Annotated in this window: 66 protein-coding genes and 1 tRNA gene (1 of these 67 only partly in view); 48 read left to right on the forward strand and 19 right to left on the reverse strand. The window is 64.8% G+C overall.

The window, feature by feature from the left end:
* Window positions 1-22: 22 nt before the first annotated feature.
* The 33 genes from L2A60_RS11790 (at window position 23) to L2A60_RS11950 (ending at window position 26,018) form a co-directional block, all read left to right on the forward strand.
* Window positions 23-988 carry a DUF7146 domain-containing protein gene (locus tag L2A60_RS11790; protein ID WP_235704643.1) on the forward strand — a complete coding sequence of 322 codons (966 nt, stop codon included), beginning with the start codon at window positions 23-25 and terminating at the stop codon, window positions 986-988.
* A 300-nt stretch (window positions 989-1,288) separates the two neighbouring features.
* A complete protein-coding gene (locus L2A60_RS11795) occupies window positions 1,289-2,215 on the forward strand; it encodes a DUF2493 domain-containing protein (RefSeq protein ID WP_235704644.1) in 927 nt (308 codons plus the stop codon).
* 244 nt (window positions 2,216-2,459) lie between these two features.
* A complete protein-coding gene (locus tag L2A60_RS11800) occupies window positions 2,460-2,648 on the forward strand; it encodes a hypothetical protein (RefSeq protein ID WP_235704580.1) in 189 nt (62 codons plus the stop codon).
* 342 nt (window positions 2,649-2,990) lie between these two features.
* A complete protein-coding gene (locus L2A60_RS11805) occupies window positions 2,991-3,158 on the forward strand; it encodes a hypothetical protein (protein ID WP_235704581.1) in 168 nt (55 codons plus the stop codon).
* A 140-nt stretch (window positions 3,159-3,298) separates the two neighbouring features.
* Window positions 3,299-3,739 carry a hypothetical protein gene (locus L2A60_RS11810; RefSeq protein ID WP_235704582.1) on the forward strand — a complete coding sequence of 147 codons (441 nt, stop codon included), beginning with the start codon at window positions 3,299-3,301 and terminating at the stop codon, window positions 3,737-3,739.
* A 575-nt stretch (window positions 3,740-4,314) separates the two neighbouring features.
* Window positions 4,315-4,641, forward strand: a complete 327-nt coding sequence (locus L2A60_RS11815) for a DUF736 domain-containing protein (RefSeq protein WP_235704583.1) — start codon at window positions 4,315-4,317, stop codon at window positions 4,639-4,641.
* Window positions 4,642-4,860: 219 nt separating this feature from the next.
* Entirely contained in the window at window positions 4,861-5,112 is a 252-nt protein-coding gene (locus tag L2A60_RS11820; protein ID WP_235704584.1) for a helix-turn-helix domain-containing protein, read from the forward strand.
* 103 nt (window positions 5,113-5,215) lie between these two features.
* On the forward strand, window positions 5,216-5,497 hold the full coding sequence (locus tag L2A60_RS11825; RefSeq protein ID WP_235704585.1) for a DNA -binding domain-containing protein: 282 nt from the start codon (window positions 5,216-5,218) through the stop codon (window positions 5,495-5,497).
* Window positions 5,498-5,608: 111 nt separating this feature from the next.
* On the forward strand, window positions 5,609-5,926 hold the full coding sequence (locus L2A60_RS11830; protein WP_235704586.1) for a transcriptional regulator domain-containing protein: 318 nt from the start codon (window positions 5,609-5,611) through the stop codon (window positions 5,924-5,926).
* Window positions 5,808-6,377, forward strand: a complete 570-nt coding sequence (locus tag L2A60_RS11835) for a DUF2285 domain-containing protein (RefSeq protein ID WP_235704587.1) — start codon at window positions 5,808-5,810, stop codon at window positions 6,375-6,377. The genes L2A60_RS11830 and L2A60_RS11835 overlap by 119 nt, the downstream gene beginning before the upstream one ends.
* 139 nt (window positions 6,378-6,516) lie before the next feature.
* The gene (locus L2A60_RS11840; protein ID WP_235704588.1) at window positions 6,517-6,798 is read left to right on the forward strand and encodes a helix-turn-helix transcriptional regulator; all 282 of its coding nucleotides are present in this window, start codon (window positions 6,517-6,519) and stop codon (window positions 6,796-6,798) included.
* Window positions 6,799-6,812: 14 nt separating this feature from the next.
* Complete coding sequence (locus L2A60_RS11845) at window positions 6,813-7,970, forward strand: replication initiator protein A (protein ID WP_235704589.1); 1,158 nt, start codon at window positions 6,813-6,815, stop codon at window positions 7,968-7,970.
* Window positions 7,967-8,620, forward strand: a complete 654-nt coding sequence (parA, locus tag L2A60_RS11850) for a ParA family partition ATPase (protein ID WP_235704590.1) — start codon at window positions 7,967-7,969, stop codon at window positions 8,618-8,620. Before L2A60_RS11845 ends, parA begins: the two co-directional genes overlap by 4 nt.
* Window positions 8,617-9,369, forward strand: a complete 753-nt coding sequence (locus L2A60_RS11855; protein ID WP_235704591.1) for a DNA-methyltransferase — start codon at window positions 8,617-8,619, stop codon at window positions 9,367-9,369. Before parA ends, L2A60_RS11855 begins: the two co-directional genes overlap by 4 nt.
* Complete coding sequence (locus tag L2A60_RS11860) at window positions 9,366-9,617, forward strand: ribbon-helix-helix protein (RefSeq protein ID WP_235704592.1); 252 nt, start codon at window positions 9,366-9,368, stop codon at window positions 9,615-9,617. The genes L2A60_RS11855 and L2A60_RS11860 overlap by 4 nt, the downstream gene beginning before the upstream one ends.
* On the forward strand, window positions 9,614-10,132 hold the full coding sequence (locus L2A60_RS11865; RefSeq protein ID WP_235704593.1) for a DUF2840 domain-containing protein: 519 nt from the start codon (window positions 9,614-9,616) through the stop codon (window positions 10,130-10,132). The genes L2A60_RS11860 and L2A60_RS11865 overlap by 4 nt, the downstream gene beginning before the upstream one ends.
* Entirely contained in the window at window positions 10,129-10,731 is a 603-nt protein-coding gene (locus tag L2A60_RS11870; RefSeq protein WP_235704594.1) for a S26 family signal peptidase, read from the forward strand. Before L2A60_RS11865 ends, L2A60_RS11870 begins: the two co-directional genes overlap by 4 nt.
* On the forward strand, window positions 10,722-11,069 hold the full coding sequence (locus tag L2A60_RS11875) for a DUF736 domain-containing protein (protein ID WP_235704595.1): 348 nt from the start codon (window positions 10,722-10,724) through the stop codon (window positions 11,067-11,069). Before L2A60_RS11870 ends, L2A60_RS11875 begins: the two co-directional genes overlap by 10 nt.
* An 84-nt stretch (window positions 11,070-11,153) precedes the next feature.
* On the forward strand, window positions 11,154-11,834 hold the full coding sequence (locus tag L2A60_RS11880; RefSeq protein ID WP_235704596.1) for a lytic transglycosylase domain-containing protein: 681 nt from the start codon (window positions 11,154-11,156) through the stop codon (window positions 11,832-11,834).
* A 244-nt stretch (window positions 11,835-12,078) separates the two neighbouring features.
* Window positions 12,079-13,818, forward strand: coding sequence for a relaxase/mobilization nuclease domain-containing protein (locus L2A60_RS11885; RefSeq protein ID WP_235704597.1), 1,740 nt, complete (start codon window positions 12,079-12,081; stop codon window positions 13,816-13,818).
* A gap of 18 nt (window positions 13,819-13,836) precedes the next feature.
* Window positions 13,837-15,825: a conjugal transfer protein TraG gene (locus L2A60_RS11890; protein WP_235704598.1), complete on the forward strand. Its 1,989-nt coding sequence runs from the start codon at window positions 13,837-13,839 to the stop codon at window positions 15,823-15,825.
* 10 nt (window positions 15,826-15,835) lie between these two features.
* Window positions 15,836-16,258, forward strand: coding sequence for a ribbon-helix-helix domain-containing protein (locus L2A60_RS11895; RefSeq protein ID WP_235704599.1), 423 nt, complete (start codon window positions 15,836-15,838; stop codon window positions 16,256-16,258).
* Window positions 16,259-16,475: 217 nt separating this feature from the next.
* Window positions 16,476-17,411 carry a P-type conjugative transfer ATPase TrbB gene (trbB, locus tag L2A60_RS11900; RefSeq protein ID WP_407932545.1) on the forward strand — a complete coding sequence of 312 codons (936 nt, stop codon included), beginning with the start codon at window positions 16,476-16,478 and terminating at the stop codon, window positions 17,409-17,411.
* A complete protein-coding gene (locus tag L2A60_RS11905) occupies window positions 17,408-17,740 on the forward strand; it encodes a TrbC/VirB2 family protein (RefSeq protein WP_235704601.1) in 333 nt (110 codons plus the stop codon). The genes trbB and L2A60_RS11905 overlap by 4 nt, the downstream gene beginning before the upstream one ends.
* A complete protein-coding gene (locus L2A60_RS11910; RefSeq protein ID WP_235704602.1) occupies window positions 17,740-18,015 on the forward strand; it encodes a VirB3 family type IV secretion system protein in 276 nt (91 codons plus the stop codon). Before L2A60_RS11905 ends, L2A60_RS11910 begins: the two co-directional genes overlap by 1 nt.
* A gap of 10 nt (window positions 18,016-18,025) precedes the next feature.
* Window positions 18,026-20,464, forward strand: a complete 2,439-nt coding sequence (gene trbE / locus L2A60_RS11915) for a conjugal transfer protein TrbE (protein ID WP_235704603.1) — start codon at window positions 18,026-18,028, stop codon at window positions 20,462-20,464.
* Window positions 20,461-21,219, forward strand: a complete 759-nt coding sequence (trbJ, locus tag L2A60_RS11920; RefSeq protein ID WP_235704604.1) for a P-type conjugative transfer protein TrbJ — start codon at window positions 20,461-20,463, stop codon at window positions 21,217-21,219. The genes trbE and trbJ overlap by 4 nt, the downstream gene beginning before the upstream one ends.
* 10 nt (window positions 21,220-21,229) lie before the next feature.
* The gene (gene trbK-alt / locus L2A60_RS11925; RefSeq protein ID WP_235704605.1) at window positions 21,230-21,499 is read left to right on the forward strand and encodes a putative entry exclusion protein TrbK-alt; all 270 of its coding nucleotides are present in this window, start codon (window positions 21,230-21,232) and stop codon (window positions 21,497-21,499) included.
* A 3-nt stretch (window positions 21,500-21,502) separates the two neighbouring features.
* Window positions 21,503-22,837 (forward strand): P-type conjugative transfer protein TrbL, encoded by a 1,335-nt coding sequence (trbL, locus tag L2A60_RS11930; protein WP_235704606.1) that lies wholly within the window; start codon window positions 21,503-21,505, stop codon window positions 22,835-22,837.
* A complete protein-coding gene (trbF, locus tag L2A60_RS11935) occupies window positions 22,837-23,520 on the forward strand; it encodes a conjugal transfer protein TrbF (RefSeq protein WP_235704607.1) in 684 nt (227 codons plus the stop codon). Before trbL ends, trbF begins: the two co-directional genes overlap by 1 nt.
* Window positions 23,517-24,566, forward strand: a complete 1,050-nt coding sequence (gene trbG, locus L2A60_RS11940; RefSeq protein WP_235704608.1) for a P-type conjugative transfer protein TrbG — start codon at window positions 23,517-23,519, stop codon at window positions 24,564-24,566. The genes trbF and trbG overlap by 4 nt, the downstream gene beginning before the upstream one ends.
* Before the next feature lie 68 nt (window positions 24,567-24,634).
* Window positions 24,635-25,759: a TrbI/VirB10 family protein gene (locus L2A60_RS11945; RefSeq protein WP_235704645.1), complete on the forward strand. Its 1,125-nt coding sequence runs from the start codon at window positions 24,635-24,637 to the stop codon at window positions 25,757-25,759.
* Between the two features lies 1 nt (window position 25,760).
* Window positions 25,761-26,018 (forward strand): DUF2274 domain-containing protein, encoded by a 258-nt coding sequence (locus tag L2A60_RS11950; RefSeq protein ID WP_235704609.1) that lies wholly within the window; start codon window positions 25,761-25,763, stop codon window positions 26,016-26,018.
* Here the strand turns inward: L2A60_RS11950 and L2A60_RS11955 are convergent.
* From L2A60_RS11955 to L2A60_RS11965, 3 genes are all read right to left on the reverse strand, one after another.
* Complete coding sequence (locus tag L2A60_RS11955; protein ID WP_235704610.1) at window positions 26,002-26,952, reverse strand: LysR family transcriptional regulator; 951 nt, start codon at window positions 26,950-26,952, stop codon at window positions 26,002-26,004. The two genes, L2A60_RS11950 and L2A60_RS11955, sit on opposite strands and share 17 nt — an antisense overlap.
* A gap of 204 nt (window positions 26,953-27,156) precedes the next feature.
* Complete coding sequence (locus tag L2A60_RS11960; protein WP_235704611.1) at window positions 27,157-28,227, reverse strand: NAD(P)H-dependent flavin oxidoreductase; 1,071 nt, start codon at window positions 28,225-28,227, stop codon at window positions 27,157-27,159.
* Window positions 28,224-29,465 (reverse strand): YbfB/YjiJ family MFS transporter, encoded by a 1,242-nt coding sequence (locus tag L2A60_RS11965; RefSeq protein WP_235704612.1) that lies wholly within the window; start codon window positions 29,463-29,465, stop codon window positions 28,224-28,226. The genes L2A60_RS11960 and L2A60_RS11965 overlap by 4 nt, the downstream gene beginning before the upstream one ends.
* A gap of 40 nt (window positions 29,466-29,505) precedes the next feature.
* Between L2A60_RS11965 and L2A60_RS11970 the strand changes: the two genes are divergently transcribed.
* Window positions 29,506-30,471 carry a LysR substrate-binding domain-containing protein gene (locus L2A60_RS11970; protein ID WP_235704646.1) on the forward strand — a complete coding sequence of 322 codons (966 nt, stop codon included), beginning with the start codon at window positions 29,506-29,508 and terminating at the stop codon, window positions 30,469-30,471.
* A 476-nt stretch (window positions 30,472-30,947) separates the two neighbouring features.
* On the opposite strand, the gene L2A60_RS11975 is transcribed toward L2A60_RS11970, so the two are convergent.
* Window positions 30,948-31,022 (reverse strand) — tRNA-Gly (locus tag L2A60_RS11975).
* Window positions 31,023-31,182: 160 nt separating this feature from the next.
* On the opposite strand from L2A60_RS11975, the gene L2A60_RS11980 reads away from it, so the two are divergent.
* Together L2A60_RS11980 and L2A60_RS11985 are read left to right on the forward strand one after the other, a co-directional pair.
* On the forward strand, window positions 31,183-32,127 hold the full coding sequence (locus L2A60_RS11980; protein WP_235704613.1) for a tetratricopeptide repeat protein: 945 nt from the start codon (window positions 31,183-31,185) through the stop codon (window positions 32,125-32,127).
* A 14-nt stretch (window positions 32,128-32,141) separates the two neighbouring features.
* A complete protein-coding gene (locus L2A60_RS11985) occupies window positions 32,142-32,801 on the forward strand; it encodes an LON peptidase substrate-binding domain-containing protein (protein ID WP_235704647.1) in 660 nt (219 codons plus the stop codon).
* Here L2A60_RS11985 and L2A60_RS11990 read toward each other — a convergent pair.
* Genes L2A60_RS11990 through L2A60_RS12015 form a run of 6 tightly spaced genes read right to left on the reverse strand, consistent with a single transcriptional unit; the run spans window position 32,792 to window position 36,060 of the window.
* Complete coding sequence (locus tag L2A60_RS11990; RefSeq protein WP_235704614.1) at window positions 32,792-33,853, reverse strand: EscU/YscU/HrcU family type III secretion system export apparatus switch protein; 1,062 nt, start codon at window positions 33,851-33,853, stop codon at window positions 32,792-32,794. The genes L2A60_RS11985 and L2A60_RS11990 overlap by 10 nt on opposite strands.
* A 20-nt stretch (window positions 33,854-33,873) precedes the next feature.
* Window positions 33,874-34,653 (reverse strand): flagellar biosynthetic protein FliR, encoded by a 780-nt coding sequence (locus L2A60_RS11995; protein WP_235704615.1) that lies wholly within the window; start codon window positions 34,651-34,653, stop codon window positions 33,874-33,876.
* Window positions 34,650-34,922: a flagellar biosynthetic protein FliQ gene (locus L2A60_RS12000; protein WP_235704616.1), complete on the reverse strand. Its 273-nt coding sequence runs from the start codon at window positions 34,920-34,922 to the stop codon at window positions 34,650-34,652. The genes L2A60_RS11995 and L2A60_RS12000 overlap by 4 nt, the downstream gene beginning before the upstream one ends.
* Window positions 34,923-34,959: 37 nt before the next feature.
* Entirely contained in the window at window positions 34,960-35,262 is a 303-nt protein-coding gene (locus L2A60_RS12005) for a flagellar hook-basal body complex protein FliE (protein ID WP_235704617.1), read from the reverse strand.
* A complete protein-coding gene (flgC, locus tag L2A60_RS12010; protein ID WP_235704618.1) occupies window positions 35,262-35,666 on the reverse strand; it encodes a flagellar basal body rod protein FlgC in 405 nt (134 codons plus the stop codon). Before flgC ends, L2A60_RS12005 begins: the two co-directional genes overlap by 1 nt.
* Window positions 35,667-35,679: 13 nt before the next feature.
* Window positions 35,680-36,060: a flagellar basal body rod protein FlgB gene (locus L2A60_RS12015; RefSeq protein WP_235704619.1), complete on the reverse strand. Its 381-nt coding sequence runs from the start codon at window positions 36,058-36,060 to the stop codon at window positions 35,680-35,682.
* Between the two features lie 182 nt (window positions 36,061-36,242).
* On the opposite strand from L2A60_RS12015, the gene L2A60_RS12020 reads away from it, so the two are divergent.
* The 3 genes from L2A60_RS12020 (at window position 36,243) to rpsT (ending at window position 37,698) form a co-directional block, all read left to right on the forward strand.
* Window positions 36,243-36,554 carry a hypothetical protein gene (locus L2A60_RS12020; protein WP_235704620.1) on the forward strand — a complete coding sequence of 104 codons (312 nt, stop codon included), beginning with the start codon at window positions 36,243-36,245 and terminating at the stop codon, window positions 36,552-36,554.
* Complete coding sequence (gene fliP / locus L2A60_RS12025; protein ID WP_235704621.1) at window positions 36,551-37,306, forward strand: flagellar type III secretion system pore protein FliP; 756 nt, start codon at window positions 36,551-36,553, stop codon at window positions 37,304-37,306. The genes L2A60_RS12020 and fliP overlap by 4 nt, the downstream gene beginning before the upstream one ends.
* Before the next feature lie 125 nt (window positions 37,307-37,431).
* Window positions 37,432-37,698, forward strand: coding sequence for a 30S ribosomal protein S20 (rpsT, locus tag L2A60_RS12030; protein WP_235704622.1), 267 nt, complete (start codon window positions 37,432-37,434; stop codon window positions 37,696-37,698).
* Between the two features lie 206 nt (window positions 37,699-37,904).
* Here the strand turns inward: rpsT and L2A60_RS12035 are convergent, their stop codons facing one another.
* Window positions 37,905-38,063: a hypothetical protein gene (locus L2A60_RS12035; protein WP_235704623.1), complete on the reverse strand. Its 159-nt coding sequence runs from the start codon at window positions 38,061-38,063 to the stop codon at window positions 37,905-37,907.
* 131 nt (window positions 38,064-38,194) lie between these two features.
* Here L2A60_RS12035 and dnaA point away from each other — a divergent pair, with 131 nt between their 5' ends.
* Entirely contained in the window at window positions 38,195-39,601 is a 1,407-nt protein-coding gene (gene dnaA, locus L2A60_RS12040; protein ID WP_235704648.1) for a chromosomal replication initiator protein DnaA, read from the forward strand.
* 9 nt (window positions 39,602-39,610) lie between these two features.
* Here the strand turns inward: dnaA and L2A60_RS12045 are convergent, their stop codons facing one another.
* Window positions 39,611-40,276, reverse strand: a complete 666-nt coding sequence (locus L2A60_RS12045) for a transglycosylase SLT domain-containing protein (protein WP_235704624.1) — start codon at window positions 40,274-40,276, stop codon at window positions 39,611-39,613.
* 161 nt (window positions 40,277-40,437) lie between these two features.
* On the opposite strand from L2A60_RS12045, the gene L2A60_RS12050 reads away from it, so the two are divergent.
* Entirely contained in the window at window positions 40,438-41,034 is a 597-nt protein-coding gene (locus tag L2A60_RS12050) for a hypothetical protein (RefSeq protein WP_235704625.1), read from the forward strand.
* A 117-nt stretch (window positions 41,035-41,151) separates the two neighbouring features.
* A complete protein-coding gene (typA, locus tag L2A60_RS12055) occupies window positions 41,152-42,984 on the forward strand; it encodes a translational GTPase TypA (protein WP_235704626.1) in 1,833 nt (610 codons plus the stop codon).
* 114 nt (window positions 42,985-43,098) lie between these two features.
* Here typA and L2A60_RS12060 read toward each other — a convergent pair whose 3' ends face one another.
* The 4 genes from L2A60_RS12060 to L2A60_RS12075 all read right to left on the reverse strand — a co-directional run bounded on the left by L2A60_RS12060 (window position 43,099) and on the right by L2A60_RS12075 (window position 46,614).
* The gene (locus L2A60_RS12060; protein WP_235704627.1) at window positions 43,099-44,253 is read right to left on the reverse strand and encodes a mechanosensitive ion channel family protein; all 1,155 of its coding nucleotides are present in this window, start codon (window positions 44,251-44,253) and stop codon (window positions 43,099-43,101) included.
* Between the two features lie 457 nt (window positions 44,254-44,710).
* Window positions 44,711-45,226, reverse strand: coding sequence for a cupredoxin domain-containing protein (locus L2A60_RS12065; protein WP_235704628.1), 516 nt, complete (start codon window positions 45,224-45,226; stop codon window positions 44,711-44,713).
* Between the two features lie 91 nt (window positions 45,227-45,317).
* A complete protein-coding gene (locus L2A60_RS12070) occupies window positions 45,318-46,103 on the reverse strand; it encodes an arginyltransferase (protein ID WP_235704629.1) in 786 nt (261 codons plus the stop codon).
* Window positions 46,104-46,116: 13 nt separating this feature from the next.
* Window positions 46,117-46,614 carry an RDD family protein gene (locus tag L2A60_RS12075; RefSeq protein ID WP_235704630.1) on the reverse strand — a complete coding sequence of 166 codons (498 nt, stop codon included), beginning with the start codon at window positions 46,612-46,614 and terminating at the stop codon, window positions 46,117-46,119.
* 138 nt (window positions 46,615-46,752) lie between these two features.
* On the opposite strand from L2A60_RS12075, the gene L2A60_RS12080 reads away from it, so the two are divergent.
* The 4 genes from L2A60_RS12080 to L2A60_RS12095 all read left to right on the forward strand — a co-directional run bounded on the left by L2A60_RS12080 (window position 46,753) and on the right by L2A60_RS12095 (window position 49,483).
* On the forward strand, window positions 46,753-47,085 hold the full coding sequence (locus L2A60_RS12080; RefSeq protein WP_235704631.1) for a hypothetical protein: 333 nt from the start codon (window positions 46,753-46,755) through the stop codon (window positions 47,083-47,085).
* 279 nt (window positions 47,086-47,364) lie between these two features.
* Window positions 47,365-48,297, forward strand: a complete 933-nt coding sequence (locus L2A60_RS12085) for a ribose-phosphate pyrophosphokinase (RefSeq protein WP_235704632.1) — start codon at window positions 47,365-47,367, stop codon at window positions 48,295-48,297.
* Between the two features lie 17 nt (window positions 48,298-48,314).
* The gene (locus L2A60_RS12090) at window positions 48,315-48,932 is read left to right on the forward strand and encodes a glutathione S-transferase family protein (RefSeq protein ID WP_235704633.1); all 618 of its coding nucleotides are present in this window, start codon (window positions 48,315-48,317) and stop codon (window positions 48,930-48,932) included.
* Between the two features lie 5 nt (window positions 48,933-48,937).
* Window positions 48,938-49,483 carry a histidine phosphatase family protein gene (locus L2A60_RS12095; RefSeq protein ID WP_235704634.1) on the forward strand — a complete coding sequence of 182 codons (546 nt, stop codon included), beginning with the start codon at window positions 48,938-48,940 and terminating at the stop codon, window positions 49,481-49,483.
* A gap of 77 nt (window positions 49,484-49,560) precedes the next feature.
* Here L2A60_RS12095 and L2A60_RS12100 read toward each other — a convergent pair whose 3' ends face one another.
* The 3 genes from L2A60_RS12100 to L2A60_RS12110 form a co-directional block, all read right to left on the reverse strand.
* Window positions 49,561-50,514 carry a Dyp-type peroxidase gene (locus tag L2A60_RS12100; RefSeq protein WP_235704649.1) on the reverse strand — a complete coding sequence of 318 codons (954 nt, stop codon included), beginning with the start codon at window positions 50,512-50,514 and terminating at the stop codon, window positions 49,561-49,563.
* Window positions 50,515-50,847: 333 nt separating this feature from the next.
* The gene (locus L2A60_RS12105; RefSeq protein WP_235704635.1) at window positions 50,848-51,540 is read right to left on the reverse strand and encodes a DUF899 domain-containing protein; all 693 of its coding nucleotides are present in this window, start codon (window positions 51,538-51,540) and stop codon (window positions 50,848-50,850) included.
* Window positions 51,541-51,564: 24 nt separating this feature from the next.
* A complete protein-coding gene (locus L2A60_RS12110; protein WP_235704636.1) occupies window positions 51,565-51,828 on the reverse strand; it encodes a hypothetical protein in 264 nt (87 codons plus the stop codon).
* 107 nt (window positions 51,829-51,935) lie between these two features.
* On the opposite strand from L2A60_RS12110, the gene L2A60_RS12115 reads away from it, so the two are divergent.
* Both L2A60_RS12115 and L2A60_RS12120 read left to right on the forward strand, forming a co-directional pair.
* Entirely contained in the window at window positions 51,936-53,156 is a 1,221-nt protein-coding gene (locus tag L2A60_RS12115; RefSeq protein WP_235704637.1) for a helix-turn-helix domain-containing protein, read from the forward strand.
* A 9-nt stretch (window positions 53,157-53,165) separates the two neighbouring features.
* Window positions 53,166-53,460, forward strand: the beginning of a protein-coding gene (locus L2A60_RS12120) for a Vgb family protein (protein ID WP_235704638.1). 359 nt of this gene lie beyond the right edge of the window; the window shows 295 of its 654 coding nt (coding positions 1-295); the start codon lies at window positions 53,166-53,168; its stop codon lies off the right edge, out of view.

The following is a 53,460-nucleotide window of genomic DNA, read 5'->3' on the forward strand; positions in this document are numbered from 1 at the left end:
TCACCAAACCCCCCGCCACGTCCTGACATTATGTTGCGTGGAAGCCGTCGATCGCCTGCGGCACAAAGCCCAACCGCAGATCCGCAACATAACTTTCGCCGCAACATGTTCGGTCTTATGTTGCATTCAACATAAGACCGATGCGGCCACTGGCGAACATGGCGACCTGCTCGACATCATCCGCGCAAGCTGCGGACTGCTGGACTTCAAGGACGTCGCCGACGAGGCTCGCGATTTCCTCAGCCTGCCGCGTCCTGAACCCGAGCCGACACCGTCCGGACGAAACCTGCCGCCAGCACCATCAGGATCGACCGAAGCGGCACGGCGATTGTTCGCCATGTCGCAACCAATCACGGGCACGCTCGTCGAGACGTATCTCCGCAACCGCGGCATTACGGTTCTGCACGGAACCGGAAATCTGCGCTTCCATCCACGCTGCTATTACCGGCCCGATGAGCACAGCCCGACCGAGACATGGCCCGCGATGGTCGCCGCCGTCACCGATCTCGACGGACGGATCACCGGCGCACATCGTACATGGCTCGCACCGGACGGTTCCGACAAGGCGCCGATCGACACGCAGCGCAAGGCGATGGGTGATCTGCTCGGTCACGCGGTTCGTTTCGGCATACCGGGCGCCGTGATGGCGGCAGGCGAAGGCATAGAAACGATGCTCTCGCTCCGTCAGGTTCTGCCCGACATGGCGATGGTGCCAGCACTCTCGGCAGCCCATCTCGCCGCCATCCTGTTCCCGGACACGCTCCGCCGGCTCTATATCGTGCGCGACAACGATCCCGCCGGTGACGGTGCGCGTGACAGCTTGGTCGAACGGGCAAACGCGGACGGGATCGAGGCCATTCCCCTGTCGCCGGCACTCGGAGACTTCAACGAGGATCTCCGGGTGCTCGGCATCGATGCGCTTCGGGCAGGGGTTCGGGTGCAACTTGCCCCCGAGGACGTCGCCCGCTTCATGGCCCTGGCGGCATAGCCGGAAGGGGAGGCAGATAGCGGCGCGCGGCCGCCATGCTCGCACGGATGCGTCCGACCATCGGCAGAGGACCGCGATCCGGCCTTCGAGAGGGCGATCGGCCCACAAGCGGGCCAGGCCGGCAATGGCGGCAGCCGACTATTTTCCGGCGCGGCCTTAAAGCCGCTTTCCATCGCGAGACAAAATAGCCGGCCTTAGCCATCAAGGCCCTCGCTTCGCTCGGCCTGCCGACCCGTCCCGCCCGTGGGCTTCGTCGCCATGAAGGCCGCGACGGTCGCGGTCACACCGATGGAGCATTCCATGAGCGAGCATGACGACCACGAACCGCACCATAGCTCATCCCCAACCGACCATGTCATTCAGGAACTTCAGCTTTATGGCTGGCGCCCCTTCGAGGACGAACCCGATCCTCGGCCCTTGCCTGAAGGCAGGATCGTCGCCGGCGCGATCACGGACATCTTCGACGCCCTGGCCTTCGCCTTGCAGGACAGCCGCCTCGAACCCGACCTCGACGATCTCCTCTGGTCGACCGTCAACGTCTTCCACCGCGCCACCGACCGGATCGAACGCGACCTCGACAGCAACGAGCAGGCGCAGAAACGCGCCCAGCGCGAACAGGATGGCAGCGAGGTCAAATCCGTCGAGCTGGAGCAGTTGGTCGCTCAGGGCATCACGCTGATCGAGCGCCGAGATGCCTTCGAGTTCATGCGCGACCAGGCTGCCGACCAATACGAACGTCAGGTCCGCAAGCCATGGAGACCGCGTTCGGGATCAATGGTCAACCATCGCAATCTCACCGCGACGATGATTGACAGCCGCACCTTCATTAGGAACCGCGAGCTTGCCAAGAATCGCGTGCTGGTCCCGGCAGGAACCCGCATCGCTTTCACCGGCGGCGCCAACTACCAGAACCATCGCCTGATCTGGGAGGTGCTCGATCGCATCCACGAGAAGCATCCCGACATGGTGCTCCTGCACGGAGGCTCCGACACCGGCGCGGACCTAATCGCCGACAAATGGGCCTCCAACCGCAAGGTGCCTGTCGTCTCCTTCAAGCCCGACTTCGTGAAGTTCTCGAAGAAGGCCGCACCCTTCAAGCGCAACGACACCATTCTCGAAGAAATGCCCGCGGGCGTCGTCCACTTTCCCGGTGGCGGCATCCAGGACAATCTCGCCGATAAGGCCAGGAAGCTCGGAATCCCGGTCTGGAAGCAGGGCGGCGCGTGAGCGCCGTCGAATCCCGGTCGCCATCATAGCCGATGCGGCGCTTGTCTCCGGGCAGGCGCCGTACCGAGCCATGACTTCGTTCCGACGTGCGAACGTCCCTAAGCCGACGCAACGTAAGGGACCGCCCGCTTTGCGTAATCAACCCGCAAGGGGTTCCCCTCGCAAGCTCGCTGATTGCGGCGGGCAGTCCCCTTCTCCCGAAGCGTCACGGGGCATCTCCCGCACAGACAGAACGGAGACTGATATGACGTACAGCACCAAGCCCTATCATCCTGACGACATCGTGGTCTGGTCGGATGGCTTCTGGGCAACGGTCGAAGAAATCTACCGCGGCGACTTCTCGCACAGATCGGATGACTATGAGATCGTCCGGCTCGAAGACCATGCCCGGCTCAAGGCACTCGGCCTCGCGGAGGATTTCGATATCCCGTGAGGCCGATGGCCCGAAACCATCGCCGTCATATTCGCTGGCAGGCGAGCTATTCCCGCCGAAGCCGTCTCCGGCCGCAAAGACGCGACCATGAGGGAGGTGGCGAGGCAGCATAATGCGAAGAGCGTCACGGACGCCCAACTCCTGCCGCGAGCACCACTCCCGCTGTCCTGCGCTGATCCTTGGTCGGACTGATCGCCTGATGCCATCAACCCGTGAAGGGTCGGCTACGCCTTGCGTGCCGCCGCTTCGGCTGCGCCGCGCGCGGTGATTGCGGCTCACAGCCCGACACGTCGGGCGCCTGTCAGCGGGGAATGGTCCCCGCTCTGAACAGGAGCCGGGATGATGTCCGCCAAAACCGCTCACGCCTATGCCTTTAGCCTCGCCACCTCCCTCATGGTCGCGATCATCATCTTCAAGGCCGGAGACGGCAGCTTCTCCGTCGTGCCTGCCAGTGAATATGACGGCGATGCTACCGCGATCGTCCACGAGATCGATCCCTTCGCCCGCTGACGCGGCCGACACGGCGCCGGGCGCGGGAATTTCCAATGATTCCCGCTCCCAGGTCCTGCAATTTCGGCTATTGTCATCTCGCGCCGTGGTGGTGGTGGAAGGCGCCCGTCTTCAGAAACTATTCTGCGGAGTACGCCACCATGGTCTTCCTTAGCGTCATCCTCTCGATCGCAGCGATCGGCTTCTTCTGCTGGTTGCTGTTCACGCTCGCTGTTTTCGCGCTGCCGTTCTTCGCCGGCATTACCGCCGCCACCTGGGCTTACCACACCGGCGCGGGCTGGCTTGGCGCCTTCATCGTCGGCATTGTCGGCGCGGGCCTGACCCTCGGCATCGGGCAAGTTCTGCTCGCGACCGTCCGCCCGCTTTGGGGACGGCTGCTGATCGCACTTGCCTTCGTCGCACCCGCCGCCATCGCCGGCTACTATGCCACGCATGGTATCGTGAAGCACACCATGCCGTCGGAAACTTGGCAGATTGCGTTCTCGATCATCGGCTCTGTCGCGGTCGGCGTCACGGCGTTCATCCGGGTCGCAGGCATGGCGGCCAACAGCCCGTCCGGCCAGGGACTTGCGCGAGCCTGATCCCCGAACCCATCATCGGACGGTCCAGACCGAAGAATAGACGCCGTCCCCACCTTCGTTCGATGGCACGGATAGAGCTGCCGAAGCTTGGATCACGCAGAGGCGGGTAGTACTGATTGCCCGCGGGAGCGCTTGGACCAGGTGGCGCCGTTCAACACGGGACATGGCCGGCACGGGGCCGAAGGCGACGTCGTCAGTGGCAGCGCGGTGGACGATGGAGCGCAAGGCTCGCCTATTCGTTGAGAGGGAACGACGCCGGTAGAACGCCGGCCGGTTCTGCCTTGGAGGTTGCGCGACGGCCACCACCATCTTCCGTTTTTTCCGGTCAACGAGACCGCTCCATGCGGCCTCTTCAATGGCTTGATCTGGCCGAAGGATGGCTGCGCCTCGACCGCCTATGCCGCAACAGCCGCGTCAAACTTTCTTCCCCTGGGCTGCGCCCATTCCTCGCGAGACAAGAAAGTCCTCCTTAGCTGTCAGGCCCCTTCGGGGTGCGTCGTCGGTCGCCTCCAGCCTGTCGATCGCCATCGAGGCCGCAATGGTGCGGGCTCGAAAACGAAAAACGGAGACTTACAATGGCGACCATCGGCACCTTCAAGAAGACCGGCTCGAACGAGTTCACCGGCGACATCGTCACCCTCAGCGTCCAGGCCAAGAACGTGCGCATCGTTCCCGACACGCGCGCCACCGGCGAGAACGCTCCCAGCCACCGCGTGCTGGTCGGCCGCGCCGAGATCGGCGCCGCCTGGTCCAAGCGCTCCAACGAGGGCCGCAACTATCTGGGCCTCAAGCTCGACGATCCGAGCTTCAACAGCCCCATCTACGCCAACCTCTTCGACGACGAGGACGGCGAGGGCTTCTCCCTCATCTGGTCCCGCCCCAACGGTCGGCGGGGGGACTGAGGCTGGCGCAAGGCCCCGGCCGAAAGGCTGGGGCCTTTCATTTTACCCGCGACCCCGATGGGCACCACGGCGCACCTCCACACGACCGAATCACATCAGCCGGCTTCAGTCAGCCGGAACCCACAGCACCCGCCCGCAGCACTGGCATCTGTGGCGAAGAACGACTATTATAGTCGTAGTTTTGGCGCGCGCATAGGTCCGTATGGGAGGTGATCATGGATGATCACCGCCCGACAATCACGGGCCGCACGCGCGTTGCTGGGTTGGACACAGGAAACGCTTGCCGACGAGGCCCGGGTATCACTCACCGCGCTCAAACGCCTTGAATCGGAAAATGGCTTCGAGGTGTATGAATCCACGCGCGATCAGGTCCGCAGGGCGTTCGAGGCCGCCGGCATCGTCCTCTTGTCCACCGACAAGGGCGAAGGTGTGCTTCTTCTCCACGAGCGGATTGCGCCTCCAAGGCGATGAGGGCCATCTGGCGCGACGCACCAAACCCGACTATTTTCGTTCCATCATGCTGCGGTGTGGCGCCAGGGATCGAGATGGTGAACGAGAAGGACATGGTGCCGATATGGGACAGCAGCCCCAAGAATTTTTCGATGAACCGCCCCCGAGCGAGACGCTCACGCCCTATGACCGTGAGCACATGGTGCTCTATTTGCGCCTGCTCGATTCCGCGCGGGATCATGCGGATTGGCGCGAAGCCGTGCAAATCCTGTTCGGCCTCGATCCTGACGGCGATCCCGCACGCTGCCGCCGCGTTCATGACGCCCACCTGGCACGCGCCCGCTGGATGAGCGAGCACGGCTATCGCGAACTGGTCCGAGAGAGCCAACGCTCGTCGTTGTCGTGATGCTTCCGGCGCATCACCTGTTGCGCCAACCGATATTCCAAAAAGCAACCTGACCGGGAAAGCTGGCTCTCCTGCAAGTCGTTGACATGACAAAGACGACGGGAGGAGAGCGTGACACCCGATGCAACAAGGTGGCGCTCCTCGGCACGCTACGATCACGTCGAGGGGTTGACCGCATCCGATCTCGCCTGGGAATGGCTCCGCCGCAACGACGCCTATGACGAGGATTTCGAGGCGTTGAAGCAGGCAGAGGCGGACCCGCAATCGCTGACCGACAAGATCCGGCAGCGATGGGGGTTGCGATTTCCCGGTGGACCCGCTCCAACCGCCACCCACCGCACCGATCTTCTGGCTGCCGCAGGAAGACACGAGCGTTGTCGTCCTCGCATCCGCGCCTGGCGTCCTCACTCCGGACGCCGAAAACCGTAAGCTTTTTGCCGCAGTTTCGCATGTCGATGAGCAAGGCGCTCACAGCATCTTCGACCTGGGCGCCCTCCAGTCTCTCCAACTCCTGAGCCTTGACCCGGACAGCGGCGACGCGCTCACCGCCATCGTTCCGCTCGACATCACCGGCTTCGATCGCGTGGAGGCAATCGTGCGCCTGCTCTCCGCGCTGCATGGCCGCGTCGTTCCGCCGGATACGCGCCTGACGTGGCAGCAGCGCGCCCGCGCACGCCGAATGCTGCAGGCTTTCGACGGCGCGCGTGACGGCGCGACCCAGATGGAGATCGCGCGCGTCGTCCTGCACATCGATCGCGTCAGCCGCGACGAATGGCAAGCGTCCTCGGCCCGCCACGCCGTCATGGCCCTGTTGCGCGACGCCCGGGTCATGATCGCGGGCGGCTATCGCAAGCTTCTCCGGCATCGCCACCGCCGCTGATCCCCGCCGACCTCCGGCGGTGTGGAATTTTGGCTCCCCCCAACTTCGCGCTGCATCTCGTCGGTTTTGCTCCGCCATCGTGACCGTCATCCGCCGCTGCCCGGCAGCGGCCGCCCGCGATCCCACGGAGCCCCGATCCATGCATCCCGATCCCGTCGTTCTTCCTCCGCGCTTCCTCCGCACCAAGGAGGCCGCCGAGTTCCTCAGCCTTTCCTCACGCACGCTCGAAAAGCACCGGACCTACGGAACCGGCCCGGCTTATCGCAAGCTCGGCGGGCGCGTCGTCTACGCCATCGACGATCTCGAAGCCTGGGCGGCGCGCGGCGTCGTCACCTCGACCTCCGATCCGCGCGGGCAGGTGCTGCCGGCGAAGCCGCAGGCGCTGCCCGACCGTCCGCAGCCCGGCCGCTACGCGCGCTGACCGCGGAATCCCGAATGGCGGCGCGGCATCGGTCCCTCTCGGAGCGCGGGCAACTCGACCTGTTTCGGGCGCTCCCCGGCGACTTCGCGCCACGAGACGCGCAGGGTCTCATGGCCTATCCCTTCTTCTCCCTTTCCAAAACCCATCGCATCGCGCCAATCGACTTCGCCGCCGGCGATGTCGCGATCCGCGTCGAAGCCGTGCCCGATCACGGCATGGCGACGATCTGGGATGCGGACATCCTGATCTGGGCGGCGAGCCAGATCGTCGAGGCGCGCGATGCCGGCTTGCGCACTTCGCGCCTGATGGCCGCCACGCCCTACGAAGTCCTCACCTATATCGGCCGTGGCACCAGTTTGCGCGACTATCAGCGCCTCAAGGCAGCGTTGGACCGGCTGCAATCGACCACCGTCTCCACCTCGATCCGCCAGCCGGCGGAAAGCCGCCGCCATCGCTTCTCCTGGATCAACGAATGGCAGGAGCGCACAGACCGCGCCGGAAAGCCCGCCGGCATCGAACTGATCGTACCCGACTGGTTCTACCAGGCTGTCCTCGACAATGCTCTCGTTCTCACCATCGACCGCGCCTATTTCGACCTGACCGGGGGCCTTGATCGCTGGCTCTATCGGCTGGTGCGCAAGCATGGCGGTCGCCAGCGCAATGGCTGGCGCTTCGACTTCCGCCATCTCCATCAGAAATCCGGCAGCCTCTCGCCGTTCAAGCGCTTCGCCTTCGAGCTGCGCGACATCATTCGCCGCCAGCCATTGCCCGGCTACACGCTGTTCATCGAGGTCGAGATCGGCGGGCGCACGCTGCTCGCATTCGAGCCTGCGCCGCCCTGTGGACAAGCTGTGAATGACCTCGTGCTATCGGGAACCGGCGCTATCGTGCCATCAGGAACCCGACTATCGTGCTATCGGGAACCCAAACCGGGCATAACCCGCGACAGCAAAAGCGAAAATCGCGCCCTTAACTTAGAATCTAACCAAGAACCTAACTTTGAAGAGGGCGCACGCGATGTGGACAACATCGCTTCAGGAGCTTCGATCCCATCCCGAATAGTTCCGAAAGATAGCAGCGAAGGCACGTCTTTCCGTAAAGACGGTTTTACGGATCGCGATGTGACCGCCACTTCGCAGCTTCCTCTCGATACTTCGGGAGGCGCGCAATGATCGTTGCCTTTCTCAACCAGAAGGGTGGCGTCGGCAAGACGACGCTGGCGCTCAACCTCGCCGGCGAATGGGCCGGAAGGGGAAAGCGCGTCACGCTGGTCGATGCCGATCCGCAAGGTTCGGCGCTCGATTGGTCGCAGCAGCGCGCGCGAGAGGGCGTCCCCCGACGGTTCGGTGTCGTCGGCCTGGCCCGCGATACGTTGCATCGGGAAGCACCTGAGCTGGCGCGGGATGCCGATCATGTCGTCATCGACGGCCCGCCGCGCATCGCCGGGCTCATGCGCTCGGCGCTGCTCGCGGCCGACCTGGTGCTGATCCCCGTGCAGCCGTCGCCGTTCGACGGTTGGGCCTCGGCCGAGATGCTGGCGCTCGTCGCCGAGGCGCGCATCTATCGGCCTGTGCTGGTCGCGCGGTTCGTGCTGAATCGCTGCGGCGCGCGCACCATCATCGCCCGCGAGACCGCCGAGACGCTGGCCGATCACGATCCGCCGGTGCTCACCTGCATGATCGGCCAGCGCGTCGCCTTCGCGGCCGCGGCGCAATCGGGCCGGCTCGTTTCCGAACTCGATGAGTCGGATTTCGCCGCGCGCGAGATCGCCGCGCTCGCGACCGCCATCGAGCGCCTCGGCATCGGGAGGATCGCCCCATGACGATCGCCGCCGTGTTGACCGGCGATTGCCGCGAACTGATGCCGCCGCGCGGCCCGTTCGACATGATCCTCGCTGACCCGCCCTATGGTGACACGTCGCTGGCCTGGGAGCGGCGCGTGACCGGCTGGCTGCCGCTCGCCCGCCGATTGCTTGCACTGACGGGTTCAATGTGGCTGTTCGGTTCGCTGCGCGCCTTCATGGCCGTGGCGTCCGAACTGCACGAAGCGGGCTTCCGCTACGCGCAGGAAATCATCTGGGAGAAGCAGAACGGCTCCGGCTTTTATGCCGATCGCTTCAAGCGCGTGCATGAGCTGGTCGCGCAGTTCTATCGCGACGACGCGGCATGGAGTGCGGTCTATAACGCTGTGCAGACGACGCCGGACGCCACCACACGTACCGTCCGGCGCAAGCGCCGACCGCCGCATACCGGGCATATCGAGGCCGGCCATTATGTCAGCGAGGACGGCGGCCCGCGTCTGACGCGCTCCGTCATCTATGCGCGCAACGCGCACGGCCGCGCCATCCATCCGACCGAGAAGCCTGCGGCGATTTTGGAAATCTTGATCCGAACGAGTTGCCCGGAGGGCGGGCTGGTAGCCGACTGGTTCGCCGGCTCGGGTGCTACCGGCGAAGCCTGCCGGCTCACCGGGCGCCGTTATCTCGGCTGCGAGATCGACGCGGCGATGGCGGAGAAAGCCCGCGCCCGGATCGGCACCGTGCTGCCGTTCGACGGGAGGGCGGCACCATGAGCGAACGCCCGACCCGGCGCGGTTTCGCGGCGCGGCCAACCGATCCCGAGCACTGGATCAAGGCCGCCGATACGCCGCCGCGCGCCGAGGCGGCGGCTGGCTTCACCGCTCGGCTGACCATCGACGTGGCGCCCGAGCTGCGTGGCCGGATCAAGGTCGCCGCGTTTCGGCGCGGGATCACGGTCGCAGACATGCTGCGCGAGCTGCTCGCGCGCGAATTTCCTCCAACTGACGGAGAGTCTTCATGAGCGGCACAGCGACATCCCGCGTGCTCGGCCCCATGTCGGTCGCGCGCCATACCGAAAGCCTCACCCATGTCGAGCTGACCTGGATCGAGAAGCGCATCGAGAACTGGATCAGGTTCGGCCGCGAGGCGCACGACCAGGTCCTCGATCGCCGGCGGCGCGTCCTGTCCTTCCGTCCCGGCAGCACCTTCGCCTTCATCCGCTGGGCGGCCAACGACTTCGGCACGATCCTTTCGCGCATCGACATCGTGCGCGCCGTCGAGCCGGGCGCGTCCTTTCAGACGCTGCCTTTCGTGCGCCCCGGCGGCGACATTCTGCTCAAGATCGAAGGCTGGCCGAAGGTCGAGCAGGTGCTCCGCCACATCGACGCGGTGGAAGCCGCCGGCCTCGATGCTTGCGACGTCGCACCCGATCACTGGCGGCATGTCAACAACCGGATGAGCGCCGGCGAGGAGCCGCGCGCCTACACGGTCGAGCGCCATCAGGCCTGGCTCAAGCGACGGGAGATCGAAGGATGACCCGCTTCGGCTATGTCATAGTGACGTATTTCGCGTGCGTCGGCGTCGCCATCGCATCCTTCGTGTCCCTGCCGGTCAAGCTGGTGTGGAACGCCTCGGCCAGCGTGCCGATCGGCTTCTACGAAATCGTGCCGGTTCGCCATCCCGCCGTCACCGACCTGCTGGCGGTCATGCCGCCTAAGCCGCTCGCCGACTTCATGGTCGCGCGCCGCTACATCGGCCGCGACGTGCCGCTGATGAAGCGCGTCATGGCGCTGCCAGGGCAAACGGTCTGCCGCATCGGCCTTCACATCACGGTCGACGGCGTGCCGGTCGGCGATGCGCTCGACCGCGATCGCAAGGGCCGCCCGTTGCCGGTCTGGCAGGGCTGCCAGCGCGTCCCGGCCGGCGATCTCTTCCTGATGAATCCGAACGTCCGCGACAGCTTCGACGGACGCTATTTCGGGCCGCTCCCTGCGCGCGACGTCATCGGGCGGGCGATCCCTCTCTACACCGACGAGGCCGGCGATGGCCGTTTCGTCTGGCGCGCGCCGGTCGCGGTGGCGACGCCCGCCAGTTCCATCCCCACCGCATCCTCACGGAGAACATCATGTCCATGATCGGTCAATTCACGCGCGACGAGAAAGGCTATATCGGCAACCTGGATACGCTCCTGCTCCAGCAGGACATCATCATCGTTCCGGCCGAGCCGTCGGACGCCGAAAACGCACCGGATTATCGCGTTCACGTCTTCGACGCGGTGAACAACGAAACCGGATCGGAGATCGGCGCCGGCTGGAAGCGCACCGGCGAGAAAGCCGGCAATTACGTTGCGCTCCAGATCGACGATCCGAGCTTCGCCCAGCCGATCCGCGCCAATCTGTTCCAGTCCACCAATGACAAAGCCTCCTGGGGCCTGCACTGGACCCGTCCGCCTAAGCGTGGCGATCGGGACTGAACGATGCGCGGGTTACGTCATCGTGCGGCCGTCGGGAGGGTTCGCGCCCTCCGGCGGCCTGTCGTCCTTCTCCTTTCCGGCCTGATGGCCTTTGCCGCGATACCGGCGATCGCCCGTGCGCAGACCGTGCCGCCGCCCGTCGTTACGGCCTCGCCCTACGTGGCCTTCGTCACGCAGGCGGCGCGGCGTTTCGGCATCCCAGAAGCATGGATATGGGCGGTCATGCACATCGAGAGCCACGGCCACGCGCGCGCGACCTCGCCCAAGGGCGCCATGGGCCTGATGCAGATCATGCCTGACACCTGGGCGGGTTTGCGCGCGCGTTACGGCCTCGGCAGCGATCCCTATGATCCGCGCGACAACATACTGGCGGGCTCGGCCTATCTGCGCGAGATGCACGACCGCTACGGTGCGCCGGGCTTCCTCGCGGCCTATAATGCCGGGCCAAACCGCTACGATGATTACGTCGCCGATGGTCGACCTCTGCCGGCCGAGACCGTCGCCTATGTCACCGCCATGGCACCTCTGATCGGCGCCGATCCGCTCCCCGGCAGCACCGCCATCGCGATCGCCGATCCGCTGGCCTGGACGCGCGCGCCGCTCTTCATCGCGCAGCTCGAGCGCATTGCCCGCGCCAACCCCATGCAGGCCGACGCGCATTTGAACGGCGCTCCGGCTGCACCGTCGGCGCAAGATTTCGCCGCCGATCCACCGCGCTCGGACGGGCTTTTCGTCGGTCGCAGCGACGCCGCGAGGCCTAAATGACGTCCGTGGCCCTCAATCGCGCTCTGGCGCAGCATGGCGTGCCGTGGAGTGCCGACAGGAGAAGAGCGGGAACCACGACAGACCGATGGCAGGATAAAAGGGCGCGAGGTGCGCGCTCGGACGGTTGTGGTTTTTCAAAGGGTTATCATACGATTTCGCGAGGTGCGCCCTCTGGGAGCAGCCTCCGGCGCACCCGCTTTTCCAGCTATTTCAATGCCGTTGCGCGATGTGCGGAGTCCGGCCGATGACCGGCGACGACAATTTCCGCATCCGCCCTGGCCGCATCCGCTCGACCCGCGCGCAGGCGTCGCGGCCCTTCATCGCGCAAGCACTCGCTGCCGCCAAACGTGCCGGCGGAGCAACCTCCCGCAGCGGCGCGATCAGCCACGGCCATCGCTCGCGCTTCGGCAAGGGCCAGCGTGCGTCTGTCCAGGCCAACCGGCTCATCACCGCGCGCTCACGCGGCACCGTCGTGAAGGCGCGCGTTGTCCGCCACGGCGGACGCGGCGCGCCGCTTGGCACCCATCTCAACTATCTGCGCCGCGAGGGCGTCACCCGGGATGGGGAAAAGGCCAGGCTGTTCGGACCGGACACCGATGACGCGGATGCGCGGGACTTCGCCGAACGCACCGAGGACGATCGCCACCATTTCCGCTTCATCGTCTCGCCGGACGACGCCGCGGAGATGTCCGACCTCAAGACCTTCACCCGCGATCTGGTCAGCCAGATGGAGAAGGATTTGGACACCCGCCTTGAATGGGTCGGCGTCGCGCACTGGAACACCGAGCATCCCCATGTCCATCTGATCGCGCGGGGTGTCCGAGAGGACGGCGCGGATCTCGTCATCTCGCGCGACTATATCAAGGAAGGGATGCGCGACCGGGCGCGCGATCTCATCACCCAGGAACTCGGCCCACGCACCGATCACGACATCCGCCACGCGATCGAGCGCCAGGTCGAGGCCGAGCGCTGGACCGATCTCGACCGCCAGCTCGCGCGCGACGGCTATCGCACCGGCGTCATCGACATGGCACCGTCGCCCGATCGCCAGCCCGACGGATTCCATGCCCTCAAGGTTGGCCGGCTGCGCAAGCTCGAATCCCTCGGCCTTGCCGATCAGGTCGGCCCCGGCCAGTGGGTGCTCTCGGATAAGGCCGAAGCGACGCTGCGCGAGCTGGGTGAGCGTAGTGACATCATCAAGCGCATCCATGGGGGTCTCACCGATCGCGGCATCAAGCGCGGCGCGGCGAACTATGTGCTGGCCGGCGAGAGTCTGGACGATCCGATCGTCGGCCGGCTGGTCGCGCGCGGGCTCGACGACGAATTGAAGGGCACCGCCTATGCAGTGGTCGATGGCGTCGATGGCCGCACCCATCACATCAAGCTGCCCGACCTCGATGCCACCGGCGACAGCCGGCGCGGCTCGATCGTTGAGCTACGCAAGTTCGATGATGCGCGAGGACAAAGGCGCGTGGCGCTCGCCGTCCGCTCCGACCTCGACGTCGAGGCGCAGGTCACAGCGTCGGGCGCCACTTGGCTCGACCGGCAGGCGATCGCGCGCGAGCCTGCGGCACTCGGCGAAGCCGGTTTCGGCGCCGAGGTCCGCGCGGCAATGGAGCTTCGTGCCGAACGCCTGATCGCCGAGGGGCTCGCCGAGCGGCAGGGCCAGACCGTCATCTTCCAGCGCAAGCTGATCGACACGCTGCGCCATCGCGAGGTCGAGGCGCTTGGGCAGAAGCTCGCGGCCGAGACGGGCCGCTCCTTCACCCGATCCGCCGCCGGTGAATTTGTCGCCGGCACCTATAGCCGGCGCTTCGCGCTCAGTTCCGGCCGCTTCGCCATGATCGACGACGGCTTGGGCTTCCAGCTCGTGCCCTGGACCCCCTCGATCGAAAAGCAGCTTGGCCGCCACGTCTCCGGCATCGCGCGCGGCGATGGCGGTGTCGATTGGGGCTTCGGCCGCAAGCGCGGACTCGGCCTCTAATCGAAAGGACTTGTTTCCATGCCTGCCACGAAAATTCTTTGGGGTCCGATCATCGTCGTTTCGCTGATCGTGCTGTTCACGACCTGGGGCGCAACGCAATTGACGGCGTGGGAACTCGGTTTCCAGCCGCAGCTCGGCGCACCCTGGTTCCGGCTGCTCGGGATGCCGGTCTATTACCCGCCAGCCTTCTTCTGGTGGTGGTATTTCTACGATGCCTATGCACCGTCGATCTTCGTCCACGGTGCTTATATCGCGGCGTCGGGCGGCTTCCTGTCCGCCGCCGCCGCGATCGCCATGTCGGTATGGCGGGCGCGCGAGGCGAAGAACGTCGAGACTTATGGCTCGGCGCGCTGGGCACGGCCCGACGAGGTGAAGGATGCCGGACTGCTCGACCCGGATGGCGTCCTGCTCGGCAAGTTCGATCGCAGCTATCTCCGGCATGACGGCGTCGAGCATGTCTTGTGTTTTGCCCCCACGCGCTCGGGCAAGGGCGTCGGTCTCGTGGTGCCCACGCTCCTGACCTGGCCCGGTTCCGGCATCGTGCATGACATCAAAGGGGAGAATTGGCAGCTCACGGCCGGTTTCCGGTCGCAGCATGGAAAGGTGCTGCTGTTCGATCCGACCAACCCCAAATCGGCGGCCTACAATCCGCTGCTCGAGGTGCGCCGCGGCGAATGGGAGGTCCGCGACGTGCAGAATATCGCCGACGTACTCGTCGACCCGGAGGGCAGCCTTGAGAAGCGGAACCATTGGGAAAAGACGTCCCATGCGTTGCTCGTGGGCGCGATCCTCCATGTGCTCTATGCCGAGGAGGACAAAACGCTGGCCGGCGTCGCAGCCTTCCTCTCCGATCCGAAGCGCCCGATCGAGTCCACGCTCGCGGCAATGATGAAGACCGCCCATCTCGGCAAGGCCGGCGTTCATCCCGTCGTCGCATCGGCCGCCCGCGAGCTGCTCAACAAATCCGACAATGAACGGTCGGGCGTGCTGTCGACCGCCATGTCGTTCCTCGGTCTCTATCGTGATCCCGTCGTCGCCGAGGTGACGCGTCGCTGCGATTGGCGCGTCGCCGATCTCGTCAGCGGCCCGCGGCCGACGACGCTCTACCTGGTCGTGCCGCCGAGCGACATCTCGCGGACCAAGCCGCTCATCCGGCTGATCCTGAACCAGGCGGGTCGCAGGCTCACCGAGGATCTGCAGGCTAAGGCGAAGCGGCATCGCCTGCTGCTGATGCTCGACGAGTTCCCCGCGCTCGGCCGGCTCGACTTCTTCGAGAGCGCGCTCGCCTTCATGGCGGGATACGGGATCAAGTCCTTCTTGATCGCGCAGTCGCTGAACCAGATCGAGAAGGCATACGGGCCGAACAACTCGATCCTCGACAACTGCCATGTGCGCGTCAGCTTTGCGACGAATGACGAGCGCACAGCCAAGCGTGTCTCCGACGCACTCGGCACCGCGACCGAGATGAAAGCGATGAAGAACTATGCCGGCAGCCGGTTGTCGCCCTGGTTAGGGCACCTCATGGTCTCCAGATCGGAAACCGCCCGGCCGCTGCTCACCCCTGGCGAAGTCATGCAGCTCCCGCCCGCCGACGAGGTCGTCATGGTGGCGGGCATCCCGCCGATCCGCGCGAAGAAGGCGCGCTATTATGAAGATCGCCGATTTCAGGAACGTATCCTGCCGCCCCCGGCGCTGACCAAGCCCGACAAGCCGAGATCCGATGATTGGAGCACGCTGCCGCAGCCGGAAAAGCCCAACCTGGCGACCGACGGCGCGGACGATGCGGTCGAGGAGGATGAAGACCCGACCGGATCGGAGCGCCGCCGGCAACCCGAGTTGGACCGGACCGCGCCTGTCGAGAACAAGGAGCCGATCGCCAACGAGTTCGAACTCGATCTCGATGACGATACGCAGGACGACGCGGCCCGCGCCAGCCGGATGCACGATATGATGCAGGGCGTTGCGCGTCAGGTTTCGCTCGATCCCGGCGATGATATGGACCTCTGAGGCGCCATCGATGAAGAAACAGCGCGTATCGGTCTATCTCGACCCCGACGTCATGAAGGCCCTCGCGGATTTCGCCGCGCGGCGTGGGCAGTCGCGTTCGCTGATCGCCGAAGCGGCCATCGCGTCCTTTCTGTCGCCCGACGCGACCGAACGGCAGGAGGCCGTGACCGCCAAGCGCCTCGACCAGCTCGACCGTCGTATGGCCCGGATGGAACGCGATCTCGGCATCTCGGTCGAAACGCTTGCCGTCTTCGTGCGCTTCTGGCTGACGACCAGCCCGCCGCTGCCCGAGCCCGCCCAGGCCGCGGCACGCGCCAAGGCCGGCGAGCGCTATGACGCCTTCGTCGCTGCGCTTGGCCGTCGACTCGCCAAGGGGCCGAAGCTGCGACAGGAGATTTCCGAGGACGTCGACCGCGCGCGTGACGCAGAATAGTGCGCGAAGCACCTTCCGCAAGTAGATCGCCGTTCCGCCGATTTCCTGTATTTGCACGCTACACTACGACGGCCCCTTGAGGGCTGTTGCCATGCCCTGATTTCTGTCTCTTCTACTTGTCCCCGGTCCAGGGCCGTCCTTCGCACGGCCCCGAGAAAGGAACGGGGACGAGATGGTTTCTTACCAGAATACGGAGGCGATGAATCGGGGCGCGCGCATGTTGCGCACAGCCCTCGGCCCCGCCATCGCCCGGTTTCTGGAAGACGCCAGCGTCGTCGAGGTGATGCTCAACCCCGATGGACGGCTCTGGATCGACCGGCTTTCCGAAGGGCTCGCCGACACCGGCGAGCGGCTATCGCCGGCCGATGGCGAGCGCATCATCCGCCTGGTCGCGCACCATGTCGGCGCCGAGGTTCACGCCGGCAACCCGCGCGTGTCGGCCGAGTTGCCGGGAACAGGAGAGCGGTTCGAGGGTTTGCTGCCGCCCGTCGTCGCGGCGGCTGCCTTCGCCATCCGCAAGCCCGCCGTCGCGGTGTTCACCCTGGTGGATTACGTCACGGCCGGCATCATGTCCGCGGAGCAATCCGATATCCTCCGCCGCGCCGTCACGGCCCGCGCCAACATTCTCGTCGGGGGCGGCACATCGACCGGCAAGACCACGCTCACCAATGCCCTGCTGGCGGAAGTGGCGACGACCGGCGATCGCGTCGTCATCATCGAGGATACGCGCGAGTTGCAATGCGTTGCGCCCAACCTCGTCGCCATGCGGACCAAGGATGGCGTTGCCACGCTCTCCGATCTCGTCCGCTCGTCGCTTCGCCTTCGGCCTGATCGCATTCCGATTGGCGAAGTGCGCGGCGCCGAAGCCCTCGACCTCCTGAAAGCCTGGGGCACCGGCCATCCCGGCGGCATCGGCACAATCCACGCCGGCAGCGCCATCGGCGCGCTGCGCCGTCTTGAACAACTCATCCAGGAGGCGGTCGTCACCGTCCCGCGCGCGCTGATCGCGGAGACGATCGACCTCGTGGCCGTTCTCGCCGGCCGTGGCGCCTCGCGTCGCCTCGTCGAACTCGCCCGCGTCGAAGGTCTCGGCGCCGATGGCGACTATCGCTTCTTCCCCGCAGTCCCAAACCCGCCAGGAGAGTCCGAATGATCCACCGTCTGTCCCCTCTGTGCCGCAGGATCGCGAGCGCAGCATCTGCCTTCGCTCTCAGCATCATGCTTGCGCCGGCCGCCTACGCCTCCGGCTCGTCCATGCCGTGGGAACAGCCGCTCCAGCAGATCGAGCAATCGATCGAAGGGCCGGTCGCCAAGGTCGTCGCGGTCATCATCATCATCGTCACGGGCCTGACGCTCGCGTTCGGGGACACCAGCGGCGGTTTCCGCCGGCTGATCCAGATCGTGTTCGGGCTGTCGATCGCATTCGCCGCCAGTTCCTTCTTCCTCTCCTTCTTCAGCTTCGGCGGCGGAGCACTGGTGTAATGGCCGGCGCGATCGACGAGACCATCCCCGGCTTCACCGTGCCGGTGCACCGCGCGCTGACCGAGCACATTCTGCTCGGCGGCGTTCCGCGCTCCGTCGCCATCCTGAACGGCACGGTCGCCGCGGCGCTCGGTCTCGGCCTGCGCCTGTGGCTGGTCGGAATCGGCATCGGCGCGATCGGGCATTTCGCGGCGGTGTGGGCGGCCAAGCGCGATCCGCAATTCGTCGATGTCGTGCGCCGGCATCTGCGCCTCCCCAGCCACCTCTCGGTCTGAGGGTACGGCCATGATGAACCTCGCCGAATATCGCCGCACCTCGGCCCGCCTCGCCGACTTCCTGCCCTGGGCCGCTCTCGTCGGCGAGGGCGTCGTGCTCAACAAGGAAGGCTCGCTGCAAAGGACGGCGCGCTTTCGCGGCCCCGATCTCGACAGCGCCGTGGCGGCCGAGCTGATCGCCGTCGCCGGCCGCGTCAACAACGCCTTTCGTAGATTGGGAAGTGGCTGGGCGATCTTCGTGGAGGCGCAGCGCGAGGGCGTCGGCGCTTATCCCGCGAGCCGTTTCCCCGACGCGGCCTCCGCCCTGGTCGATGCCGAGCGCAAGGCCGATTTCGAGGAAGAAGGGGCGCATTTCGAGTCGCGCTATTTCCTCACCTTTACCTATCTGCCGCCGGCCGAGGACGCGGCCCGCGCCGAAAGCTGGCTCTACGAGGGCAAGGCATCGCAGGGCGTCGATGCCCACGAGATTCTGCACGGCTTCGTTGATCGCACCGGTCGCATCCTCCAGCTCGTCGAAGCCTTCATGCCGGAATGCCGCTGGCTCAATGACGGCGAGACGCTGACCTATTTGCATTCGACCGTCTCGACCAATCGGCAGCACGTGCGCGTCCCCGAGACGCCGATGTATCTCGACGCGCTGCTCGCCGACCAGGCGCTCACGGGCGGCCTCGAACCGCGCCTCGGCAACGCGCATCTGCGCATCCTCACCATCGTCGGCTTCCCGACCATGACGACGCCGGGCCTGCTCGACGACCTCAACCGGCTCGCCTTTCCCTATCGCTGGAGCACGCGAGCGATCCTGCTCGACAAGACGGACGCGATCCGGCTGCTCACGAAGATCAGGCGGCAATGGTTCGCCAAGCGCAAGTCGATCGCCGCGATCTTGAAGGAGGTGATGACCAACGAGGCGTCGGTGCTGGTCGATTCCGATGCCTCCAACAAGGCAGCCGATGCCGACCTCGCATTGCAGGAATTGGGCGCGGACTATGCCGGGCAAGCCTATGTGACCGCGACCGTCACCGTATGGGACGACGACCCGCGCGTCGCGGCCGAGAAGCTGCGGATGGCCGAGAAGGTCGTCCAGGGCCGCGACTTCACCGCCATGCCGGAGACGGTCAACGCGGCAGACGCCTGGCTCGGCAGCTTGCCGGGGCATGTCTACGCCAATGTCCGGCAGCCGCCGATCTCGACACTCAATCTCGCCCACATGATCCCGCTCTCGGCGGTGTGGGCGGGGCCGGAACGGGACGAGCATTTCGGTGAACCCCCTTTGCTCTATGGCAAGGCCGAAGGCTCGACCCCGTTCCGGTTTTCCCTTCACGTCGGCGATGTCGGGCATACGCTCGTCGTCGGCCCGACCGGCGCCGGCAAATCCGTGCTGCTGGCGCTCATGGCGCTCCAGTTCCGCCGCTATCCCCGCCCCCAGATCTTCGCGTTCGATTTCGGCGGCTCGATCCGCGCCGCGGCGCTGGCGATGGGCGGCGACTGGCATGATCTCGGGGGCGGGCTGACCGAGGGCGCGGAATCCTCGGTGTCGCTCCAGCCGCTCGCGCGCATCCACGACACCTATGAGCGCGCCTGGGCGGCCGACTGGATCGTAGCAATCCTGATGCGCGAGGGCGTGACGATCACGCCCGAGGTGAAAGAGCATGTCTGGACGGGGTTGACCTCGCTCGCCAGCGCGCCCATGGGCGAACGCACCATCACCGGCTTCACCGTCCTGCTCCAGTCGAACGACCTGAAGCAGGCGCTCCGGCCCTATTGCGTCGGCGGCCCCTACGGGCGGTTGCTCGATGCCGAGGACGAACATCTCGGCCAGGCGCCCGTCCAGGCGTTCGAGATCGAGGGCCTTGTCGGCACCGGCGCCGCGCCCGCCGTGCTGGCCTACCTCTTCCATCGCATCGACGACCGGCTCGACGGCTCGCCCACCTTGCTTATCATCGACGAGGGATGGCTGGCGCTCGACGACGAGGGTTTCGCCGGCCAGCTCCGCGAATGGCTGAAGACGCTCAGAAAGAAGAACGCCAGCGTCATCTTCGCCACCCAAAGCCTGTCGGACATCGAGGGCAGCCCGATCGCGCCCGCGATCATCGAGAGCTGCCAGACCCGCGTTCTGCTCCCGAACGAACGGGCGATCGAGCCGCAGATCACCCGCATCTATCAGCAGTTCGGCCTCAACGACCACCAGATCGAGATCATCGCGCGCGCCATGCCCAAACGCGATTATTACTGCCAGAGCCGCCGGGGCAATCGCCTGTTCGAGCTGGGGCTGTCGGACGTGGCGCTGGCGCTGTGTGCTGCATCGTCGAAGACCGACCAGGCCGACATCGCGCGCATTCTTGCCGGGCATGGCCGCGACGGATTCCTCGCCGCCTGGCTGCGGCACCGGCAGGTCGATTGGGCCGCCGACCTCATTCCCGACCTCACCAACCTGGAGTCACCGTCATGATCATCCGTCGCTCGCGCGCGGCGTTACTCGCCGCATCCATCCTCGCCGGTCCCGTCGCGCTGTCACCGATGCTGGCGACGCCAGCCGATGCGCAATGGGTCGTCTTCGATCCGAACAATTACGCGCAGAACGTGATGACGGCGGCGCGCGAGCTACAGCAGATCAACAATCAGATTCAGCAGATCAAGAATCAGACCCAATCCCTGATCAATCAGGCGAAGAACCTTGCGAATATGCCGTATTCGCTGGTCTCGACCATCACCAGCCAAATTCAGCGCACAGAACAGCTCATCAACCAGGCCCAACGCATCGCCTACAGCGTCTCGTCTATCGATCAGGCTTTCACCAGCAACTACGGCGCGGTGAACCTGAACAAGAGCCAGCAGCAGATGGTCGCCCAGGCGCAGCAGCGCTGGCAGACCTCGGTTGCGGGCTTGCAGGATGCCATGCGGATGCAGGCCACCGTGGTCGGCAATATCCCGACCTCGCGCGCCAACGTGACGACGCTTGGCGCGTCCAGCCAGTCGGCGAGTGGGGCGCTGCAAGCCGCCCAGGTCAATAACCAGCTCCTGGTCCAGATTTCCCAGCAGCTCGCCGACCTCATTGCCCTGGAGGCGGCGGACGGGCGGGCGCAGGCGCTGATCGCTGCCGACAAGGCGACCAACCAGAACCAGGGCGCGACCCAGCTCTCGACCTTCCTGACGCCCGGCGCCGGCTACCAGCCGACGAGCGTCCAGATGTTCCACGGCAACTGAGGCGGCGGCGATGGACGAGAAGATGCTCGCCCGGCTCGGCGCCATCGTGTTCGTGGCGCTGGCGATCACCGCGACGGTGATCGAGATGACCCGCCCGAAGCCGGCGCCGGTCGATACGAGCGTCTCGTCCGCCGTCGCGCCTGCCGCCGATCCGCTGCGCGCCGAGCTGAGCCGCTGCCAGCTTCTCGGCGAAGCCGCCGAGCACGATTCCGACTGCCTGCGCGCTTGGGCGGAAAACCGCCGACGCTTCCTGGCACCGGCCACGTCGGAGGCGCGATAGATAATGCACGGCACCGGCGTCATCGACCAGTTCCTCAACACCTTCACGACCTACATCGACAGCGGGTTCGGGCTGCTGAAGCCCGAGGTGGCGTTCATCGCCACCACCCTGATCGTCATCGACGTGACGCTCGCGGCGCTGTTCTGGTCATGGGGCGCGGACGACGACATCATCGCCCGCCTGGTCAAGAAAACCCTGTTCGTCGGCGTCTTCGCCTACCTGATCGGCAACTGGAACAACCTCGCCCAGATCATCTTCAACTCCTTTTCCGGACTCGGCCTGAAAGCATCGGGAGCGAGCCTCTCGGCCGCAGATTTCCTCCAGCCCGGCCGCATCGCGCAGGTCGGGCTCGACGCCGGCCGGCCGCTGCTCGCTTCCATCTCTGGGCTGATGGGCTATGTCTCGTTCTTCGAGAATTTCATCCAGATCGCGGTGCTGCTGTTCGCCTGGGTGATGGTGCTGCTCGCCTTCTTCATCCTGGCGATCCAGCTTTTCGTGACGCTCATCGAATTCAAGCTGAGCACGCTCGCGGGCTTCGTCCTCATTCCCTTCGGCCTGTTCGGCAAATCCGCCTTCATGGCCGAGCGCGTGTTGGGCAACGTCATCTCGTCCGGCATCAAGGTGCTGGTCCTCGCGGTGATCGTCGGCATCGGCTCGACGCTGTTCTCGCAGTTCACCGCCGCGAGCGGCACATCGCCGAGCATCGACGATGCGATGGCGATCGTGTTGGCCGCGCTGTCGCTGCTCGGCCTCGGCATCTTCGGCCCCGGCATCGCCAACGGCCTCGTTTCCGGCGGCCCGCAGCTCGGCGCGGGTGCCGCCGTGGGCGTTGGCCTCGCAGCGGGCGGCACGGTTGCGGCGGGAGCCGCCGCTGTCGGGGCGGCGGCCTCCGGTGGCGCGGCTCTTGCCGGTGGCGCAGCCGCCGCAGCACGAGGCGGTGCTTCTCTGGCAGGCGGCGTCTCCACCGCCTACAGCCTGGGCGCGGCTGGTCAGTCGGGTGCGGCCGGTGTCGCCTCCGGCCTTGGCGGCGTCGCTCGCGCCGGTTTCAGCGCCGCCACGTCGCCGCTGCGCCGCGCGGCGGCCAGCATGAAATTGAGCTTCGCCGAAGGCGCCAAATCCGCCTTCGAGGCGACCAGCGGTGCGTCGACCGGGGGAACGGCCGGCGGTGTGGCCGAAACCGCCGATGCTTCCGCTGCCGGCGGCGTACCCGCCTGGGCGAAGCGCATGAAGCGCTCCCAGCAGATGACGCATGGCGTCCAGACCGCCGCACACGCCGTCCGTTCCGGTGACGGACATGGCGGTGGCTCTTCTGTCAACCTTTCCGAAGGCGACCGCTGATGTTCAAACGACCCGCCGCGCATTACGGCAAAGCACCTGAGCCCGAGACGCCCTATCAGCGCGCCGCGCAAGCCTGGGACGACCGCATCGGCTCGGCCCGTGTGCAGGCCCGCAACTGGCGCCTCATGGCATTCGGCTCGCTCGCGCTCTCGGCCGGCTTCGCCGCCGCGCTCGTATGGGAAACGACGCGCGGCACCGTGGTGCCATGGGTGGTGCAGGTCGATCACCTCGGCCAGGCGCAGGCCGTGGCGCCTGCCGTTGCCGGATACACGCCGAGCGATCCGCAAATCGCCTGGTATCTGGCCCGCTTCATAGAGGAAGTCCGCAGCATCCCTGACGATCCGATCGTCGTGCGGCAGAACTGGCTGCGCGCCTATGATTTCACGACATCGGCCGGCGCCGTCGCGCTCAACGAATATGCTCGCGCCAACGACCCTTTCGCCAAGATCGGCAAGCAGCAGATCGCGGTCGATGTCTCCAGCGTCATCCGTGCATCGCCCCGTTCCTTTCGCGTGGAATGGGTCGAGCACCGCTATCAGGACGGCGCGCTCGCCGGCACCGAACGCTGGGCCGCAATCCTCACCGTCGTCGTCCAGACGCCGACCAGCGCCGACGCGCTGCGGAAGAACCCCCTCGGAATCTACGTCAACGCCATCAACTGGTCACGGGAGCTTGGGCAATGAAGCCGTCTTTCCGTAAAGCCGGAAGCCCGGCTTTGCTCGCAATCGTAAACCTGCGTTTCCGCGCATTCGCGCTGCCGATCGCGCTGCTTCTCGCATCGGCCCTTGGCGGCTGCGCCACAACCTTCAAGCCACCTGAGATCTCCTACGATAATGCAACGCCGGCCGTGCTCACCCCCGATCCACCAGCGCCGGTGAAGGTGGTGGAATTGCCGAAGCCGCTTCCGCTTCCCGGCCAGTTGAAGCCGATTGAGCACGGCAAGCTGCCGCCGGAACCGGCCGATCCCGCCGCGCGCATCAGGCAGGCCAACGCCGCCGCGCGCGTGCAGCCCAAGCGCGACGGCTTTATCAACGCCATGCAGGTCTATCCCTTCGCCGATGGCGCGCTCTATCAGGTCTATTGCGCCGTGGGCGAGATCACCGACATCGCGCTCCAGCCGGGCGAGCAGCTTGTTGGCTCCGGCCCGGTCGCGGCCGGCGACACGGTGCGGTGGATCATCGGCGACACCCAGAGCGGAGCCGGAGCGACCGCCCAGGTCCATATTCTCGTCAAGCCGACGCGGCCCGAGCTGGTGACGAACCTCATCATCAACACCGATCGCCGCACCTATCACATGGAGCTGCGTTCGGATGAGAAAACCTACATGGCCTCGGTCTCCTGGCAATATCCGCAGGACCAGCTCATCGCGCTGCGCCGGCAGAACGCAGAAGTCCAAGCCGCGCAGCCCGTCGCCACGGGTGTCGATCTCGCCCGCATCAACTTCCGCTATACGATCGAGGGCGACCGTGTGCCCTGGCGTCCGCTACGCGCCTTCGACGACGGGCGGCAGGTCTACATCGAATTCCCGTCCGGCATCGCTCAGGGCGAGATGCCGCCGCTGTTCGTCGTCGGCCCTGCCGGCAAGACCTCCGAACTGGTGAACTACCGCGTCCGCGACAACTACATGATCGTCGATCGGCTGTTCGCCGCCGCCGAACTCCGCTTCGGCGACAAGAACTCCGAGAAGCGCGTCCGCATCGTGCGTACCGACGGGAGGCCGGCGTCGTGAGCGAACCCGATCCCCGGAATGAGGAGGAGCCAGCTCCTGCGGTGACGGTCGGTGATGCGGCTACGCCGATGCGCCTGCGTGGCGAGGCGCCGCGCGTCACGCGCCTGTCGCGCAAGGCGCTCACGGCGATGGGAGTTATCGCCAGTGTCGGCATCGGCGGGGCGCTGGTCTACGCGCTTCAGACCAACCACACCGGCAAGACGGGGCAGGAACTCTATTCGACCGACAACCGCGCGACGGCGGATGGTCTCGCGGCCCTGCCGCACGACTATACCGGCGTGCCGCAGCTTGGGCCGCCGCTTCCCGGCGATCTCGGCCGGCCGATCCTCAGCGCACAGAACCGGGGCCAGGCCGCGCCTACGCCCGTCCCCGGCCCGAGCGCCGAAGAACAGCGTCGGCTTCAGGAGATCGAGGCCGCGCGAACCAGCAAGCTCTTCTCCGGCGTCGAGGGACGCAATGCAACGGCGGGCGCCAGCGTCACCCCCAATCCCCAGCCGGCGCCAACGCTCGCCAATCTTGGCCTCGCGCCGCCGGCCACAACCTCCACCGCGCAGGATCGGCAAACCGCTTTCCTCACCGCCGATGCCGATCGCAAGACCGTTGCGCCCGATCGCGTTCAGGCGCCCGCCTCTCCGAACATCCTGCAGGCCGGCGCGGTCATCCCGGCCGCGATGATCACCGGCATCCGCTCCGACCTTCCCGGCCAGATCACGGCCCAGGTGACGGAGAACGTCTATGACAGCCCGACCGGCCGCATACTCCTTATCCCGCAAGGCACGCGCGTTATCGGCCAATATGACGACAATGTCGGTTTCGGGCAGAGCCGCGTGCTGCTTGTCTGGAACCGGCTGATCTTCCCGAACGGGCGCTCGATCGTTCTCGAGCGCCAGCCCGGCGCGGACACCGAAGGCTATGCCGGCCTTCAGGATGGCGTCGATTACCATTGGGGGGAGCTGTTCAAGGCGGGGTTGCTCTCCACCATCCTCAGCGTTGGTTCTGAAGCCGGCTATTCCGGCAATGAGAGCGACATCGCCCGCGCGCTGCAACAGGGCGCGTCCAACAGCACCAGCCAGATCGGACAGCAGCTCGTCGGGCGCCAGCTCAACATCGCGCCAACGTTGACGATCCGGCCGGGCTTCCCAGTGCGGATTGTTGTGACCCACGATTTGGTGCTTGAACCCTATGGAGGCTGATATGGGAAAGCTGAAACTTGGGCCGATCGCCGATCAGAAGCCGGTAAAGGTTTCGCTGGAGCTGCCGGCGGCGCTCCATCGCGATCTGGTTGCCTATGGCGAGGCGCTCGGCCGTGAAACAGACCAGGCACCCATTGATCCAATCCGCTTGATCGTGCCCATGCTGGAGCGGTTCGTCGCGACAGACCGGGGATTTGCCAAAGCCAGACGCAGGAATTGTGGCCTCGGAAGCAAGACCGGCCCTACGGCAGTGGTGTAGAGGCGATTTGCGAAACGCCGGCAGCCATCCGCTTCGAAAGTGTCCGCGCCGTGCTGAGGAGCCGCCGGAAGGCGGGATTGTCGTTGCGCAGCGACCATATCGCCCTGAAGGGCAGCCTTTCGCCCAGGATCGGCCGATAGACGACACCGGGAAATGCGGCGCCGGTAGTCGCCTCGCTGGTCAAGGTAAGCCCCCGACCGAGGGTGACAAGCCTCATGAGGTTGTCTCGACCGACGCCGCATTGCTCCACGGTCGGATGATGGCCCAGCTCCGCCAGATGCTTCACGAGATAATCGTGGATCTCCGGACCCGGATTGGTCTCGCTGACGATGAAGTGCTCATCTCGAAGATCGTCCCAACCGATCTCTTCACGCTCGGCCAAGCCGTGATCTCGGGGGACGACCACGAAAACACGCTCATCCCAAAGACGGGCCGTGTCGCAGCCATAGGCAGCAGGTTCGCCCGTGAGAAAGGCGACATCCATGCGGTGATGCTGAACGGCAGCAACGTGTTCCGCCGGGCCACCTTCGACAAAATCTAGGTGAACGAACGGATTGTCCGCCTGATAAGCTTGCAGCAGATCGGCGAGGAAGCCCGAGGCCAGCGACGAGAAGATGCCGATCCGCACCATGCCGGCCTCGCCGCGCCCCGCCGCGCCAGCATCTTTCAAGGCATATTCGATGCGGCCTACGGCTTGTCGTGCGTGGTTCAGGAATCTCGTGCCCGCATTGGTAAGCTTTACGCCACCGGGGTGACGGATAAACAGCGCGACACCGATCTCATCTTCCAGTTCCCGGATGCCACGGCTGATCGTCGATTCCCACAAGCCCAGTTCTGCGGCTGCTTGCCGGAAACTACGTTTCTCCGCCGCCGCCAGCACGTAGTGCAAATATTGCAAAACGATTTTGGAGGAAAGGGTCGTCGCGCTTTGCATCTAGCGTCGATCATATTTCACGGGTCGCCCTTGTGCGCTGATTAACCCGAGTTTCTCGAAACGGAATAATGACAAGCACAACCGTTGGATCAAGGACGAGCGGCACCTCATGCCAACGAACGGAGAAGTCAGCGAGCACCGCCGCCTCGCCGAGCCGGCCCCTATGTCTCGCAGCTAAATCCACTATCTGTCCGCCCCGCGCTTTCATTCGAGCAGTCTTCTGGCCCCGGCCCAGACCTGCTGCGTAGTTTCAAATGCCGGTAGGTCGAGCGCCAAAGACGCAGCCTGTCCGGCCCAAGCTTGCATGCGATCAACGTCTCCGGCTGCCGCCGCCGCGGCGCGCATCGGTTCAGTCAGGCCCCGCTGCACTGGATATGGCGCTGGCGGTGGTGCCTCCGATTTGGCTGCGGCGCGAACATACGATCCTGCTATGGCGCGCCCGGAGCGGCCGGAGAACGCGCGGGTGAGCACCGTTTCTTCGGGTTCTATCTTTGTGAGAGCGTCGGCCCAGGCTGGGCTGATCTTAGCCTCTGGGCTGCGAAGGAAGCCGGTCCCGATTTGCACTGCGCTCGCGCCAAGCAGTAAAGCTGCCGCCACGCCCCGACCATCGGCGATCCCACCCGTTGCTACGAGCGGCACCGTTAGACGGTCAGCGAGCCGAGGTAGCAGAGCAAATAAGCCAACCGCGTGCGACTCGGCCTGTGCTGCATCGAATGCACCGCGATGTCCCCCAGCCTCGGCTCCTTGCGCGACGACAGCATCAGCACCAGCCGCTTCGGCAGCCAGCGCCTCGGAGAGAGTCGTCGCGCAGGCAAACCATGCGATTCCGCGATCCTTTAGCGCCGCCACGAATGCTGGTGGATAGAGGCCCATGATGGAGGACACTACGTGGGGCCGCACTTCCAGCAGCGCCGCGCATTGCGCCGTAAAGTCTGGCGGCGTCGCGTCTCCCGCTTCGGCGGGCACCGTGGGTCCCCAAGTTTCGAGGAATGTGCGCTGTCGCGCCTCCAAGGCAGGGTCGCGGACGGGAGCGGGGTCTGGAATCCACAGGTTGACCTGAAACGCACCGTTGCTTTGGGCACGAAATTCGGTAGCCCATTCGGCAATACCCGCCGGCGATGTCAGGAGTGCCCCCATGCCGCCCATCCCGCCGGCATTTGCAACGGCGGCTGCGAGGCCCGGCGGGCAGGCACCCGCCATAGGCGCCTGCAGGATCGGCATGGTCAGACCGAAGCGGCTGCAGAATGCATCCGCACGTTCGAGGGTTGTCGTCATGAAGACGGTCTCCTTTGGATCAGCACCAAGGCCGCTGCAACGGCGAGCGCAATTGCAGCGACGATTGAAGGGACTATGAAGCTGCCCGTTCGGTCGAAGACCAGGCCGGCGAAGCTTGGTCCCAGGATTTGCCCCACACCGAAGGCGCTCGTCATCAGTCCGAGCACTTGCCGCGCATTGCCTCGGGCAAGCTCCCGGCCGCGCATCAAGCCGAGAGCGGTCAGTCCCATGAACGTTCCGCCCACGCAGACGCTGGCCGCAAAGACCCCCGTTGTCGTAGACCAGCCGACACTTGCGAGAACGCCCACAGCCTCGACCAGAGCAGCCAGGGCGAAAGCACCGGGAATGGTGAGGCGCGTAGCGAGCCAGTTCCACAGCGCGACGGAGGGTGCGGCCGAGAGACCGAAAATGACCCACACCAGCGGCTCCAGTTCCCGGATGGCGGGATTGCCGCGAACGATGGCGACGAGGAAAGTCGCCGTTATGACGTATCCGAAGCCGAAGAATCCGTAAGCCAGGACAAGGCCGAGCAGAGGGCGTCCGGGGGGAGGTGCGCACTCAGCCGTCTCGCTGACAGGCACCGCCGTCCTGGTGGGAATCATCTGCCCGGCGGCGAATGCTCCAACGACCGATAGCAATCCGCTCGCGAGCCAAAGCGTCTGCCAACTTTGTCCCGTCGCGCGCAGCGACGAGACCAGCACGGCGGATACCGCGATGCCGGCGCCGACGCCGGCAAATAGAATCGCGCTGAAGCCGGCGCGTCCTCTATGCGCCATGAAGTCCAGCAAGAGGGCGGATGTGAAGACCAGCACCAGCGCGCTCGCAATGCCCCCCAGGAAACGCAGGGCTACGAAAGCCCACATCGACTGCACAAGCCCCATCGCGGCGGTGGTGGCGGCACTTCCCCCCAAGCCAATGAGCAGCCAGAGCCGTCGCGTCCCCGGCAGGCTGGTCCTGGAGGCGAGCAGCGCGCCGACGAGATAGCCCGCGAAATTGGCCGATGCGATAAGACCAATGCTGAATTTGGAAAGACCAAGCCCGGCAGCCATGACTGGAAGGATCGGCGTATAGACGAATCGGCCAATACCGATTCCGACTGCGAGCGCGATCAAACCGCCGAGGGCTGGCACGAATATATCGCGCCCCGACGTCACATCGAACGGCATTTCGCGTGCGCGGTGCATCATTCTCCCCGCTGGGTGTCTTTGGTCTCGACAATGGCCCGGCTTGCCCAGCATTGGAAATGAGAGTTAAAGATGATGGCGATCACTTTTGGAGATGGCCATCATGGAATCGGGAGATCTTCGCTTTTTTGAAGCGGTAGCCCGCCATGGCGCCATGACGCGCGCCGCGGAAGAACTACACACCGTCCAGTCCAATGTTACCGCGCGCATCAGGGCACTGGAGCAGGCCGTGGGCGCCTCGCTGTTCGAGCGTCATTCTGTGGGCGTGACCCTGACGGACGCCGGCCGCAGGCTGCTGCCCTATGCGCAGCGCGTGTCGAGACTGCTGGAGGAAGCGAAGCGCGCAGTCCAAGACGACGGCACCCCTCGCGGCAGGCTGATTATCGGCTCGCTGGAGACGACTGCCGCGATGCGCCTTGCGCCGTTGTTGACCGGCTATGCGAAGGCTTACCCGCAAGTCGAACTCGCCATTCATCCCGGTACGACTTGCGAGCTGATAGCCGCCGTGAAGCAAGGTTCGGTCGATGGCGCATTCGTCTGCGGCCCTGTCCTGGACCCGGAGCTTGACCAACGGCCGATGTTCCAAGAGGAACTGTCGGTGCTCGCCTCGATGGCCGTGCATTCCCTCGACCACTTGATCGGCGCAGGCAACATCCGGTTAGCGGTGCTCCGCGCCGGATGCTCGTATCGTCAGCGGCTGGAAGAATTGCTGGCGCGGCGCGGCATCCCGGCGCCTCGCTTGATGGAGTTCGGGACATTGGAAACCATCTTGGCCTGCGTGGCCGCCGGCCTCGGCATTACGCTCTTGCCGCGCAGGATTTTGAGTAGCTCGCAATTCTCGGACAGCGTGGCTGTGTTCGGGCTGCCGCCATCGGAGGCCCAGGTCGAAACCGTTTTCGTCTCCCGCCGCGATGCCACACCATCCAGTGCTCTGACTGCCTTCCTGGCGCTGGCCGAACAGGCTTTTCGGCCCGGAATGGAAGCGTCAGAAGGCACCGTCCTAAATGGCTCATTGCTACGGCAGGTCGGGAAAACCGTGCTTGCCCATCAGAACATCTGAATCGGCGTGCGGTACTTCAACCAGCCACTTCCATTTCAACTCGCGAGCAGCCTGTCACGAGAAATGTCGGGGCGCAAATTTAGGTGTTTAATATAGAATAGTGCCCGGACCCGCTCGCCGTCCATTTTGAGAGTGTCCGCGCCATGCTCAGGAGACGGCGGAAGGTGGGGTTGTCGTTGCGCAGCGACCATACGGCACCGAAGGGCAACCGTTCACCGTCGATAGGTCGATAGACGACGCCGGGGAAGGCCGCGCCGGTTGTCGCCTCGCTGGTCAGGGTCAGACCTCGGCCGAGCCACCTAAGGGGATTCGAACGCGGGGCCAGCACGCTTGAGGGCGACGACCCTCAGAGCACCCGAAACACTACATGCGACCGGCCCCAGCTATGCGGTGGTATCTCGGTGGTATCTTTCCCAAAAATCAAGGGCGACGACCCGAAGGTCGCCGTGCCATCCCATTGATTTCTCGATGGAATTTGGAGCGGGCGAAGGGATTCGAACCCTCGACCCCAACCTTGGCAAGGTTGTGCTCTACCCCTGAGCTACGCCCGCTCGGCGAGCACGCTGATACCCAGCTTCGATGGCGATTGCAAGCCACCGGACGATCCCGTAATCCGCTTGCAACGAGGCCATGACAGCCCGATTGCTCGCCACGGCTTGCGCCTCGGCAGCGAGCCATCATGTAAACCATCAAATGAACGGATTGCTTGCCATGGATCATCCATTGGGACCGAAAACCGCATCCTCCGGCCAAACCACGGCGGATGACACCATGATCGTCGAGGGAAATCAGGCCAACTTCATGAAGGACGTGGTCGATGCGTCCCGTGAACGGCCGGTTCTGGTGGATTTCTGGGCGACCTGGTGCGGACCGTGCAAGACCTTGACACCCGCGCTCGAGAAGGCGGTCCGCGCGGCTGGCGGGCGCGTGAAGCTGGTCAAAATCGACATCGACCAGAACAAGGCCCTGGTGCAGCAGCTCGCTGGCCTCGGCTTGCCCCTGCAGTCGGTGCCCACCGTGGCCGCGTTCTGGCAGGGCCAGATCGCCGATCTGTTCCAGGGCGCGCTGCCTGAAAGCGAAATCCGCCGCTTCATCGAGGCGTTGCTCAAACTCGCCGGATTGTCCGCGCCGTCGGCCGATCTGATCGCCGACGCGCGCAAGGCGCTCGATGCGAACGACTCCGCCCAGGCGGCGGAATTGTTCGGCGCCGCCCTGAACGAGGACCCGGAGCGTCCGGAAGCCTGGGCCGGCCTGGCGCGCGCATTGCTTGCCCTGGGCGACGATGCGCAGGCCGAGGCAATACTCGCGGATGTTCCCACCAAACTGGCTGATCATGCGGACATCGTCGGTGCCCGCGCCGCGATCGCCGTGGCCCGCGAAGGACGCGAGGCCGCCAGTGCAAGGAATACGCTCGAAACCAAGCTCGCGGCCGATCCGAACGACCATGAGGCGCGCTATGCTCTCGCAAATGCGCTGAATTCGGTCGGCGAACGTCAGGCGGCGGCCGATGCCCTGCTCGAAATCATGCGCCGGGATCGGAGCTGGAATGACGACGCCGCGCGGCTTCAACTTTTGAAATTCTTCGAGGCTTGGGGGTTCGACGATCCCGACACCATGACGGCACGCCGGAAATTGTCGGCCTTTCTGTTCAGTTGACCGTCGAGCCTGGCATGACAGGGGCTGCCGCACGGATCGAGGGACTCCCGGAAATCTTCCCGGTTTTCCCCTTGACCGGCGCCTTGCTATTGCCAGGCGGCCGGTTGCCGCTGAACATTTTCGAACCGCGCTATCTCGCCATGGTTGACGACGCCCTCGGCGCGGGTCGGGTTTTCGGGATGATCCAGCCCGATCCGCAACGGCCCGAGGGCCCGGTGGGGCCGAATTTATATCGTATCGGTTGTCTCGGACGGATTTCTGCATTCAGCGAAACCGATGACGGCCGTTACCTGATTACTCTCACGGGTCTGATCCGATTTTGCGTCGTCGAAGAGGCCGAGATGCGGCGCGGTTATCGCCGCGCTCATGGCGATGTGTCGGAATTCCGCCATGACCTGGTGGTAGCGGCAGGCGGCGAGGGGATGGCCGATCGAACGGTGTCCCGGTCGCGATTGATGGCATCGCTTCGACGCTATTTCCACGCGACCGGCGTGGATGCCAACTGGGACGCCATCGAGGCGATTTCGGACCAGGCTCTGGTCATCACCTTGTGCATGGCCTGCCCATTCAGTCCGGTGGAAAAACAGGCCTTGCTCGAAGCGCCGACCGAGGCCGAACGCGCTTCTGCGTTGCTGGCGCTCCTGGAAATCAACGCACACAGGCATCACGAATAGGCTCGCTGCCGCTCGACATCGGCGAGTTTCCAGATATAGGCGATGATTTCCGCGACGGCCTTATAGTGTTCCGGCGCGATTTCGGACTCGACATCCAGGCGGAATAGAGCACGTGCGAGAGGCGGATTCGCGACGATCGGTATCCGGTTGTCGCGGGCCAGTTCGCGGATATATCCGGCCAGCCGATCTGCCCCCTTGGCGACGATTTTCGGCGCCTCCGCTTGGCCCTGCCGGTATTCGAGAGCCACGGCGTAATGGGTCGGATTGGTGACGACGACGCTCGCGCGCCCCATCGCCGCCTTCATCGTCTGTTTCGTGCGGCGTGCCCGCAACGCGCGGAGCCGGGCCTTGATCGCGGGGTTGCCGTCGAGCTCTTTCTGCTCATCCTTGACCTCGGCGTGAGACATGCGCAGCCGGATCGCGAATTGAGTACGCGTCCAGACGAAATCGGCGGCGGCGATCGCCCCATGTGTGACCATGGCGGCAATGACGACGGCAACGGCCAGACGCAAAATCATCGCGGGAAGGGCCGGCACAGGCAGCACCAGCGCATCGATGACGTGGCCGGCATGAACAATGAGCACAAGGTAAATCGCAGCGCCGAGACCGCAAAGCTTGCCGACCGACTGCAACGTTTCAATCGCGTGCTGGGCACTGAATAAAGACGAAAGGCCACCCAACGGGATCAGGCGATTGAACCGCAGGGTGATGGCGGTGATTCGAAGCCGAAACCTAGTCTGAACCAAGGTGGCGAACAACGTTCCCAGGGTCGCCGCGCCAGCGATCGGGAGAACGATCGTGAGGGCAGCGTGAAACGCCAATCTGATCGTCGGGCCGGGTTCTCCCACCGAACCGGCATGGCTCAGAATGCCAGAGAAAATTCTGGATAATCGCAGCGCCGCAGCAGGCAGAAGCGATCCAAGAACCAGCAGGGCCGCGCCAAGCCCCGCCATTGTGGAGACCTCGCGCGATATCGGTGCTTCGCCATCGTTGTGCGCCTTGACCAGTCGCGTCGGCGTCGCGGCTTCGGTGCGGCTTTCCGGTTCGGCCATGGTTTATCGGCCCGGTCCGGTCATAGGCTGAAACCGTTGGTCAGCAACCGGTCGGTCACGTGGCTCCAGACCTCGATCATCGGAATCAGGGCAGCGCCGAGAAGAATCAGCCCGCCAAGGATCTGCAGCGGCGAGGCCACGAAGAACACCTGCAATTGCGGCGCCGCCTTGGCCATGAAACCGATGCCCACCTGCCAGATCAGCCCCACGACCAGAAACGGAGCCGCGAGTTGGATGGCAAGGAGGAATTCATCCGCGACGCAGGCGACAATCCCGCGCAGGACACTGCCATAATCAAGGGCGTGTGCCGCTCCGCTCGCGATGCCGGGCGGCAGCCAATGAAACGAATTGAGCAATCCGAGCAGCGGGGCGACGAACAGTCCGGTGCCGAGCATGAGCGCGGGCAACCCGACGCTCAGCCCGGTCGAAATCAAGGTGTTGCTAGCCCCCATTTCAGTGCTCGGTAGCAACACGCTTGCGAGCCCGATCTGATAGGAAATGATTTGCCCCGCCACGGGCAGGGCGACCACGATGGTTTGGGTCAGCCAGCCGAGCGTCAATCCGATCACCGCCTCCTTCGCCAGGGTCGCCGCGAGAATGATCGGTGCCGCCGGGATATGCGGCAGCGTCCCGCCGACGAGCGGCGCGATGATGATTGTGAGGGTGAGCGCCAGCCCGATTCGGATGGTCGGCGGGACGGTGGCATCCGCGAAACCGGGCAGCAGCATGACGGCACCGCCGATGCGAATGAAAACCAGCAGCGCACCGAACATCATATCGGCGACGCCCGGTCCCGTCATGACCTTCCGACCCCGATCATCGAGGTGAACAACGCATGGGCGAATTGCAGCAAGGCGCTTTGCATGAACCCGCCCATCACCAGGATCACCCCGACGATTGCGGCAACCTTCGGCAGAAAGACCAGGCTCGCCTCGTTGATCTGGGTAACCGCCTGCAAAAGCGAGATGACAAGCCCGGTCGCGAGCGATGCGATCAGCGGCGGCCCGGCCAAACGGGCGGCAAGATACAACGCCTCATGAAGCATCACGGCAATCGACGGATCGGTCATGGGGGCTCGTTCTGGCAAGGCATCGCTTCGCTTCGGATCAGATCGGCATATTCATGATCGACTGGTATGCCTGGATCAGCCGGTCGCGAATTGCCACGGTGGTTTGCAAGGCGAGTTGGGCCTGCGCCACCGAGGTGACGATTCCGGTCAGATCGCCCTGGCCTTGAAGCCCGTTTCGCGCCGCTATCTCTGCCGATGCACTTTGATCGACCGCCGTGCCGATGGCATGGGTCAGAAAGCCGGCGAAGCCGCTTCCAGCGGTTCCGGCGCCGGAGGCGACATGATCGTAAGTGGCGGCGGCCGAGGCGGGATGCAGCGCCGATGCGGAAATGCCGAACATCAGATCAGACTCAGCGTGCGCGTCAGCATGCCGCGCGTTGCGTTCATCACCGACAGATTGGCGTCATAGGATCGTTGCGCCTGCTGCATGTCCATCAATTCCACGAAACTGTTGACATTGGGCAGCTTGACGTAGCCCTGCGCGTTTGCCGCCGGGTTGGACGGATCGTATTTGACCGGAAACGGGCTCCGATCGTGCCCAATCTGGTCGACCGAGACGAGCTGCGTCTTCAACGTCCGGTCGAACCGGTCGCCGAAGGTGATGGTCTGCCGCCGATAGGGATTGCTGCCGGGCGCCCCACCGGTGCTTGCGGCATTCGCGAGATTTTCCGCGATCACCTGCAGCCGTGCGCTCTGAGCCGACAGGCCGGACGCGGAAATTGCGAGAGTCGTGCCGAAATTCATTTTGCCCTCTTTGCTAAAGCGTGTTGCCCAAGGCGGTGCGAAACATGCCGAGATAGGATTTGTAGATATTGACGGCGTATTGCTGCGATATTTGGGTCCGCGCGATCGCGACGAGCTGCTGGCTGAGCGAAACCGCATTGCCGTCCGGCGCACGGGCGGCAATCCGGGCCGCCGTCGCGATTGTGCCGCCCGCCGGCGTAGCATTCAGATCGTCGGCATGCGTGGTCATGAGCGGCAAAACACCGCCGCCGCGCAGAAGGACGGAGAATGGAACAGCGGTTTTCGGCATGAAACCCGGCGTATCGAGATTGGCGACATCCCGCGCGTACAGCCTCTGGGACTGATCGAGATACGCGACGCGTGTTACGGCAAGCCCTAGCAAATCTGCGATCATGGCACCCTCGGAACGATGACGCGATCATGCCGGAGAATGCTTAACAAATGATGAATGGTATCGGCCGCGCCATTTTAATTTTCTGCGGCAAAAACGCGATGTGGAAACGAAATATTAATCAATCTGCGTTCTCATGCGGCCATGGTACCGAATCGACAATCTACCTTTCGCCGCCCGCCGATTTGTCGCGCCGGCGCGGGCGCAAGACCATGATCGGCCTGCCGATGCTGGGTTCCGTGGCCGGCGCCTTGATCCTGGTGATCGTCTTGCTTCTAGGGCTCGCTGCCGCGGCACGGCGGTTCGATCTGCCGCGTCGCTTGGGCCAAAACCTTCAAGGCGCCGTTCCATCCAGGGCGCGGCAATCATGCCGGATCGACCGGGCCCGGACCCTGTCGGTCGTTGAACTGGGCGGATTCCGCTTCGCCGTTCTGAGCGGCGGCGGGTCGGACCAGTTGCTGATCCTTCCGGCGTCCGGTGGGAGGCACGCACCATGACGGTTTTCGGCCGGGCGAGCGCCACGATCACCTTGTTGCTGCTTGTCGCCGGCGCACCCGCTGCGGCGCATGCACAGTCGGTCACGCTCGATCTCGGCCACGGCGGCGCGCCCGAAACGGCGAAGCTGGTTCAACTCGTCGTCATGATCGGCGTGATCGCGCTCGCGCCGAGTCTCCTGGTCATGCTGACCGCGTTCACCCGCATCATCATCGTGCTTGGCATTCTGCGCACCGCTCTGGGCACGCAGACGATCCCGCCCAACACGGTGCTGATCGGGCTCGCGCTGTTCCTGACCTATTTCGTCATGCAGCCCGTCTTCGAACAGGCCTGGCACGCCGGATTGTTGCCGATGAGCCAGGGAACCGTCGGCACGATTGACGGGTTGCGTCATGCGGCGGCGCCGTTCCGCGCCTTTCTCGCCGACAATGTCCGCGCCTCGGATATCAGACTGTTTCTCGCGATCGCCCATATCAAGCCACCCGCCGACATGCTGCACGTTCCCTGGCGCGTCCTTGTGCCGGGCTTCGTCGTGGGCGAACTGCGCAGGGGCTTCGAAATGGGCTTCATGATCTATCTGCCGTTCATGGTCATCGATCTGGTGGTGTCGTCGATCCTGATGAGCCTCGGCATGATGATGCTGCCGCCGACCACGGTTTCCCTGCCGTTCAAGTTGATTTTTTTCGTCCTGGTGAATGGATGGCAATTGGTGTGCGGCAGCCTGGTCCGCAGCTTTCCGCCGATCCACCCGTAGCCGGCCGGCTTGACGGAAACCGCACCGGGCGATAAGGACGGCCCCGAAAAAGACCGGGTCTCGGAACAACCAGCCGAGCCCTGGTTTAGCTATTGCCAACGACCTGAAGAGATAAGCAACACATTATGGCCAACATCGCCTCCGCGCAGAAGCGCATTCGTCAGACCGAGCGCCGCACCGCCCGCAACAAGGCGCGCCGCTCGCGCGTTCACAGCTTTGTCCGCAAGGTCGAAGAGGCGATTTCGGGCGGCGATCATGCCAATGCCGTCGCGGCCTTCGTCGCCGCCCAGCCGGAACTGCAGCGGGCCGTGACCAAGGGCGTTCTGAAGGCCAATACGGTGTCCCGGAAGCTCTCGCGCCTGTCGGCGCGGGTCAAGGCGCTCGCCGCCTGATTGCCCCTAAGCCGCCACAGCATGGTCATTTGGCCAGTAAAGCCGGTGGCGGCGCACGCGGTTCCTGAAGTTTAAGCTTCAGGATTTTTCACGGTTTTTGCGACAACGGATTGATCCCGCAACACTTTACCGTGTTGCGGTGTTGTTGCTTTGCAACCAAACGCGACTTGCGGTAACGCGATCTTTTCCCGCTTGAAAAGAAGCGATCAATCGCCTGATTTCATGAAGGGATTTGAAAAGTTCAATGATTTTTCTTGATTTTTCGGAACATATCCGGCTTGCGCGCCGCCCCGGATTTGGCCTAACCTAGGTGCTTCGATCGGCAAACCAAGCTCTTGGCGTGTAGCTTTATCGAGATATTTCAACCATTGGTTGTAGAGTGCGATAGGACTGCGCCACGGAACAGTTTGGCCGGGCGGACGGGGATTGCGGCAGAATGAGGGAGGCGATGCGATTGGAAGCCCAGGTTTTGCAGGATCAGGCAACCGAGGCCGCCATGCCGGCGAGCGTCCTTCCCGATGGCACGGATGGCGACCTGCTGACGCGCCAGTGGGCGCGGGTACGGGCGCGCCTGCAGGATGAAATTGGCGAGGTCGAATATCGTCACTGGCTCCGCCAGGCGGTGCTGCACGGGCTCGACGGCGATGAAGTGACCGTGATGCTGCCGACCCGTTTTCTGCGCGACTGGGTCAACAAGGAATATGGCGCGCTGCTGACGGTGCTCTGGCAATCCGAAAACAAATCGGTGCGCCGGGTCGATATCCGTACCCGGCCCGCCGGCAATGCGAGCGCCGCGCCCGATCTTGCGGAACCCTTGCCGGTCCTGGCCCATGGCAAAACCACCGCAAGGCGCGATGCCGAGGATCGTTCGGAAACCGCCGCCCCGCTTGATCCGCGCTTCACCTTCGAAACCTTCGTGGTGGGCAAGCCCAATGAATTCGCCTATGCCTGCGCCCGTCGCGTGGCCGACGGCCATGCGGCGCCCGGCTTCAACCCGTTATTCCTCTACGGCGGAGTCGGGCTCGGCAAGACCCATCTGATGCACGCCATCGCCTGGGAGCTGTCGCATCGCGAGGGCCGCGATGTGGTGGTCGCCTATATGTCGGCGGAAAAATTCATGCACCGCTTCATCAGCGCACTGCGCCGGCAATCGACCATCGAATTCAAGAACGAGCTGCGCAGCGTCGATGTATTGATGATCGACGATCTGCAATTCCTGATCGGCAAGGACGGCACCCAGGAGGAATTTTTCCACACCTTCAACGCGCTCGTCGATGCCGGCAAGCAGATCATCGTCTCGGCCGACAAATCGCCGTCCGACCTGTCCGGTATCGAGGACCGGCTGCGCACCCGGCTCGGCTGCGGCATGGTCGCCGATGTCCACGCCACCACCTACGAGCTTCGGCTTGCGATTCTCGAGGCGAAGGCCGCCCGCGCCGGCGTTCCGGTGCCGGGCCGGGTGATGGAGTTCCTCGCCCAGAAGATCACCTCCAATGTGCGTGAGCTGGAGGGCGCGTTGAACCGGCTGGTTGCCCACGCTCATCTGTTCGAGCGGCCGGTCACGCTGGAAACCGCGCATGAGGTGCTGCACGACGTGCTGCGCGCCTATGACCGCAAGATCACGATCGAGGAAATCCAGAAACGCGTCGCGGAACACTACAATATCCGGGTCAGCGAAATGTCGTCGGCCCGGCGCGCCCGCAACATCGCGCGGCCCCGGCAGATCGCGATGTATCTCGCCAAGCAGCTCACCAGCCGCAGCCTGCCGGAGATCGGCCGCAAATTCGGCAACCGCGACCACACCACCGTGATGCACGCGGTCGCCAAGGTGAACCAGTTGATCGGCGCCGATCCCGGTTTCGCCGAGGATGTCGAGCTTCTGCGCCGTACTTTGATGATCTGACCTTGCCGATTACGGGGTGACGATTTTCGGCAGGGCGCCGCGCGCCACGACGAGCCGGATCACATAAGGATCGGCCGGCGCTGGGGTGCTGCCGCCATGCCAGGCCGCGCGCACCAGCCGGGCATAGGGGGTGCTCAGCGTGGGCGTCGCCGAATGATAGGCGCCGATCGCCGCCTTCCAGGAACCGAGCCGCGCGTGCAGCCTGACGAGAAATCGCGCTGCGTAATCCGCATTGGCGGCAGGGTCGAAGGCGGCGCGCACCGACCCGAACGCATCGGGATGGTCTTCGAGATCGATCTGAAAACAGCCGACATCCACCGCCCGCGCTCCCGACGCCAAGGCTTTACGCACGAAATCCGCCGCCTCGGCTTCATTGCCGAACCAATGGCCGGCACCATCGGCATCGACCGCGTAGGGCGAGGGCGTGGCCAAGCCGGCTGCCCCGCTCATCCGTCCGCTCTCGACGTTCCCGATCGCCTCCAGCAAGCCATTCGGTAGCCCGGTTCGCGCCGTCGCCGCCTGGGCCGCCGCGACGCAATCCTGGGGTAGCCTGGCTCCGGCGGCAGCGATGCCTCCAAAGCCGCAAAGGACGAGAATGGCGCCGACAATCGCGCCGCACCGGCACCAGCGCCTGCCGGACAGCCAAAACGCGCCGGGTGCGATCGAACCGGGCATCGGTTTTCTGACTCCAGTTTAATTGCGCGGTCAAACACAACCGCTTGTTTTGGGCGGTCGTTACACCCAACTCGCTAAGGTCTGATTAATCCAGGGACCGGTTCGGCCCGTGCCGATTCACGCGGTCAAGGCCCCGGTCGCAATTTGGGAAGGAGCTAACCATGCGGACTCTTCTTATGGCCGGAACGGCGCTGATGCTCATGGGCGGGGTTGCCCTGGCGCAGAGCGCAACCGGCGGCACGTCGGCGGCCGGCGGCCAGACGGGTAGCGCGGCGTCGGGATCCATGAACTCCTCGATGTCCCATTCCAGCCACGCCATGATGTGGCATCAGGGGATGGGCAATGGCAACGCCGCCTACATCTCGCATCACATGGGCGGCAACATGCCGGTCGGCGCCTCGGCCGAGACCTATCTGCACATCGCCCAGCGGGCGGTGATGGCGCATGACAAGGCGCACGCGCAGGTCGCCCTCGGCCGAGCCGAGACCGATCTGCTGACCAATTCCTATGTCCAGGGTACGGTCAATGGCCCGATCAGCTCCCCGGCCATTTCCGCCGTCCGCGATGCGCGTCGGGCAGTCCAGAGCGGCCAATATCAGAATGCATCGATGATGATTCACAAGGCAATGACGGAGATGCATGGCGGCATGATGAGCAAACCCGGCGGCATGATGCGGAATCCGGGCATGGCGCCTTCGAACGACGGCATGGCCCCGCCGAACGGCATGGCGCCCCCGAAGCCCAGTTCGTCAATGTAAAACCGCTCGCATATCCAATACCGAAGGGCGGCCATGCGCCGCCCTTTTTGAGTCGCGCTCGCTTTTGCACTGCAAAACGTGTAGGACGGCCGCGATTACTCCCGAAAGACCCGCATCATGACCCAGAATACGCTGCGCAACGTGGCGATCATCGCCCATGTCGATCACGGCAAGACCACTTTGGTCGATCAGTTGCTGAAACAATCCGGCTCGTTCGGCGCGCACCAGCACGTGGCCGAGCGCGCGCTGGACCGCAACGATCTGGAACGCGAGCGCGGCATCACCATCCTGGCGAAATGCACCGCCGTGCAGTGGGGCGACGTGCGGATCAACATCGTCGATACCCCCGGCCACGCCGATTTCGGTGGCGAGGTCGAGCGCATCTTGAACATGGTCGATGGCGTCGTGGTGCTCGTCGATGCCGCCGAGGGCGTCCTGCCGCAGACCAAGTTCGTGGTCGGCAAGGCGCTGGCGCGCGGCCTCAAACCGATCGTCGTGGTCAACAAGATCGACCGGCCGGACGCCCGCGCCGATGAGGTTCACACCGAGGTGTTCGACCTGTTCGCCGCCTTGGGCGCGACCGACGAGCAGCTCGATTTCCCGATGCTCTACGCCTCGGGCCGGCAGGGCTGGGCGACCGCCACGCTCGATGGCCCCCGCGAAACCCTCAAGCCGCTGTTCGATCTGATCCTCAGTCACGTTCCCGCGCCCGCGCTGCCGGAAGACGCGCCGTTCGCCATGGTCGTGACCATTCTGGAAAGCGACAATTTCCTGGGCCGCGTGCTGACCGGCCGGGTCGAACAGGGTCGCGCTACCGTCAACATGCCGGTCCGCGTCATCAGCTTCGACGGACGCGCGGTGGAAACCGGCCGCCTGACCAAGCTGCTCGCTTTCCGTGGGCTGGAGCGCGTGCCGGTCGATGAGGTTTCGGCGGGCGACATCATCGCCGTCGCCGGTCTCAAGGAAGCCACCGTGCCGGACACGATCGGCGGCATGGAGATCGCCGCGGCCCTGCCGGCCACCCCGATCGACCCGCCGACCCTGGCGATGACCTTCCGCATCAACGACGGCCCGCTCGCCGGACGCGAAGGCAAGAAAGTCACCTCGCGCCAGATCCGCGAGCGCCTGTTCCGCGAAGCGGAAGGCAATGTCGCGATCAAGGTGACAGATTCCAACGAAACCGAGGCGTTCGAGGTCGCCGGGCGCGGCGAACTCCAGCTCGGCGTGCTGATCGAGCAGATGCGCCGCGAGGGCTTCGAACTCACCATCGGCCGCCCCCGTGTGCTGACCCGCGAAAACCCGGAAACCGGCGCGCGCGAGGAGCCGATGGAGGAAGTGCTGATCGACGTGGACGAACCCTATGCCGGCGTCGTCGTCGAAAAAATGAGCCGCCGCAAGGGTGAGTTGCAGGATATTCGCCCCTCCGGCGGCGGCAAGCAGCGCCTGACCTTCCATATCCCCAGCCGCGGCCTGATCGGCTATCACGGCGAATTCCTCACCGACACGCGCGGCTCGGGCGTGATGAACCGTCATTTCATCGGCTACGGCCCATGGAAGGGCACCTTGGAAGGCCGCCGCAACGGCGCCCTCGTCTCCAGCGCCGACGGCGAAAGCGTGCAATACGCGCTGTTCGCCCTGCAGGATCGTGGTGCGATGTTCATCGGCGCGGGCGAGAAGGTTTATGTCGGCATGGTTCTGGGCGAGCATTCGCGCGAGAACGATCTCGACATCAATCCTGTCAAGGAAAAGAAGCTGACCAACATCCGCGCCGCCGGCAAGGACGAGGCGCTGCTCCTGGTCCCGCCGCGCCGGCTCAACCTGGAACAGGCGATCGCCTATATCGAGGATGACGAGCTGGTCGAGGTCACCCCCAGCGCGATCCGCCTGCGCAAGCGCCACCTCGATCCGCATACCCGCAAGAAGGCCGACCGCGCCTCCGACGCCGCCTGATACGGCGCGCCGGTCAAAACGTCGGTCATTGCGACCCCGAGCGTCACGCGAAAGCACGCATTCGCACGACGCGAGACGGAAGCAATCCATACGCGGTTGCGGAAGCCGAGGACACTACGCCATTTCTGCGTCCGCGCGCGAGCGGCTGGATGCCTGATCCGGCACCGGCTGGCCCTCGATCTCCAGCCGCTGCTTCGGCAGCGCGTGCGGATACTCCGCCTGCAGGAACGCGATCATCTGTTCGCGCACATAGCAGCGCAAATCCCATGCCTCGCCGGAATTGCGCGCGGAGACCAGGGCGCGCAGCTCGATCGTGTTCACCAGCGCGTGGGTCACCTGCAGCACCACCACCTTGCCGCTCCACAGCTTGGTGGAATGCACGATCTCATCGAGTTTCTTGCGCAGGATATCGACCGGCACGGTGTAATCGACGTTCCAGTGAACCGTGCCGATCAGTTCCGATGAATCCCGCGTCCAGTTCTGGAACGGCTGCTCCAGCAACCATGCCAGCGGCACGATCATCCGCTGCCAGTTCCAGATCCGCACCACCACATAGGTGCTGGTGATTTCCTCGATCCAGCCCCATTGTCCGTTGATCACCACCGCGTCTTCCACGCGCAGAGGCTGGGTGATCGCGATCTGGATGCCGGCGATCAGGTTGGACAGGACCGGCCGCGCGGCCAGCCCGACCACCAGGCCAGCCGCACCGGCCGAGGCCAGCAGCGAGACGCCATAGGCACGCACCGCCGGAAACACCATCAGCGCGGCGGCGAGGGTAATCAGGATGGTCAGCACATGGCTGGCCCGCCGCAACACCTGCCATTGGGTCACATGCTTGCGTGCCATCACATCGGCCTGGATGTTGTCGGGCCGGCGTGAGAGTTTGTAGACGGTCAGCGTATCGACCACGACCATCACGGTCCAGCCGATCAGCACGATGAACCCGGCGCTCAGGATATGCAGCAGCACGAACCGGGCCGCGGCATTGACCGGTGCCGCCGGCACTACAGCGGCGAGCAGGATCACGGCGAGCCCGAGAAACAGGATGCGCCGCGTGCGCTGCACCAGCATGCCGAGAACCGGCCGCCGGTCAAGGAGTCGCTTCGGGATGATGCGCACCAGAACGAAATGCAGGATCGCCGCCACCACCACCGCGCCCGCCAGCAGGATCGCGGTGGTGATCGCAGGCGGCCAGCCATGCAGCGCGACCGTCACATTGCCGGCGGCATGGGCGATGGGATTTGCCGGCGGGACCGTATTCTGGGCCATACTGTCTCCTCTGTGTCTGCAAACAGATCACAGAAGGCCAGTTAGAACCCGGCGGCGAGGTTGCAAGCTTTTGAAAATTACGTGAGTTCGATGGATTTTTCGGCAGCCTGTGCGCGCGGGCGATGGTTTCCGCTCGATTCCGCCGCATGGCCACCCTCCAGAAGCGCAAGGGCCTGGCGGCGCGCCGCGATCCGCCGCTACTGGAAAGAGGGGGGCGCGTGACGCCCCGCGGAATGCCCACTTCGGCTACGAGATTTACACGGCCGAAGCGGATACCGGCATCTGCCGCTGGTTCTGCACGTTCGAGCGCGTGCCATCGGGCGAGCGCGTGGAATTCGACGGGATATTCCGGTGCATATTCGCGTCAGACGGCAAATACCGCCATTTTCGGGAATGGTGGCACCGGCGCACCCTGTCGGCCTGAAATCCTGTCTGAAAAGCGCTGGCGGCGGCCGGTCTAGCCGCCGAAATAGCCCGGCAGGATCTTTTCCGAGGCGGTTTTCGGGTTCTCGGCGAGCAGTTTCGGGTCGGTCGTCACGATGATGGCACCGGACATCGGGTCGCCGAACCCGTGCACGCCGGGCCGCACCTTCGCTACCGTCCAGCCGCCCGGCTCCTTGGCCAGCACGGCATGGACCGAGCAGTAGTAATGCACGATGCCCTGGTGCTTGAAACTGATCGTGTAGGTGTGAACCTTGTCTCCAACCACCCCCTTGGTGCCGGCCACCGCGCCGTCGAAGCGCTTGCTCGTCTTGCCGGTCGCCGGGTTGTAGCCGACGATGGTATGCGGTCCGGTATCCTCGTTGACGAATACCACTTGCTGGCCGGGCCGCACCGCGATCAGATTTTCCAGAAATTCGTTTGCCCCGTTCATATGAATGTAAACCGGTTTCGGACTTGCCGCCTGCGCGCCCGCCCAGCCGCACGTCAAAACGCCGGCCGCCAGCGCGACCGCGAGAGAACGAGATGCCATACGCAATTTCCTTTCGGGATTTTGGACGTTTCAGGATTATATTATGTATACATTATCACGGAACAGCATGGATAGGAAGCGCGTGGTGCGTTCAACCCACCGTGACCGACGCCTTCGTGATCGTCTCGCGCTGTGCGTCGAACGCGCGGTCGAGATCGATCCAGGTACCGCCGATCAGCACCTCGGCGGGGCGAAACCGCGCCTTGTAGGTCATTTTGGCGCTCTCCGGCACCCAGTAGCCGAGATAGACGAAGGGCAGTCCCAGCTCGCGCGATCGTTCGATCAGCCATAATATCGCGTGGGTGCCGAGCGAATTCCGCGCCAGTTCCGGCGCGAAAAATGAATAGACCGCCGAAAGCCCGTCGCCGAGCCGGTCGGTCAGGCAGGCGCCGACCAGAAGGTCCGTCTCGTCGCGGAATTCCACCATCCAGGTCTCGATCGGCGTGTCCTCGACCATCGCGCGATAGTCGTAGAAGCTCATGCCGGCCATGTCGCCGTCGCCGTGGCGGGCCTGCTGATAGCGCTGGAAGAGCTGGAACTGCTCGGTGGTGGCGCGCGGCGGCATCTCGTAGGCGCGCAAGCCCTGGTTCAGCGCGGCGATCCGGCGTTGCGTGCGGTTCGGCATGAAATCGCCCGCGACGATGCGGATCGGAATGCAGGACCGGCAGCCCTGGCAGACCGGCGCATAGGCGATGTTGTGGCTGCGCCGGAACCCGCCGCGCGACAGCCGGTCGTGCATTGCCTCGGCATGGGCGCCCATCAATTCGGTCACCACCTTGCGCTCGGTTCGTCCCGGCACATAGGGGCAGGGCAGGGGCGCGGTGGCGTAGAAAAATTGCGGCGGCTTGGTCATCCCGGTCTTGATGTCGCGGGTCATGGCGTCGCTCGCATCATGGCATCGCCGGCGCCCGGTTCAGCGCGGTGGCATGAACCACGGTCAGGCCCGAGAGCAGGTCATGCGCCGCGCGGCGCCGCCTGGTCGCGAACATCACCAGGAAAGGCAACATGCTGAGCGCGAAGCTCAGGCCGAGCAGCACGGTCCAGGCGATCGACTGCGCCAGGCTGGGCCGCACCGGATCGGCGAGGATCAGCGTATCGTCCTGTCGCACGGTCAGGCCGAGCAGGCGCTGCCCCGGCGTCGCCGCGCCGCGCGTCTGCAGCCAGAGCACGTAATACACCGGCGGGATCAGCGGCGTCAGGTGCAGCAGCAGGAAACCGAGCCCGAGGGTGAGAAACCCGAGCACCACGATCACCCAGCCGATCGCCGCCGCCAGGATCGCGATCGCGATGACATCGACCAGGAACGCCAGGATCCGCCGTGGCCAGACATCGCGGGTCAGCCACGCATCCAGCACGAATCCGGTATCGAGCGACAGGCGTTGGCTCATAGGGAACAGAATATGACCGCGCCCCCGCCAAGGCAATGGCGCACGTCGTCGCGCGCCAAATGACCTTTCTTCCGGCCGGTTTTCGCCACACTGACCTTCTATCTCGTGAGCATCGGCATCAGACGCCGATGGAAGGTCATGAAAATGCGCTTCTATTCAACGCTTTTGGCTTCGGGAGCCGTCGCCCTCGGGCTGGCCGCCGCAACCATCCCCGCCCATGCCGACTGGCATCGGGGAGACGGCTGGCAGGGCGGATGGCAACGGCAAAACGACAACCGCTATTATGGCGGATGGCGGCGCCAGGATTATAATCGCGGCGGGTACGGATGGCGGCGCCGGGGCGATAATCAAGGCGATAACGGGTGGCAGCGCGATAGCTGGCGCGGCATCGGCGCCTACGCGTCTCCCCCGCCGGCCTACTACGCCCAGCCCCAGATGTCGTTCGGGATCACCCTGCCGATCGGCCGCTGATATGTCCTGATTCGTCATCACGAGCCGCGTCACGCGAAGGCGTGCATTCGCACCGTCACGCGAAGGCGTGCATTCGCACCGTCACGCGAAGGCGTGCATTCGCACCGTCACGCGAAGGCGTGCATTCGCACCGTCACGCGAAGGCGTGCATTCGCACGACGCGGCGATGCGATCCATCTATCGCCGCAACCCCGATGTCCTGCTCCATCATGGACACGCCGTAACGCCATTGCTACACGGCGCGGCGCGGACCGCCCCTCAGCAAGCTGGAAGTCTCGGATGAAAATCGTCGCCTGCAACAGCAATCCACCGCTCGCCCAGGCGGTCGCCGCCACCCTCGACCTCCCACTCACCCAGGCCCTGATCCGCCGCTTCGCCGATATGGAAATCCATATCGAAATCCAGGAAAACGTGCGCGGCGAGGATGTATTCGTCATCCAGTCCACCTCGTTTCCGGCCAACGACAACCTGATGGAGCTGCTCATCACGCTCGATGCGCTCCGGCGCGGCTCGGCGCGGCGCGTCACAGCCGTCATCCCTTATTTCGGCTATGCGCGGCAGGACCGCAAAACCGGCCCACGCACCCCCATCTCCGCCAAGCTGGTCGCCAACCTGATCACCGAGGCCGGCGCCAACCGCGTCCTCACGGTCGATCTCCATGCCGGGCAGATCCAGGGTTTCTTCGACATTCCGGTCGACAATCTCTACGGCGCGCCGCTGTTCGCCCGCGACGTCAAGGAGCGCTACGCCGGACGCGACGTCATGATGGTCTCGCCCGATGTCGGCGGCGTCGCCCGCGCCCGCGCCATCGCCACCCGCCTCAACTGCGACCTCGCGATCATCGACAAGCGCCGCGAGCGCGCCGGCATCTCCGAGGTGATGAACGTGATCGGCGATGTCGAAGGCCGCGACTGCATCCTGATCGACGACATCGTCGATTCCGGCGGCTCGCTGGCCAACGCGGCGGAAGCACTGATGCGCCACGGCGCGCGCTCGGCCTCGGCCTACGTCACCCATGGTGTACTGTCGGGCAGCGCGCTCGACCGGATCGAGGCCAGCCCGATCGAGACGCTGACCGTCACGGACAGCATCATGCTGACCAATTCCCGCGAATGCCCGGCCAATCTGCGGGTGCTGACCATCGCCCCCTTGCTCGCCGAGGCGATGCGGCGCATTTCCGACGAAACCTCGGTTAGTTCCCTGTTCGATTGAAACGTAAAGGAAACACCATGAAGCTCTATTACGGCCCCGGCGCCTGCTCGCTCGGGATCCACGTCATCCTCGAGGAAATCGGCAAGCCTTACGAAACGAAGGCGATCAATCTGCGCGAGGGCGAGCAGAACACGCCCGAATACAAGGCGATCAACCCGAAATCCAAGGTGCCCGCGCTCGCGCTGGACGACGGCAAGATCCTGACCGAATGGCCCGCCATCGCGGGCTATCTCGCCGCGACCAATCCCGAGGCGAAACTGGTCCCCGAGGACAAGCTCGAATGGGCGCGTTCAACCGAGATCATCGCCTATATCAACAGCCAGATGCACGGCCAGGGCTTCACCCGCATCTTCCGCCCGGAACGGTTCAGCCCGAACCCGGAAGAGAAGGACGCGGTGCGCGCCGAAGGCAAGCGGCTGTTCGCCGAAGGCTTCGCGATCATGGACAAGGCGCTCGGCGACAAGGACTATCTGCTCGGCCATTATTCGATCGCCGACGCGGCTTTGTTCTATGTTTCGTTCTGGGCGGAGGGGCGCAAGACGCTCGACCTGCCGCCCCGGATCGCGGCGCACTACGCGCGGATGCAGGCGCGCCCCGCCGTGCAGCGGGCGATGGCGGCGGAGGGTTTGTCCTGACCGGATTGCCGCGCGTCAAATTCTGGTTTCTCCGCCACGGCCAGACCGACTACAACGCGCGCGGCCTCTCGCAGGGTGCTGCCGATATTCCGCTGAACGACACCGGCCGGGCGCAGGCGCGCGATGCAGCTCCCTTGCTCGCGGGGCGCGGCATCGCCGGCATCGCCACCTCGCCGATGCAGCGCGCCCGCGAAACCGCCGATATCGTCAACGAAACGATCGGCGTGCCGATCCTCGTTGAGCCCGACCTGCGCGAGGTGGTGTTCGGCGGCATGGAAGGCCAGCCCTTGCATCCATGGTTCGGCGAATGGCTGGATGGCCGCTTCACCCCCGACGGTGCGGAAAGCTTCGCCGATATCACCCGCCGCGCCGCCGAAGCGATGGGCCGCGTGCTCGCCCATCCTGGTCCGCTGCTCGTCGTCTCGCATGGCGCGTTCTTCCGCGCGCTGCGTGGCCTGATGCGGCTCGACCTCGATGGGCGTACCGAAAACGCGCGGCCGATCCTCTGCGAACCGATCGGCCAGGACTGGCGCGCCACGCCTGTCGGCTAATCGGGTCGTGTCTCGGTTCGGATTTGGCTTAACAGTTCCTGATCGAGAACGCGTTCCCCTTCATCCCCGTTCACCAATCACGGTTGCACATCATCAAGGAAAGAAGCGGACGGCACGAAAAACAGACAGCCCGATACGGCGCGGCTGAAATCCAGCAGGCGGTCGTAATTTCCGTGCGGTTTGCCGACAAACATGTTCTCAAGCATCTCTTCGGTTATCGAAGGAGAGCGCGCGTAGCCGATGAAATACGTTCCAAACTCGCCTTTGCCGATCTCACCAAAAGGCATGTTATCGCGCAGAATGTCGACCTGCTTACCATCTCGGGTGACCGTGTTCAGCGCATTATGGGCATGGCTCGGCTTGGTCGCGTCGTCGAGTTCGACGTTGGAAAGTTTTTTACGGCCGATGATTTTCTCCTGTGTTTCGACGGGAAGCCTGTTCCAGGCATCGAGATCATGGAAGTATTTCTGGGTGATCACATAGCTTCCACCCCTGAAATCCGGATCTTCGGAGCCGATAAGCGCAGCTTCGACGGCAGCATCGTTTTCCGGATTTTCAGTCCCGTCGACGAAGCCGATCAAATCGCGATCGTCGAAATATTTGAAGCCGTGCACCTCGTCCACAACGGTCGAGACCGCGCGAAGGCGATCCATGATGAGCGCCGCCATTTCGAAACACATATCCATGCGAACGGCGCGGATGTGGAAGAGCAGGTCACCGGGGGTGGAGACTGCATGATGGACGCCTCTGATTTCCCTGAACGGATGCAACTCCTTTGGTCGCGGGCCGGGAAAGAGGCGGTCCCATGCCGCGGAGCCTATGCCCAGTACGCAGGAGAGTTGCCCGTTGAGGTCGCGAAATCCCACAGTGCGACGCAGGGATGCGAGGTCGGCGCAGAGAGCCTTGAAGGTGCTTTCGGCTTCGTTGCCGGGGTTGATGGTCAACACGAGGAAGATCGCGGCCCTTGTAAGGGACGCGACAACTGGCTGAGGTGTCTGATTGGGCAAAGCTGTGTCATCTCCTTGGGCCATGAGTTGCGTGCAATTCGAGCATAGCCCGATAGGCTTCAGAGATACAGTTTCAGAAACTGCTGATATTTTCTTTTTTGCAGAGCGGGATTCGAGACGTTGCATCTCGTGGTGGCCCTTCCGACTATCTTCCGGAACGCAGACCGTGTCCGATTTTGCGCGTCAGACAAAAGCTGACCCTCGGAGAGCGGAATGGCGGCTTCCGAGAAAAGAAAAGTGGATAATTGCCGCTCACGCCCTCGACCGGCCGCCTGCTTTCGAAGCCGAATAACCAGATCCAGGAAGGGACTTCGAAGATCGCCCTTTCAAATTGGCGTCGGGCGGATGTCCTCCGCGTCAATATCTGTCATGCAGCCGGACCCAGCTCATGGTGCCACCGGTTTCGTTACGGCCCTTGGGAGCGAGGTCGAGCCAGTTGAACGCACCCATCAGCAGCTCGGTGCCGCGGTGATAGGTCGAGTAGGTGTGGAAGATGTCTCCATTCTCGTCCTTCACGAAGATACTGGTGCCGAACATCTCCTGGCTGTTGCGGATCACCGTGCCGTAATTGTAGATCGCGCGGCCGGCGGCGAGGTCTTCAGGCGTGAACGACACGGCGAAATCGAAGTTGAAGTCGCTGCCGTGCGAGGAGACCCAGTGGAAGGTCCAGCCCATCCGCTCCTTGACCTCCTCGATCCGCGGGAGCGGCGCGCGCGAGACTGCGGCGAACGCCAGGTCCGCCTGCTCGAAATGCTGCCGCGCCGCATCGATATGGTCGGCGATGAACGAGCAGCCAGGGCAGATATGGTCCGAGCCCGGCGCCAGCATGAAGTGATAGATGGCGAGCTGGCTGCGGCCGCGGAACAGGTCGCCAAGCGTGCATCCGCCCTCGGGGCCTTCGAAGACATAGGGCTTCTCGATCCTGACCCAGGGCAGTTGCCGACGCTCGGCGCGGAGCGCGTCGAGTTCGTGGGTCATGGCGCGCTCCTTGGCGAGCAGCGCCTTGCGGGCGCCAAGCCACTCTTCGCGCGAAACGATAGTATGGTTCATGGTCAGTCTCCTTTGGTTATCGGGTCAGGTACGCGCCCACGGGCGGCTGGAAGCGAGCTTCAGCCAGGGCGAGAGGTGGAAGAGGCTCATCAGCAAGTACATCGCGGTCATGCCGTCGATCGGCAGGATGCTCGAACCCGAGGAGCAGAGGGCGATCGGCGGCGCATCCTTCGCCGCGATCCACGCCATGAACGCGAAGGTCGGCGACGCCGCGAGACCGAGCCAACCGGCGGTGGGGGCGCGCCAGGCTAATCCACTGCCTTTGTTTGCCGCTGAGAGAATCGTCATTTTCCGGCTCCCGATCGATTGTCGCCGTTTCCGGCCGTTGTAGGATAGAGTGAGGATGTAGGGCGGACAGAAAGACGGGTGAGAGTGACAAGTGTGACGGGATTCCGATGGACTCGCTGATTACGACCGCGGCCCGAGCGCTCGCGGCGGGCGATCCGCTGGCCGCGTTCAAGCAGGTCGCGCTGCGCGACGATCCGCCGGCGCTCGCGCTGCGCGGCATCGCGATGGCGCAGCTCGGCAACCTCGCGCGCGCGAAGGAACTGCTGCGGAGCGCCGCGCGTGCCTTCGGCCCGAAGGAGGCGACAGCCCGTGCACGGTGCGTGGTCGCCGAGGCCGAGATCGCGCTCGTCTCGCGCGACCTGGGCGGCCCCATGCAGACGCTCGGCGCGGCGCGGGCGACGCTCGAAACGAATGGCGATCGGGCGAACGCCGCGCATGCCGGCTATCTCGAGGCGCGGCGGCTTCTCCTGATCGGGCGTCTCGACGAATCCGAGCGGTCGCTCGACGAACTCGATCTCGATACGCTGCCGCTGGCGTCGCGGACCGGCTACTGGCTAGTCGCCGCCGGCATCGCGATACGGCGCATTCGAGCAGAGTCGGTACGCGCCGCGCTCGATCGGGCCCGCCACGCCGCGCACAAGGCGGGGATCCCGGCGCTTGTGGCCGAGGTCGACCGGGCGTCACGCGCATTCGATGCACCCGCCGCACGCCTGATCGCGCGCGAGGGGGCAAGGCTGCTCGGGTTCGGCGAAGTCGAGGCACTGATGGCTTCGGACGCGCTCCTGGTCGACGCCTGCCGCAATGTGGTGCGCGCGGGGACGTCGGCGGTTCCGCTTGCCGGTCGCCCGGTGCTGTTCGCGCTCACCCGCGCGCTCGCCGAGGCGTGGCCGGAGGACGTGACGCGCGAAACGCTGCTCACGCGCGCCTTTCGAGCACGGGAAGCCGATGAATCGCATCGCGCGCGGCTTCGCGTCGAGATCGGGCGGCTCCGCAAGACGCTCAAGCCGCTGGCCGGACTGAACGCGACCAGGCGGGGCTTCGTGCTGAAACCGCACGGGGCGACGACGGTCGCCGTTCTGGCGCCGCCCGTCGAGGAAGACCATGCCGAGGTGCTGGCCCTGCTCGCCGATGGTGAGGCATGGTCGAGTTCGGCGCTGGCGCTGGCGCTCGACGTGAGCGCGCGCACCGCCCAGCGCGCGCTCGAAGCACTGGCGGAGGACGGCAAGGTCGAATCCTTCGGCCGCGGGCGGGCTTGCCGCTGGCTGACGCCGAACGTGCCGGGTTTCCCGACAAGCTTGTTACTCCCGGCACCGCTGACGCGTGGGTAGATTGAAACCATGAAACACACGCCCGCCGAGATCCTTCGCGAATATGGCCCCTTTCCGGAAGTCGACGGCGTGCACGGAGTCAGCTTCGATGGGGAACGGGTCTGGTTCGCCTCCGGCGACAGGCTGAACGCACTTGATCCCGAGAGTGGGGAAATAGTCGGCGTGCTCGATGTCGCTGCGCATGCGGGAACGGCGTTCGACGGAAAGTATCTGTTCCAGATCGCCGAGGCCGTGATCCGGAAGATCGATCCCAAGACCGGCGAGGTGCTCAGCACGATTCCGGCGCCCGGCAATGGCGGGGATT

Origin of the sequence: Acidiphilium iwatense (genome assembly GCF_021556475.1) — a bacterium.
Lineage (GTDB): Bacteria > Pseudomonadota > Alphaproteobacteria > Acetobacterales > Acetobacteraceae > Acidiphilium > Acidiphilium iwatense.

Excerpts from the sequence above, each read along its gene's own strand:
- L2A60_RS11795 (WP_235704644.1), top strand. The coding sequence starts at position 1,289 with ATGAGCGAGCATGACGACCACGAACCGCACCATAGCTCATCCCCAACC.
- L2A60_RS11800 (WP_235704580.1), top strand. The coding sequence starts at position 2,460 with ATGACGTACAGCACCAAGCCCTATCATCCTGACGACATCGTGGTCTGG.
- L2A60_RS11805 (WP_235704581.1), top strand. The coding sequence starts at position 2,991 with ATGTCCGCCAAAACCGCTCACGCCTATGCCTTTAGCCTCGCCACCTCC.
- L2A60_RS11810 (WP_235704582.1), top strand. The coding sequence starts at position 3,299 with ATGGTCTTCCTTAGCGTCATCCTCTCGATCGCAGCGATCGGCTTCTTC.
- L2A60_RS11815 (WP_235704583.1), top strand. The coding sequence starts at position 4,315 with ATGGCGACCATCGGCACCTTCAAGAAGACCGGCTCGAACGAGTTCACC.
- L2A60_RS11820 (WP_235704584.1), top strand. The coding sequence starts at position 4,861 with ATGATCACCGCCCGACAATCACGGGCCGCACGCGCGTTGCTGGGTTGG.
- L2A60_RS11825 (WP_235704585.1), top strand. The coding sequence starts at position 5,216 with ATGGGACAGCAGCCCCAAGAATTTTTCGATGAACCGCCCCCGAGCGAG.
- L2A60_RS11840 (WP_235704588.1), top strand. The coding sequence starts at position 6,517 with ATGCATCCCGATCCCGTCGTTCTTCCTCCGCGCTTCCTCCGCACCAAG.
- L2A60_RS11845 (WP_235704589.1), top strand. The coding sequence starts at position 6,813 with ATGGCGGCGCGGCATCGGTCCCTCTCGGAGCGCGGGCAACTCGACCTG.
- parA (WP_235704590.1), top strand. The coding sequence starts at position 7,967 with ATGATCGTTGCCTTTCTCAACCAGAAGGGTGGCGTCGGCAAGACGACG.
- L2A60_RS11855 (WP_235704591.1), top strand. The coding sequence starts at position 8,617 with ATGACGATCGCCGCCGTGTTGACCGGCGATTGCCGCGAACTGATGCCG.
- L2A60_RS11860 (WP_235704592.1), top strand. The coding sequence starts at position 9,366 with ATGAGCGAACGCCCGACCCGGCGCGGTTTCGCGGCGCGGCCAACCGAT.
- L2A60_RS11865 (WP_235704593.1), top strand. The coding sequence starts at position 9,614 with ATGAGCGGCACAGCGACATCCCGCGTGCTCGGCCCCATGTCGGTCGCG.
- L2A60_RS11870 (WP_235704594.1), top strand. The coding sequence starts at position 10,129 with ATGACCCGCTTCGGCTATGTCATAGTGACGTATTTCGCGTGCGTCGGC.
- L2A60_RS11875 (WP_235704595.1), top strand. The coding sequence starts at position 10,722 with ATGTCCATGATCGGTCAATTCACGCGCGACGAGAAAGGCTATATCGGC.
- L2A60_RS11880 (WP_235704596.1), top strand. The coding sequence starts at position 11,154 with ATGGCCTTTGCCGCGATACCGGCGATCGCCCGTGCGCAGACCGTGCCG.
- L2A60_RS11885 (WP_235704597.1), top strand. The coding sequence starts at position 12,079 with ATGACCGGCGACGACAATTTCCGCATCCGCCCTGGCCGCATCCGCTCG.
- L2A60_RS11890 (WP_235704598.1), top strand. The coding sequence starts at position 13,837 with ATGCCTGCCACGAAAATTCTTTGGGGTCCGATCATCGTCGTTTCGCTG.
- L2A60_RS11895 (WP_235704599.1), top strand. The coding sequence starts at position 15,836 with ATGAAGAAACAGCGCGTATCGGTCTATCTCGACCCCGACGTCATGAAG.
- trbB (WP_407932545.1), top strand. The coding sequence starts at position 16,476 with ATGTTGCGCACAGCCCTCGGCCCCGCCATCGCCCGGTTTCTGGAAGAC.
- L2A60_RS11905 (WP_235704601.1), top strand. The coding sequence starts at position 17,408 with ATGATCCACCGTCTGTCCCCTCTGTGCCGCAGGATCGCGAGCGCAGCA.
- L2A60_RS11910 (WP_235704602.1), top strand. The coding sequence starts at position 17,740 with ATGGCCGGCGCGATCGACGAGACCATCCCCGGCTTCACCGTGCCGGTG.
- trbE (WP_235704603.1), top strand. The coding sequence starts at position 18,026 with ATGATGAACCTCGCCGAATATCGCCGCACCTCGGCCCGCCTCGCCGAC.
- trbJ (WP_235704604.1), top strand. The coding sequence starts at position 20,461 with ATGATCATCCGTCGCTCGCGCGCGGCGTTACTCGCCGCATCCATCCTC.
- trbK-alt (WP_235704605.1), top strand. The coding sequence starts at position 21,230 with ATGGACGAGAAGATGCTCGCCCGGCTCGGCGCCATCGTGTTCGTGGCG.
- trbL (WP_235704606.1), top strand. The coding sequence starts at position 21,503 with ATGCACGGCACCGGCGTCATCGACCAGTTCCTCAACACCTTCACGACC.
- trbF (WP_235704607.1), top strand. The coding sequence starts at position 22,837 with ATGTTCAAACGACCCGCCGCGCATTACGGCAAAGCACCTGAGCCCGAG.
- trbG (WP_235704608.1), top strand. The coding sequence starts at position 23,517 with ATGAAGCCGTCTTTCCGTAAAGCCGGAAGCCCGGCTTTGCTCGCAATC.
- L2A60_RS11945 (WP_235704645.1), top strand. The coding sequence starts at position 24,635 with ATGCGCCTGCGTGGCGAGGCGCCGCGCGTCACGCGCCTGTCGCGCAAG.
- L2A60_RS11950 (WP_235704609.1), top strand. The coding sequence starts at position 25,761 with ATGGGAAAGCTGAAACTTGGGCCGATCGCCGATCAGAAGCCGGTAAAG.
- L2A60_RS11955 (WP_235704610.1), bottom strand. The coding sequence starts at position 26,952 with ATGCAAAGCGCGACGACCCTTTCCTCCAAAATCGTTTTGCAATATTTG.
- L2A60_RS11960 (WP_235704611.1), bottom strand. The coding sequence starts at position 28,227 with ATGACGACAACCCTCGAACGTGCGGATGCATTCTGCAGCCGCTTCGGT.
- L2A60_RS11965 (WP_235704612.1), bottom strand. The coding sequence starts at position 29,465 with ATGCTGGGCAAGCCGGGCCATTGTCGAGACCAAAGACACCCAGCGGGG.
- L2A60_RS11970 (WP_235704646.1), top strand. The coding sequence starts at position 29,506 with ATGGCCATCATGGAATCGGGAGATCTTCGCTTTTTTGAAGCGGTAGCC.
- L2A60_RS11980 (WP_235704613.1), top strand. The coding sequence starts at position 31,183 with ATGGATCATCCATTGGGACCGAAAACCGCATCCTCCGGCCAAACCACG.
- L2A60_RS11985 (WP_235704647.1), top strand. The coding sequence starts at position 32,142 with ATGACAGGGGCTGCCGCACGGATCGAGGGACTCCCGGAAATCTTCCCG.
- L2A60_RS11990 (WP_235704614.1), bottom strand. The coding sequence starts at position 33,853 with ATGGCCGAACCGGAAAGCCGCACCGAAGCCGCGACGCCGACGCGACTG.
- L2A60_RS11995 (WP_235704615.1), bottom strand. The coding sequence starts at position 34,653 with ATGACGGGACCGGGCGTCGCCGATATGATGTTCGGTGCGCTGCTGGTT.
- L2A60_RS12000 (WP_235704616.1), bottom strand. The coding sequence starts at position 34,922 with ATGACCGATCCGTCGATTGCCGTGATGCTTCATGAGGCGTTGTATCTT.
- L2A60_RS12005 (WP_235704617.1), bottom strand. The coding sequence starts at position 35,262 with ATGTTCGGCATTTCCGCATCGGCGCTGCATCCCGCCTCGGCCGCCGCC.
- flgC (WP_235704618.1), bottom strand. The coding sequence starts at position 35,666 with ATGAATTTCGGCACGACTCTCGCAATTTCCGCGTCCGGCCTGTCGGCT.
- L2A60_RS12015 (WP_235704619.1), bottom strand. The coding sequence starts at position 36,060 with ATGATCGCAGATTTGCTAGGGCTTGCCGTAACACGCGTCGCGTATCTC.
- fliP (WP_235704621.1), top strand. The coding sequence starts at position 36,551 with ATGACGGTTTTCGGCCGGGCGAGCGCCACGATCACCTTGTTGCTGCTT.
- rpsT (WP_235704622.1), top strand. The coding sequence starts at position 37,432 with ATGGCCAACATCGCCTCCGCGCAGAAGCGCATTCGTCAGACCGAGCGC.
- dnaA (WP_235704648.1), top strand. The coding sequence starts at position 38,195 with ATGCCGGCGAGCGTCCTTCCCGATGGCACGGATGGCGACCTGCTGACG.
- L2A60_RS12045 (WP_235704624.1), bottom strand. The coding sequence starts at position 40,276 with ATGCCCGGTTCGATCGCACCCGGCGCGTTTTGGCTGTCCGGCAGGCGC.
- L2A60_RS12050 (WP_235704625.1), top strand. The coding sequence starts at position 40,438 with ATGCGGACTCTTCTTATGGCCGGAACGGCGCTGATGCTCATGGGCGGG.
- typA (WP_235704626.1), top strand. The coding sequence starts at position 41,152 with ATGACCCAGAATACGCTGCGCAACGTGGCGATCATCGCCCATGTCGAT.
- L2A60_RS12060 (WP_235704627.1), bottom strand. The coding sequence starts at position 44,253 with ATGGCCCAGAATACGGTCCCGCCGGCAAATCCCATCGCCCATGCCGCC.
- L2A60_RS12065 (WP_235704628.1), bottom strand. The coding sequence starts at position 45,226 with ATGGCATCTCGTTCTCTCGCGGTCGCGCTGGCGGCCGGCGTTTTGACG.
- L2A60_RS12070 (WP_235704629.1), bottom strand. The coding sequence starts at position 46,103 with ATGACCCGCGACATCAAGACCGGGATGACCAAGCCGCCGCAATTTTTC.
- L2A60_RS12075 (WP_235704630.1), bottom strand. The coding sequence starts at position 46,614 with ATGAGCCAACGCCTGTCGCTCGATACCGGATTCGTGCTGGATGCGTGG.
- L2A60_RS12080 (WP_235704631.1), top strand. The coding sequence starts at position 46,753 with ATGAAAATGCGCTTCTATTCAACGCTTTTGGCTTCGGGAGCCGTCGCC.
- L2A60_RS12085 (WP_235704632.1), top strand. The coding sequence starts at position 47,365 with ATGAAAATCGTCGCCTGCAACAGCAATCCACCGCTCGCCCAGGCGGTC.
- L2A60_RS12090 (WP_235704633.1), top strand. The coding sequence starts at position 48,315 with ATGAAGCTCTATTACGGCCCCGGCGCCTGCTCGCTCGGGATCCACGTC.
- L2A60_RS12100 (WP_235704649.1), bottom strand. The coding sequence starts at position 50,514 with ATGGCCCAAGGAGATGACACAGCTTTGCCCAATCAGACACCTCAGCCA.
- L2A60_RS12105 (WP_235704635.1), bottom strand. The coding sequence starts at position 51,540 with ATGAACCATACTATCGTTTCGCGCGAAGAGTGGCTTGGCGCCCGCAAG.
- L2A60_RS12110 (WP_235704636.1), bottom strand. The coding sequence starts at position 51,828 with ATGACGATTCTCTCAGCGGCAAACAAAGGCAGTGGATTAGCCTGGCGC.
- L2A60_RS12115 (WP_235704637.1), top strand. The coding sequence starts at position 51,936 with ATGGACTCGCTGATTACGACCGCGGCCCGAGCGCTCGCGGCGGGCGAT.